Annotated in this window: 53 protein-coding genes (1 of these 53 cut by a window edge); 23 read left to right on the forward strand and 30 right to left on the reverse strand. The window is 71.4% G+C overall.

Going from position 1 to position 57,091, the window contains the following annotated elements:
• The first annotated feature begins 351 nt into the window (after positions 1-351).
• Positions 352-1,161, forward strand: a complete 810-nt coding sequence (locus ABZX11_RS15670) for an SGNH/GDSL hydrolase family protein (RefSeq protein WP_354913820.1) — start codon at positions 352-354, stop codon at positions 1,159-1,161.
• Here ABZX11_RS15670 and ABZX11_RS15675 read toward each other — a convergent pair.
• The 3 genes from ABZX11_RS15675 to ABZX11_RS15685 all read right to left on the reverse strand — a co-directional run bounded on the left by ABZX11_RS15675 (position 1,133) and on the right by ABZX11_RS15685 (position 3,860).
• Entirely contained in the window at positions 1,133-1,861 is a 729-nt protein-coding gene (locus tag ABZX11_RS15675) for a YfcE family phosphodiesterase (protein ID WP_354913513.1), read from the reverse strand. The genes ABZX11_RS15670 and ABZX11_RS15675 overlap by 29 nt on opposite strands.
• A 62-nt stretch (positions 1,862-1,923) precedes the next feature.
• Positions 1,924-3,132: a cytochrome P450 gene (locus tag ABZX11_RS15680; protein ID WP_354913515.1), complete on the reverse strand. Its 1,209-nt coding sequence runs from the start codon at positions 3,130-3,132 to the stop codon at positions 1,924-1,926.
• A gap of 32 nt (positions 3,133-3,164) precedes the next feature.
• Positions 3,165-3,860 (reverse strand): TetR/AcrR family transcriptional regulator, encoded by a 696-nt coding sequence (locus ABZX11_RS15685; protein ID WP_354913517.1) that lies wholly within the window; start codon positions 3,858-3,860, stop codon positions 3,165-3,167.
• Positions 3,861-4,001: 141 nt separating this feature from the next.
• Here ABZX11_RS15685 and ABZX11_RS15690 point away from each other — a divergent pair, with 141 nt between their 5' ends.
• The 10 genes from ABZX11_RS15690 (at position 4,002) to ABZX11_RS15735 (ending at position 15,124) form a co-directional block, all read left to right on the forward strand.
• A complete protein-coding gene (locus tag ABZX11_RS15690) occupies positions 4,002-5,378 on the forward strand; it encodes a replication-associated recombination protein A (protein ID WP_176176195.1) in 1,377 nt (458 codons plus the stop codon).
• Between the two features lie 163 nt (positions 5,379-5,541).
• Positions 5,542-5,919 (forward strand): VOC family protein, encoded by a 378-nt coding sequence (locus ABZX11_RS15695; protein ID WP_176176196.1) that lies wholly within the window; start codon positions 5,542-5,544, stop codon positions 5,917-5,919.
• A gap of 37 nt (positions 5,920-5,956) precedes the next feature.
• Complete coding sequence (locus ABZX11_RS15700) at positions 5,957-6,802, forward strand: NAD(P)-dependent oxidoreductase (RefSeq protein WP_354913520.1); 846 nt, start codon at positions 5,957-5,959, stop codon at positions 6,800-6,802.
• 95 nt (positions 6,803-6,897) lie between these two features.
• Positions 6,898-7,284, forward strand: a complete 387-nt coding sequence (locus ABZX11_RS15705; RefSeq protein WP_354913522.1) for a DUF948 domain-containing protein — start codon at positions 6,898-6,900, stop codon at positions 7,282-7,284.
• A complete protein-coding gene (locus ABZX11_RS15710; protein ID WP_176176199.1) occupies positions 7,281-7,583 on the forward strand; it encodes a hypothetical protein in 303 nt (100 codons plus the stop codon). Before ABZX11_RS15705 ends, ABZX11_RS15710 begins: the two co-directional genes overlap by 4 nt.
• A 78-nt stretch (positions 7,584-7,661) precedes the next feature.
• Positions 7,662-10,322, forward strand: a complete 2,661-nt coding sequence (gene alaS / locus ABZX11_RS15715) for an alanine--tRNA ligase (RefSeq protein WP_176176200.1) — start codon at positions 7,662-7,664, stop codon at positions 10,320-10,322.
• A gap of 31 nt (positions 10,323-10,353) precedes the next feature.
• Positions 10,354-10,815 (forward strand): Holliday junction resolvase RuvX, encoded by a 462-nt coding sequence (gene ruvX, locus ABZX11_RS15720; protein WP_217709689.1) that lies wholly within the window; start codon positions 10,354-10,356, stop codon positions 10,813-10,815.
• Positions 10,812-12,977 carry an endolytic transglycosylase MltG gene (gene mltG, locus ABZX11_RS15725; protein WP_354913525.1) on the forward strand — a complete coding sequence of 722 codons (2,166 nt, stop codon included), beginning with the start codon at positions 10,812-10,814 and terminating at the stop codon, positions 12,975-12,977. Before ruvX ends, mltG begins: the two co-directional genes overlap by 4 nt.
• 16 nt (positions 12,978-12,993) lie before the next feature.
• Positions 12,994-13,821, forward strand: a complete 828-nt coding sequence (locus ABZX11_RS15730; protein ID WP_354913822.1) for a shikimate dehydrogenase — start codon at positions 12,994-12,996, stop codon at positions 13,819-13,821.
• 58 nt (positions 13,822-13,879) lie between these two features.
• Entirely contained in the window at positions 13,880-15,124 is a 1,245-nt protein-coding gene (locus ABZX11_RS15735; RefSeq protein WP_354913527.1) for a GrpB family protein, read from the forward strand.
• Here ABZX11_RS15735 and ABZX11_RS15740 read toward each other — a convergent pair.
• The 3 genes from ABZX11_RS15740 to ABZX11_RS15750 all read right to left on the reverse strand — a co-directional run bounded on the left by ABZX11_RS15740 (position 15,111) and on the right by ABZX11_RS15750 (position 17,532).
• Positions 15,111-15,770, reverse strand: a complete 660-nt coding sequence (locus ABZX11_RS15740) for a TetR family transcriptional regulator (RefSeq protein WP_176176205.1) — start codon at positions 15,768-15,770, stop codon at positions 15,111-15,113. The genes ABZX11_RS15735 and ABZX11_RS15740 overlap by 14 nt on opposite strands.
• 19 nt (positions 15,771-15,789) lie before the next feature.
• Complete coding sequence (locus ABZX11_RS15745) at positions 15,790-16,203, reverse strand: hypothetical protein (RefSeq protein ID WP_354913529.1); 414 nt, start codon at positions 16,201-16,203, stop codon at positions 15,790-15,792.
• A gap of 69 nt (positions 16,204-16,272) precedes the next feature.
• Positions 16,273-17,532 carry a hypothetical protein gene (locus ABZX11_RS15750; protein ID WP_354913531.1) on the reverse strand — a complete coding sequence of 420 codons (1,260 nt, stop codon included), beginning with the start codon at positions 17,530-17,532 and terminating at the stop codon, positions 16,273-16,275.
• Between the two features lie 59 nt (positions 17,533-17,591).
• Here ABZX11_RS15750 and ABZX11_RS15755 point away from each other — a divergent pair, with 59 nt between their 5' ends.
• Both ABZX11_RS15755 and ABZX11_RS15760 read left to right on the forward strand, forming a co-directional pair.
• A complete protein-coding gene (locus tag ABZX11_RS15755; protein WP_354913533.1) occupies positions 17,592-18,137 on the forward strand; it encodes a helix-turn-helix domain-containing protein in 546 nt (181 codons plus the stop codon).
• Positions 18,138-18,159: 22 nt separating this feature from the next.
• Entirely contained in the window at positions 18,160-19,092 is a 933-nt protein-coding gene (locus ABZX11_RS15760; RefSeq protein ID WP_176176209.1) for a D-2-hydroxyacid dehydrogenase family protein, read from the forward strand.
• 199 nt (positions 19,093-19,291) lie between these two features.
• Here the strand turns inward: ABZX11_RS15760 and ABZX11_RS15765 are convergent, their stop codons facing one another.
• The 5 genes from ABZX11_RS15765 to ABZX11_RS15785 all read right to left on the reverse strand — a co-directional run bounded on the left by ABZX11_RS15765 (position 19,292) and on the right by ABZX11_RS15785 (position 23,987).
• A complete protein-coding gene (locus ABZX11_RS15765) occupies positions 19,292-20,770 on the reverse strand; it encodes an alpha/beta hydrolase (protein WP_354913535.1) in 1,479 nt (492 codons plus the stop codon).
• A complete protein-coding gene (locus tag ABZX11_RS15770) occupies positions 20,767-21,582 on the reverse strand; it encodes a serine hydrolase domain-containing protein (RefSeq protein ID WP_354913537.1) in 816 nt (271 codons plus the stop codon). Before ABZX11_RS15770 ends, ABZX11_RS15765 begins: the two co-directional genes overlap by 4 nt.
• A 76-nt stretch (positions 21,583-21,658) precedes the next feature.
• Positions 21,659-21,925 (reverse strand): HPr family phosphocarrier protein, encoded by a 267-nt coding sequence (locus ABZX11_RS15775; protein WP_013224593.1) that lies wholly within the window; start codon positions 21,923-21,925, stop codon positions 21,659-21,661.
• 41 nt (positions 21,926-21,966) lie between these two features.
• Entirely contained in the window at positions 21,967-23,202 is a 1,236-nt protein-coding gene (locus ABZX11_RS15780; protein ID WP_176176212.1) for a PTS transporter subunit EIIC, read from the reverse strand.
• The gene (locus tag ABZX11_RS15785; RefSeq protein ID WP_354913540.1) at positions 23,199-23,987 is read right to left on the reverse strand and encodes a GntR family transcriptional regulator; all 789 of its coding nucleotides are present in this window, start codon (positions 23,985-23,987) and stop codon (positions 23,199-23,201) included. The genes ABZX11_RS15780 and ABZX11_RS15785 overlap by 4 nt, the downstream gene beginning before the upstream one ends.
• Positions 23,988-24,229: 242 nt before the next feature.
• Between ABZX11_RS15785 and ABZX11_RS15790 the strand changes: the two genes are divergently transcribed.
• Complete coding sequence (locus ABZX11_RS15790; protein ID WP_167455364.1) at positions 24,230-24,469, forward strand: PTS glucose/sucrose transporter subunit IIB; 240 nt, start codon at positions 24,230-24,232, stop codon at positions 24,467-24,469.
• Positions 24,466-24,921 carry a PTS glucose transporter subunit IIA gene (locus ABZX11_RS15795; RefSeq protein ID WP_176176214.1) on the forward strand — a complete coding sequence of 152 codons (456 nt, stop codon included), beginning with the start codon at positions 24,466-24,468 and terminating at the stop codon, positions 24,919-24,921. The genes ABZX11_RS15790 and ABZX11_RS15795 overlap by 4 nt, the downstream gene beginning before the upstream one ends.
• Before the next feature lie 79 nt (positions 24,922-25,000).
• On the opposite strand, the gene ABZX11_RS15800 is transcribed toward ABZX11_RS15795, so the two are convergent.
• A complete protein-coding gene (locus ABZX11_RS15800; RefSeq protein WP_354913542.1) occupies positions 25,001-25,438 on the reverse strand; it encodes a Rieske (2Fe-2S) protein in 438 nt (145 codons plus the stop codon).
• Positions 25,439-25,543: 105 nt separating this feature from the next.
• Between ABZX11_RS15800 and ABZX11_RS15805 the strand changes: the two genes are divergently transcribed.
• From ABZX11_RS15805 to ABZX11_RS15840, 8 genes are all read left to right on the forward strand, one after another.
• Entirely contained in the window at positions 25,544-25,912 is a 369-nt protein-coding gene (locus tag ABZX11_RS15805) for a hypothetical protein (protein ID WP_176176216.1), read from the forward strand.
• 4 nt (positions 25,913-25,916) lie between these two features.
• Positions 25,917-26,429, forward strand: a complete 513-nt coding sequence (locus ABZX11_RS15810) for a sigma-70 family RNA polymerase sigma factor (protein ID WP_354913544.1) — start codon at positions 25,917-25,919, stop codon at positions 26,427-26,429.
• Entirely contained in the window at positions 26,426-27,070 is a 645-nt protein-coding gene (locus ABZX11_RS15815) for a zf-HC2 domain-containing protein (RefSeq protein WP_176176218.1), read from the forward strand. Before ABZX11_RS15810 ends, ABZX11_RS15815 begins: the two co-directional genes overlap by 4 nt.
• Before the next feature lie 638 nt (positions 27,071-27,708).
• Positions 27,709-28,896 (forward strand): chorismate synthase, encoded by a 1,188-nt coding sequence (aroC, locus tag ABZX11_RS15820; RefSeq protein WP_354913546.1) that lies wholly within the window; start codon positions 27,709-27,711, stop codon positions 28,894-28,896.
• On the forward strand, positions 28,893-29,417 hold the full coding sequence (locus ABZX11_RS15825) for a shikimate kinase (RefSeq protein WP_354913548.1): 525 nt from the start codon (positions 28,893-28,895) through the stop codon (positions 29,415-29,417). The genes aroC and ABZX11_RS15825 overlap by 4 nt, the downstream gene beginning before the upstream one ends.
• Before the next feature lie 8 nt (positions 29,418-29,425).
• Positions 29,426-30,535 carry a 3-dehydroquinate synthase gene (gene aroB, locus ABZX11_RS15830; protein ID WP_354913550.1) on the forward strand — a complete coding sequence of 370 codons (1,110 nt, stop codon included), beginning with the start codon at positions 29,426-29,428 and terminating at the stop codon, positions 30,533-30,535.
• Positions 30,532-30,963, forward strand: coding sequence for a type II 3-dehydroquinate dehydratase (aroQ, locus tag ABZX11_RS15835; RefSeq protein WP_176176222.1), 432 nt, complete (start codon positions 30,532-30,534; stop codon positions 30,961-30,963). Before aroB ends, aroQ begins: the two co-directional genes overlap by 4 nt.
• On the forward strand, positions 30,960-31,868 hold the full coding sequence (locus tag ABZX11_RS15840) for a GNAT family N-acetyltransferase (RefSeq protein ID WP_354913552.1): 909 nt from the start codon (positions 30,960-30,962) through the stop codon (positions 31,866-31,868). Before aroQ ends, ABZX11_RS15840 begins: the two co-directional genes overlap by 4 nt.
• Before the next feature lie 34 nt (positions 31,869-31,902).
• Here ABZX11_RS15840 and ABZX11_RS15845 read toward each other — a convergent pair whose 3' ends face one another.
• From ABZX11_RS15845 to ABZX11_RS15930, 18 genes are all read right to left on the reverse strand, one after another.
• Complete coding sequence (locus tag ABZX11_RS15845) at positions 31,903-34,284, reverse strand: hypothetical protein (protein WP_354913554.1); 2,382 nt, start codon at positions 34,282-34,284, stop codon at positions 31,903-31,905.
• Between the two features lie 15 nt (positions 34,285-34,299).
• The gene (locus tag ABZX11_RS15850; RefSeq protein WP_354913556.1) at positions 34,300-34,539 is read right to left on the reverse strand and encodes a hypothetical protein; all 240 of its coding nucleotides are present in this window, start codon (positions 34,537-34,539) and stop codon (positions 34,300-34,302) included.
• A 22-nt stretch (positions 34,540-34,561) separates the two neighbouring features.
• Positions 34,562-36,964 carry a caspase family protein gene (locus ABZX11_RS15855; protein WP_354913558.1) on the reverse strand — a complete coding sequence of 801 codons (2,403 nt, stop codon included), beginning with the start codon at positions 36,962-36,964 and terminating at the stop codon, positions 34,562-34,564.
• A 66-nt stretch (positions 36,965-37,030) separates the two neighbouring features.
• Positions 37,031-39,904: an AAA family ATPase gene (locus ABZX11_RS15860; RefSeq protein ID WP_354913560.1), complete on the reverse strand. Its 2,874-nt coding sequence runs from the start codon at positions 39,902-39,904 to the stop codon at positions 37,031-37,033.
• Positions 39,905-39,913: 9 nt separating this feature from the next.
• Entirely contained in the window at positions 39,914-41,293 is a 1,380-nt protein-coding gene (locus ABZX11_RS15865; protein ID WP_354913562.1) for a hypothetical protein, read from the reverse strand.
• A gap of 99 nt (positions 41,294-41,392) precedes the next feature.
• A complete protein-coding gene (locus ABZX11_RS15870) occupies positions 41,393-44,104 on the reverse strand; it encodes a CHAT domain-containing protein (protein ID WP_354913564.1) in 2,712 nt (903 codons plus the stop codon).
• 54 nt (positions 44,105-44,158) lie between these two features.
• Positions 44,159-45,079: a hypothetical protein gene (locus ABZX11_RS15875; RefSeq protein ID WP_354913566.1), complete on the reverse strand. Its 921-nt coding sequence runs from the start codon at positions 45,077-45,079 to the stop codon at positions 44,159-44,161.
• Between the two features lie 168 nt (positions 45,080-45,247).
• Positions 45,248-45,904, reverse strand: a complete 657-nt coding sequence (locus tag ABZX11_RS15880) for a 4Fe-4S single cluster domain-containing protein (RefSeq protein WP_354913568.1) — start codon at positions 45,902-45,904, stop codon at positions 45,248-45,250.
• Positions 45,901-47,121: a hypothetical protein gene (locus ABZX11_RS15885; RefSeq protein ID WP_354913570.1), complete on the reverse strand. Its 1,221-nt coding sequence runs from the start codon at positions 47,119-47,121 to the stop codon at positions 45,901-45,903. The genes ABZX11_RS15880 and ABZX11_RS15885 overlap by 4 nt, the downstream gene beginning before the upstream one ends.
• Positions 47,118-47,468 carry an FHA domain-containing protein gene (locus tag ABZX11_RS15890; protein WP_354913572.1) on the reverse strand — a complete coding sequence of 117 codons (351 nt, stop codon included), beginning with the start codon at positions 47,466-47,468 and terminating at the stop codon, positions 47,118-47,120. The genes ABZX11_RS15885 and ABZX11_RS15890 overlap by 4 nt, the downstream gene beginning before the upstream one ends.
• 248 nt (positions 47,469-47,716) lie before the next feature.
• On the reverse strand, positions 47,717-49,669 hold the full coding sequence (locus ABZX11_RS15895) for an AAA family ATPase (protein ID WP_354913574.1): 1,953 nt from the start codon (positions 49,667-49,669) through the stop codon (positions 47,717-47,719).
• A complete protein-coding gene (locus ABZX11_RS15900) occupies positions 49,666-50,976 on the reverse strand; it encodes a hypothetical protein (RefSeq protein ID WP_354913576.1) in 1,311 nt (436 codons plus the stop codon). Before ABZX11_RS15900 ends, ABZX11_RS15895 begins: the two co-directional genes overlap by 4 nt.
• A gap of 10 nt (positions 50,977-50,986) precedes the next feature.
• Positions 50,987-53,272 (reverse strand): protein kinase, encoded by a 2,286-nt coding sequence (locus tag ABZX11_RS15905; RefSeq protein ID WP_354913578.1) that lies wholly within the window; start codon positions 53,270-53,272, stop codon positions 50,987-50,989.
• A 19-nt stretch (positions 53,273-53,291) separates the two neighbouring features.
• On the reverse strand, positions 53,292-54,500 hold the full coding sequence (locus ABZX11_RS15910; protein ID WP_354913580.1) for an OmpA family protein: 1,209 nt from the start codon (positions 54,498-54,500) through the stop codon (positions 53,292-53,294).
• A complete protein-coding gene (locus tag ABZX11_RS15915) occupies positions 54,497-55,336 on the reverse strand; it encodes a hypothetical protein (protein ID WP_354913582.1) in 840 nt (279 codons plus the stop codon). The genes ABZX11_RS15910 and ABZX11_RS15915 overlap by 4 nt, the downstream gene beginning before the upstream one ends.
• Positions 55,333-55,761, reverse strand: coding sequence for a hypothetical protein (locus tag ABZX11_RS15920; protein WP_354913584.1), 429 nt, complete (start codon positions 55,759-55,761; stop codon positions 55,333-55,335). The genes ABZX11_RS15915 and ABZX11_RS15920 overlap by 4 nt, the downstream gene beginning before the upstream one ends.
• Positions 55,758-56,570 carry a hypothetical protein gene (locus ABZX11_RS15925; protein ID WP_354913586.1) on the reverse strand — a complete coding sequence of 271 codons (813 nt, stop codon included), beginning with the start codon at positions 56,568-56,570 and terminating at the stop codon, positions 55,758-55,760. Before ABZX11_RS15925 ends, ABZX11_RS15920 begins: the two co-directional genes overlap by 4 nt.
• Positions 56,567-57,091, reverse strand: partial view of a hypothetical protein gene (locus tag ABZX11_RS15930; RefSeq protein ID WP_354913588.1) — the 3' portion only. Its footprint extends 252 nt past the window's final position; only the last 525 of its 777 coding nucleotides appear in the window; the start codon falls outside the window, past its right edge — the gene reads right to left on this strand; it ends in the stop codon at positions 56,567-56,569. Before ABZX11_RS15930 ends, ABZX11_RS15925 begins: the two co-directional genes overlap by 4 nt.

The following is a 57,091-nucleotide window of genomic DNA, read 5'->3' on the forward strand; positions in this document are numbered from 1 at the left end:
TTTTGCTCTGCCGTGGCTTCCCCCCCGCCGGCCCGAACGCCGGATTGTTCAACGGCCGTCAGGCCGTGTCAAGGCGGGAAAGCGTGCCTTGACACGACCTGCCGGCCGCTGAAGCGGCTGCGTATCGGGTCGGCAGGGGGGTGTGGTCGGAGGTGGCTGTTCGTTGTTTGCCGCTGCGCCGGTTGTGCGCCGAGCGCCGTCGCGTCTCCACCTGCGCGCCCACCCGCACCCGACCACGACATACCCGACCCTGTGAGGTGCGCGTCAAGAATTAGGCGTGGTGTCGCGGCCGCGTTACCTCCACCTCACCGGGTGTGAGCCTGCGTGGCCGACGCTCACCCCGTGACCGTGATGAGCGTCGATGTCACTGCCCGGCCCGAGCCGCCCGAGCGGCCTCTCAAGTTTGCCCGGCGGCTTGTCGTTCTCGGCGACTCCACCGCCGTCGGGCTCGGGGATCCGCTTCCCCGGCGTGGTGGCTGGCGCGGGGTCGGCCCTCTCGTGGCCGCCGCCCTCGGGGTTGAGCGCTCCGGCTACCTCAACCCCTCCTTCGCGGGTGCGCGGATGCGGTGCGTTCTCACTCAACAAGTCCCCGCCGCCGTGGCGCATCGGGCCGATGTCGCCCTTCTCGTCGCCGGGATGAACGACACCCTGCGGCCGGACTTCGATGCTTCCCGCATCGCCGCCGATCTCACTGAGGTCATCCGGCGGCTTCGGGAAACCGGGACCACCGTCGTGCCCGTCCGGTTCCACGACCACAGCAAGGTCTTCCGCCTTCCGCCTGCCCTCAAGCGGGCCCTCAGTGCCCGGGTCGCCGAACTCAACGCCGCCATCGACGGGGTTGTCGCGCGGGAACAGGTGCCCTGTCTCGATCTTGCCGGGCTGCCCGGTGCCTACGAGCTCGCTTCCTGGAGCGTCGACCGGCTGCACCCCTCCGAACTCGGCCACCGGATGCTCGCCGGCGGTTTCACCGGGCTGCTCGCCGACGCCGGGTTCGCCGTTCCGGAACCCGTCAGCCTCACCTGCAGCGGAGGAGCCGAACCGAGTGCCACGGGGCACGTGGGGTGGCTGGTGCTCAAGGGTATTCCGTGGCTCTGGCGCCGCGGCCGCGAATTCCTGCCCTACGCCGCCGTCATCATGTGGAACTCGTTCCGCGCCCGCTGAACACCCGCAGCGCTTCGACGTCCGAAGCCGGGTTGCGGACGAAGTAGTCCGCCCACTCCTCGATGCCGGGATAGGCCGAGTGCGCGACCAGGAACCGGCACGCCTCCTCGGCGTCGTACTCCGTCCTCCGCAGCTGGACGCCGTCGCCGAGCAGGGCCCAGTGGGCACCCCTTGCCCCGTAGGGCATTCCGACGCTTCCGGGGTTGACCACCAGCTTGCGGTCCACGAGCCTGACGAACGGCATGTGCGTGTGCCCGCAGACGATCGTCGACGCCGTGACGCCGTCCAGCACCTCCGCCCAGCGCTCCGGAGGCGAGTCGACGAGCACGATTTCCGTGTCGTTGCGCGGGGTTGCGTGGCAGAACAGCACTCCGTCCACCGTCACCGTCAGCGGCAGGGCGTCGAGCAGCGGCAGGTCGGCCGGGCGCAGCTGCTGCGCCGCCCACGGGAAGATCGGGTCCGGGACGAACGTGCCGCCGGTGCGGGCCGACTCGGCCAGCTCGCGGTCGGCGTTGCCGCGCACCCACACCGCCCGCTCGCCCAGCGCCTGCAGCCGCTCCAGGGTCTCGACCGGCATCGGCCCGGCCAGCAGGTCGCCGAGCAGCACGACCTTCTCCGCCGCCTGGACGTCCGGCTCCGCCAGGACCGCCTCCAGCGCCGGGAGGACTCCGTGGATGTCCGCGAGCACCGCCACGTTCACCGGTCCACCATCGGGCACGCGGGGCGCCCCGGGCGAGGGATTTCGCCCAGGGCGCAACCGGGCTACGCCGTCGTCAGCGGCAGCTCCCTGACCCCGGTCATGTTGGGGTTGACCTGGAACTTCGGCGGCTCACCGGGGATCGTGCGCAGCACCGGGTAGCGGTCGAGCAGGATGTCCAGCGCCACCCTGCCCTCCAGCCGCGCGAGCGGCGCGCCGATGCAGAAGTGGATCCCGCGGCCGAACGCCAGGTGCGGGTTCTCCGCGCGCAGCGGGTCGAACGTGTCCGGGTTGCGGAACACCCGCTCGTCGCGGTTGGCCGCCGCCACCCAGCAGAGCAGCATCTGGTCCGCCGGCACGGTGACGCCGCCGACCTCCGCCTCCCGCATGGTCGTGCGGGCCACCGCCGCGAACGGCGTGAGGTACCGCAGCGACTCTTCGATCATCGGCGGCACGAGCGAACGGTCCGCGCGCACCCGCTCGTCCCACTCCCGGTGCGTGTCCAGGCACAGCACCGCGTTGCCGAGCAGCATCGTCGTGGTGATGTGACCGGCCAGCAGCAGGATGTTCGCGAAGTTGACGACCTCGGTGCGGGACAGCCGTTCGCCGTCCAGCTCGGCCTCGACCAGCTTCGTCAGCAGGTCCTCCCGCGGCTGCTTGCGCCGCTCGTCGACGTGGCCGCCGAGGTAGTCGGCGAGCGCTTTCTGGCCTTCCAGTGACGCCAGGATCGCCGCGTCCTGCTCCTCGTCCTTCTTCACCAGCGAAACCTGGTTGGCGGACTCGAACATCTTGTCCACCCAGCCCTTGAACAGGCTCCGGTCACCCGCCGGGACGCCCAGCAGCTCGGCGATCACGATCACCGGCAGCGGGTAGGCCAGGTCCTCGACCAGCTCCAGCCGCTCCCCGGCGGGGACCGCGTCCAGCAGCTCGTGGGTGATCGCGGCGATCCTCGGCTCGAGCTCCGCCACCACCTTGGGCGTGAACGCGCGGCTGACGAGCTTGCGCATCTTGTTGTGCAGTGGCGGGTCGAGCTGCAGGATGCTGCCCGTCGACAGGTCGAATTCGGGGTCCGGCAGCGTCTCCTTGGGCACCAGCCGCATGGTGTCGGACGAGAACGTCGCCGGGTCGCGGAGGATCGCTTCGATCTCCGGGTGCCCGTAGACGTTCCACATCCCCAGTTCCGCGGCGAACTCGACGTGCTTCTCCGGTTGCTTCCCCCGCAGCCAGAACTGGGCCTCGTGGAGTCCCCAGGTGTCGGCCAGTGTGGTGGTCATTTCCGCCCCTTTCCCCGGTGTGGCCTCACGGATCAGCCGGAGGCCCTGGCGGGATCGTGTGCGTAGATCCCGTTTCGGAAGCCCGAGACGAGCTCCTCGAGCGTCGAACTCAGCTCCGCCGCCACCTCCGCGACCGCGGCGGGATCGGGCTCCCCGGGCGGCTCGAACGCGGTGCGGATGAGGTGCGCGAGGACGGCCGCCCGCTCTTCCAGGGGGATGTCCTCGTCCTCGTGCGAAACCGGGTCGCCGGCGTAGAAGCCGAGGGTCGCGGCCCGCAGCGCGTAGCTCACGTGCGGGACGTCGGCGCGGATGAGCCCCCGCCGCAGCATCACTTCCTCGAAGTGCACGCCCACCGCGGCCTGCTGCTTCTTCAGTGCGAGGTCGCCGAGTGAGCCGAACACCTCCGCGTTGCCGCGCAGCATGGCCATCACCAGCGGGCGGCGGTGGGTGATCAGGAACGACCCCGGGATCATCCGGTGGGGCAGGATCATCGCCGGGTCGGCCTCGATCATGGCCAGCAGCTCGTCGGTCAGGTCGGCCGACTCCCGCATCATCAGCGCCTGGAACAGCAGCTCCTTGCTCCGCCAGTGCAGGTAGACGGTGCCCTTGCCGATGCCGACCGCGCGCGCGACGTCGTCGATCGCCACCTTGCGGTAGCCCATGCGCAGCAGCAGCTCGCCCGCCGCGTCCAGGATCCGGTCGGCACGCTCGCGGTTGGGATGGCTCATGCGTCTCCACCTGCGGTTTCGTTGAGCATTTGACTGGTTGACCGGAATCGCACTTTCGGTCAACCAGTCATTCCGACGGTAGCGCTCTTGCGGAGGCCGGGGCAAGAGGTTCTGTCGGTGGGGTCGGTTAACGTCATATCCGTGGCACAGGACGAGCTCTTCACCGTGAACGCCGACATCGCGCCTCCGCCGGAGCGCACGGGGTCGAACGCGGGCGCGGAACCGCAGGCGGACCCGGCCAGTTCGCCGCTGGCCGTGCGGATGCGGCCGCGCTCGCTCGACGAGGTCGTCGGGCAGCAGCACCTGCTGCGCGAGGGCGCCCCGCTGCGGCGGCTGGTCGAAGGCGCGGCACCGGCGTCGGTCCTGCTCTACGGCCCGCCCGGCACGGGCAAGACGACGCTGGCCAACCTCGTCTCGATCGCCACCGGCCGCCGGTTCGTCGCGATGTCGGCGCTTTCGGCGGGCGTCAAGGAGGTCCGCGGGGTCATCGAGGAGGCGCGGCGGCGCCGCCAGTACAACGCCGAGAACACCGTGCTGTTCATCGACGAGGTGCACCGGTTCTCCAAGACCCAGCAGGACGCGCTGCTCGGCGCGGTCGAGGACCGCACGGTGCTGCTGGTCGCGGCGACCACCGAGAACCCGTCGTTCTCGGTCGTTTCGCCGCTTCTGTCGCGGTCGCTGGTGCTGCAGCTGCGCCCGCTGACCGACGAGGACATCACGGAGCTGATCGAGCGTGCGCTCGCCGACGAGCGTGGCCTGGGTGGCGAGCTGACGCTGACCGAGGACGCGCGCGCCCACCTCGTCCGGCTCGCGGGCGGGGACGCGCGCCGCGCGCTCACCGCGCTGGAGGCGGCCGCGGACGCGGCGTCGGCCACCGAGGCGAAGACGATCGACCTGGCCATCGTCGAGTCCACAGTGGACAAGGCGGCGGTGCGCTACGACCGCGACGGCGACCAGCACTACGACGTGATCAGCGCGTTCATCAAGTCGATCCGCGGGTCCGATGTGGACGCGGCGCTGCACTACCTGGCCCGGATGATCGAGGCGGGCGAGGACCCGCGTTTCCTCGCCCGGCGGCTGGTCGTGCACGCCAGCGAGGACATCGGGATGGCCGACCCGACGGCACTGCAGTCGGCGGTCGCGGCCGCGCACGCGGTCCAGTTCATCGGTATGCCGGAGGGCAGGCTGGCGCTGGCACAGGCGACGGTCCACCTGGCGACCGCCCCGAAGTCCAACGCGGTGATCAAGGGCATCGACGCGGCACTGGCCGACGTCCGCGCCGGCCTGGCGGGCGCGGTGCCGCCGCCCCTGCGCGACGGGCACTATGCGGGGGCGAAGAAACTGGGCAACGCGCAGGGCTACCGGTACCCGCACGACGTGCCGGAAGGGGTGCTGGCGCAGCAGTACCCGCCGGACGAGCTGGTGGGGCGCGACTACTACGAGCCCACCCAGCGCGGTGCCGAGCGGACGCTGGCCGAGCGGGTGCCCAAGCTGCGGAGGACGATCCGGGGGCAGTGACGGCAGCCCGGACTCGCCGTTGCGGGCCGGGCACTTCACCCGCGTTGAACACGGTTCGCCCCGATCGTGGGCCGCGGTGGGCAAGATCATCGGAGTTCGTAAACTCTTGCCCTTCAGGCGGCCCGGACCGGCGAGGGCCCCCACGACCGCAGGAGGCGTGCCCGTGCCCGCGACGCTGCAGTGCATCGTCCTGGACTGTCCGGAGCCGCTCGTGCTCGCCCGCTTCTACCAGGCCCTGCTCGGCGGCGAGGTGGACCGCCCCGATCCGCGGTGGCGCGTGGACGAAGACTGGTCGACCCTGCACGTCGGCGGGATGGTCCTGGGCTTCCAGCGTGCGCCCGACCACCGGCCGCCGACCTGGCCCGATCCCTCGCTCCCGCAGCAGTTCCACCTCGACTTCGAGGTCGACGACTTCCGCGAGTCGCACCACGTGGTCCTGGCGAACGGCGGCCGCCTGCTCGACCCCGACCTCGGCGGCCGCGGCTGGCGCGTCTACGCCGACCCGGCGGGCCACCCCTTCTGCCTGCTCGGCGACTACTGAGCGCGCGGGCGCGCCGGGACTCCGTCACGATGGCGGCATGTCAGTCGCGTTTCTCGGAACCGGGATCATGGGCGCGCCGATGGCGGCCAACATCGCCAAGGCGGGCCTCGACGTCCGCGTCTGGAACCGGACCCGGGAGAAGGCCGAGCCCCTGGCCGAGGTGGCCACGGTCGCCGGCTCGCCGTCGGCCGCCGCCGAGGGCGCCGACGTCCTCGTGACGATGCTCGCCGACGGCCCCGCCGTGGCCGAAGCGTTCGAAGCCGCTTCGCCTGCTTCGGGGACGTTGTGGCTGCAGATGAGCACGGTCGGCCTCGACTGGACCGACCGGCTCGCCGCGCTGGCGGAGAAGGCGGGCGTGGTGTTCGTGGACGCGCCGGTGCTCGGCACCCGCCAGCCCGCCGAACAGGCCCAGCTGCTGGTCCTCGGGTCGGGCCCGGAGGAGGCCCGCCCGGCGGCGACCCCGGTGTTCGACGCGGTGGGCATGCGCACGATCTGGCTCGGCCCGGCAGGCCGCGGCAGCCGCCTGAAGCTGGTGATGAACGCGTGGGTACTGGCACTGACGAACGCGACGGCGGAGAGCCTCGGCCTGGCCAAGGCCCTGGGGCTGGACCCGGCGCTGTTCCTGGAGACGATCGAGGGCGGCGGCCTCGACGTCGGCTACGCGCACGTGAAGGGCGGCGCGATGCTGGCGGGGGAGTACCCACCGGCGTTCCCGGCCGGCCTGGCGGCGAAGGACGCCCGCCTGGTGGTGGAGGCCGCGGGCGACGAGGTCGACCTGGCGGGCGCGAAGGCGGTGCTGGCCCACTTGGAGGCCGCGGTCGAGGCGGGGCACGGGGACGAGGACATGGCGGCCCTGTACCGGGCGGTCGTGAAGGGCCGCTGAGCCGGGTTTTCCGGGCCCGGCGGGGTGACACGGTCGGGAACCAGCCCAGGCGGTAACCTCAGTCGGCATCCCGACCCCTGAACCGAGGAGGGCCCGTGTCGGCAGGGCAGATCGCCGCGTTGATCGCCGCAGGAGCATTCGTGGTGCTGGTCGTCCTGCTGGCGATCCCGCTGATCAAGCTCGGCAAGACGCTGGACGCGGCCACCGAGGCGATCGAGCGCACCAACAACAACACCGACCCGCTGCTGATCGGCGCGAACGAGACGATCACGCACGTCAACACCCAGCTCGAACGGGTGGACGGGATCACCGCGAACGCGCAGGCGGTCACCGGCAACGTCTCCGCGCTGGCGTCGGTGTTCACCGCGACCCTCGGCGGCCCGCTGGTCAAGACCGCGGCGCTGTCCTACGGGCTGTCGAAGGCGATCAAGGCGCGCAAGAACAAGAACGCGCTGAAGGCCGCCAGGAAGGCCGGGAAATGAAGCGGCTGTTCTGGCTCGGCGTCGGCGTCGTCACCGGGGTCGTGCTCTCCCGCAAGGCCGCCGAAACCGCTCGTCAGGCCACGCCGGCCGGGTTAGCATCGAACCTGGGGGACGCCGTGCGCGAGCTGGCGGGCGCCGTGGGTTCGTTCGGTGCCGAGGTGCGTGCGGGCATGAACGAGCGGGAACAGGAGCTGCACGACATGGTCGAGGAGCGGACGGGCGTGAGCGCGCCCCGCGCCGAGGGACGGCACGCGGCCGCCCGGCGCCCGGTCCGGCGAGCTCGCCGGGCGGAGGGCTGATCCGGGCCTGCCCGGAACCCCTTCGCCGGAACAACGCCGCCGACCCCGCTGCCGAACCACAGCTACAAGGACTGACCCGTGGACACACACGAAATCACCGACCGTTTCCTGCGCCATTTCGAGGGCCGCGGCCACACGCGCGTGCCCAGCGCGCCGCTGATCCTCGACGACCCGAACCTGCTGTTCGTCAACGCCGGCATGGTGCAGTTCAAGCCGTACTTCCTCGGTGAGGCGCCGCCGCCGTACCCGCGCGCGACCTCCGTGCAGAAGTGCGTGCGCACGCCGGACATCGACGAGGTCGGCAAGACCACCCGGCACAACACGTTCTTCCAGATGGCCGGGAACTTCTCCTTCGGCGACTACTTCAAGGAAGGCGCCATCGAGGCGGCCTGGGAGCTGATCACCAAGCCCCAGACCGAAGGCGGCTTCGGCCTCGACCCGGACCGCATCTGGGCGACCGTCTACAACGACGACTCCGAGGCGGCCGGCCTCTGGCGCAAGCTCACCGGGCTGCCCGGCGAGCGCATCCAGGCCCGTGACGGCAAGGACAACTACTGGGACATGGGCGTGCCCGGTCCCGGCGGCCCGTGCTCGGAGATCTACTACGACCGCGGCCCGGCGTACGGCCGCGAGGGCGGCCCGGTCGCCGACGAGGACCGCTACATCGAGATCTGGAACCTCGTCTTCATGCAGGACGTCCGCGGCGACCTGAGCCCCAAGCTCGGGCACCCGCCGATCGGCGAGCTGCCGAAGAAGAACATCGACACCGGCATGGGTGTCGAGCGCGTCGCGACGATCCTGCAGGGCGTCGAGAACGTCTACGAAACCGACCTGGTGCGCCCGGTGATCGGCCGCGCGGAGGAGTTCTCCGGCCGCCGCTACGGCAGCAACCACGCCGACGACGTCCGCTTCCGCGTCATCGCCGACCACGCCCGCACGGGTGTCATGCTGATCGGTGACGGCGTCACCCCGGGCAACGACGGCCGCGGCTACGTGCTGCGCCGCCTGCTGCGCCGGATCATCCGCTCCTCGCGCCTGCTGGGCGTGCACGAGCCGGTGCTGCAGGCGTTCGCGGCGGTCGTCCGCGACACCATGGGCCCGACCTACCCCGAGCTGGTCTCCGGCTTCGACCGGATCAACGAGGTCGTCCGGATCGAGGAGGAGGCCTTCCTCTCGACCCTCACGTCCGGTTCGCGCATCTTCGACCTCGCGGCCGAGGAGACCAAGCGCGGCGGCGGCGACGTGCTGGCCGGCGACAAGGCGTTCCAGCTGCACGACACCTACGGCTTCCCGATCGACCTGACCCTCGAGATGGCGGCCGAGCAGGGCCTGACCGTCGACGAAGAGGGCTTCCGCACGCTCATGAACGAGCAGCGGACCCGTGCGAAGGCGGACGCGGCGGCCCGCAAGACCGGCCACGGCGACCTGTCCGAGTACCGGAAGGTCCTGGAGCAGCACGGCGAGACCGAGTTCCTCGGCTACACCGACCTCCAGGCCGAAGCGACCGTGGTGGCGCTGCTCGAGGACGGCCGGCCGGTCCGGAGCGTGTCCGCGGGCAAGAAGGCCGAGCTGGTCCTCGACCGCACGCCGTTCTACGCCGAGAGCGGTGGCCAGGTCGCCGACACCGGCGTGCTGATCGGCGACGGCGTCGAGCTGAAGGTCCTGGACGTCCAGAAGATCGTGCCCGGCCTGTACGTGCACCGCGTCGAGGTCACCGAGGGCGAGGTCGGCCTGGACACCAAGCTCACCGGCTCGGTCGACGCGCACCGCCGCCTGTCCATCGAGCGCTCGCACTCCGCGACGCACCTGGTGCACGCGGCCGTCCGCGGCGCGTACGGCAAGCGCGCGGCGCAGGCGGGCTCGCTGAACTCGCCGGGCCGGATGCGGTTCGACTTCACCACGCCCGGTTCGGTCTCGTCCGACGTGCTGACCGAGGTCGAGGAGGAGGTCAACGACTACCTCCAGACCGACGTCGAGGTGCAGAGCTACACCACGACCAAGGACAAGGCCCTCGAGCTGGGCGCGGTCGCGCTGTTCGGCGAGAAGTACGGCAACGACGTCCGCGTGGTCGACATGGGCGACTACTCCCGCGAGCTCTGCGGTGGCACGCACGTCGAGCGGATCGGCCAGCTCGGCCTGGTCAAGCTGGTCTCCGACGCCTCCATCGGCTCGGGCGTGCACCGCGTCGAGGCGCTGGTCGGCACGGACGCGCTCAAGTACGTCCGCAAGGAGCAGCTGCTGGTCTCGCAGCTGGCGAACACCTTCAAGGTGCCCTCGGACCAGCTGCCGGGCCGCATCGACGACGTCCTGACCCGGCTGAAGAACGCCGAGAAGGAGATCGCGCAGCTGAAGACCCAGCAGGTGCTGGGCTCGGCGGGCGCGCTGGTCGACAAGGCCCAGGACATCGGCGGCGTGACCGTGGTCGCCGAGGTCGTCCCGGACGTCGACGGCAACGGCCTGCGCGCGCTCGCCTCGGACATCCGCGGCCGGCTCGGCACGCGGCCCGGCGTGGTGGCGCTGTTCTCGCCGGCCGGCGAGAAGCTGAGCTTCGTCGTCGCGACGACCAAGGCGGCCCAGGACAAGGGCATCGCCGCGGGCAAGCTCGTCCCGTCGTTCGCCGAGAAGATCGGCGGCCGCGGCGGCGGCAAGCCCGACATGGCCCAGGGCGGTGGCACGAACCCGGCCGGCGCGAACGAGGCGGTCACGGCCCTGCGCGCGGCGATTGCCGGCATTGGTTAACCGCGGAAACCGCGGCCCGGACCGTCCCGGTGTGGGCGATCCGGGCCGGGGCCGCCGGCTCGGCGTGGATGTCGGATCCGTCCGGGTCGGGGTCGCGCTGAGCGATCCGGCCCCCCTGCTCGCCTCGCCATTGGTTACCCTCTCCCGCGATGCGACCGACGACAGTGATCTGGACCAGCTGGCCGCCCTCGTCACCGAGCACGAGGTGGTCGAGGTGATCGTGGGGCTGCCGAGAACGCTCGCCAACCGCCAGGGTCCGGCGGCCGAGCTGGCGATCGCGTATTCTGAGCGTCTGGCCGGGCGGATAGCGCCCGTGCCGGTCCGGCTGGGCGACGAGCGGCTGACCACGGTCACCGCATCCCGCATCCTCTCCCAGCGCGGGGTCAAAGGCCGCAAGCAGCGCGCGGTGGTCGACCAGGCCGCCGCCGTCGAGATCCTGCAGGCCTGGATCGACGCCGCCGCAGCGCACCGCGCCCGGGAGGGAGACCGATGAACGAGCAGCCACCTGAGCCCCCACGCGGGCGCCGGCGACTGCGCGAGCCGGACGAGGCGACCCCGCCGCCGTCCCGGCCCGCCCCGCGCCGCGCCGACCCGCGGTCCGCGGACGCCCGCCGCAGCCCGAGCGGGCAGCACGAGCTGCCGCCCCGCCGCGGGCAGGCCCCCAGCGGCGAGTACGACCTGCCCCAGCCGTCCCGCCGGGCCCGGCGGGAGGATCCTCCGGGGTACGACCCGCGCCGCGGCGCGCCGCAGCCCGGCCGTCGCCGCCTGGAGCCGCCCGGCACGCTGCCGTCGGCCGACGCCGACCTCGACCCGCAGGAGCGGCGGGCCGCCCCGGCCCGTGCCGCCCGCGCCCGCCACGGCCTCGACGAAGGCTCCGAGGTCGACCAGCCGGCCCCGCGCCGGCGCCGGGCCGCACCCGAGCCCGAGGAAGCCGCAGCCCGGCCGCCGCGCCGGCGCGCGACCCCGGACCTCGACGAGGCCGAGGCCAGGCCGCCCCGGCGGCGGGCCGTGCCGGACCCCGACGACGAAAACCCGCCGCCCCGGCGGGCCGCGCCCGAGCGCATCGAACCGGCGCCCCCGCGGCGGCGTCGCGCCGACGCCGAAGCGGCCGAGCCCCGGCCGGGCCGTCGTGGCGCGGCCGCCGAGCCGCCGCCCGCCCGCCGCCGGGCCCCCGAAGCCGCCGAAGCCGCCGAATCACGGCGGCGCCGTTCGGCGCTGGAGCCCGACGCCGAACCGGCCCCCCGGCGGCTCGCCCAGCCGGGTGACCGCTCCGTTGGCGTGCCCGAACCGGGCGTCGAGCCGCGCCGCCGCCCGGCGGCGCCGCCCGCGCGCGACGAGCCGGTGACCGACGTGCTGCCCGCGCTGGCCCCGCCGCCTCCGGCCGAGCCGCCGCGGGCCCCGAAGGAGGAGCCCGAGCCCTTCGCCGAGGACGACGAGTACGCGGACTACGACGAGTACGACGAGTACGCGGACTACGACGAGGCGGAGTACGAGGACGAGTACGACGATTACGACGACGAGCCCGCGAAGCCGCGGAAGAAGGGCAAGCGCGCTCTCGGCTGGGTCGCCGCGATCGCGGTGATCGCCCTGCTCGCCGGCGGCGCCTGGTACGGCTTCAACAAGTTCTTCGGCTACGACGACTTCGACGGTGCCGGCACCGACGACGTGGTCTTCCAGGTCGACGACGGCGACACGACGTCGGCGATCGGCGCGAAGCTCACCACGGCGGGCGTGGTCGCCAGCAGCAAGGCGTTCGTCAAGGCGGGCGAGGGCAACCCGAAGCTCGCCCGGATCCAGCACGGCTTCTACGTGATGAAGTCGCACATGTCCGGGGCCAGCGCGGTCGACCGGATCACCGACGCGGCCTCCCGCGTCGGCCAGCTGGAGATCCGGCCCTACACGCAGTTCGACGACATCACCCAGCCCGACGGCAAGGTCACGCCCGGCGTCTTCAGCCTGATGGCGAAGGCGTCGTGCGCGCAGCTCAACGGCAAGAGCACCTGCGTCTCCGCGGACGACCTGCGCAAGGCCGTCGACGCGGCGGACCTCAAGCAGCTCGGCGTGCCGGACTGGGCGATCGAGCCGGCGAACAAGGCCGACCGCAAGGACCGCAGGCTGGAGGGCCTGATCGCGCCGGGCCTCTACGACGTCAAGCCGGGGTCCACCGCGCAGGAGATCCTCGGGCAGCTGGTGCACAGCTCGGCCGAGGCGCTGCAGAACGACGGGCTGACCCCGCAGTCGACCGGTCCGGGCATGACGCCGTACCAGACGCTGATCATCGCCTCGATCATCGAGCGTGAAGCGGTCAAGGCCGACTTCGGCAAGCTCTCGCGGACCATCTACAACCGGCTGAAGATCAACATGCGGCTGCAGATGGACTCGACGGTCAACTACGTGCTGGACCGCCCGACGCTGCTGACCGACGAAGCCGACCGGCTCAAATCCGGCGCGTACAACACGTACAAGAACGCGGGACTGCCGCCGACGCCCATCGCGGTGCCGAGCCCGGACGCGATCCAGGCCGCGGTGAAGCCGCCGGCCGGGGACTGGGTGTACTTCGTCAAGTGCGAGAAGAACGGCCTGTCGTGCTTCGCGGTCACCAACGACGAGCACAACAAGAACCGCGATCTGGCCAGGCAGCGCGGTGTCATCTGAGCCACGCAAGGCCGCGGTGCTGGGCAAGCCGGTGGCGCACTCGCTGTCCCCGGTGCTGCACGGCGCCGCGTTCGCCGCGCTCGGCCTGACGGGCTGGACGTACGAGCGGATCGAGACGACCGCCGAGGGGCTCCCGGCGCTGGTCGACGGGCTCGGCCCGGAGTGGGCCGGTTTCTCGGTCACCATGCCGGGCAAGCGCGCGGCGCTGGACCACGCGGACGAGGTGACGCCGCGCGCGGCCGCCGTCGGCGCGGCCAACACGCTGGTCCGCACCGAGCGGGGCTGGCTGGCGGACTGCACCGACGTCGAGGGCGTGACCGGCGCCCTGCGCGCCGCGGGCGGCTACCGGCCGTCCCCCGGGGACACGGCGGTGGTGCTCGGCGCGGGCGGCACCGCGGCGGCGGCGGTCGTCGGCCTGGCCGACCTCGGCGTCCGGCAGGTGCGGCTGGTCGTGCGCGAACCGGCCCGGGCCACCGAAACCCTGGACGCGGCGAAGCGGGCCGCGCTCGACGTCGACGTCCTGCGCTGGGCCGAAACGGACTTCGCCGCGCTGGGGTCCGCCGCGGTGCTGGTGAATACCGTCCCGCCGGACGCGGTCGCCGCGCACGTGGGCGAGCTCGCGCGGGTCGGGCACGTCCTCGACGTCATCTACCACCCGTGGCCGACCCCGCTCGCCGAAGCGGTCGCGGCCCGCGGGGGCCGGCTCGCCACCGGGCTGGACATGCTGCTGCACCAGGCGTTCGGCCAGGCCGAGCACTTCACCGGCCGCCCGGCCCCGCGGGCGGCGATGCGGGACGCGCTGCGCGAAGCGACCGGGAACCTGCTGCCGCTGCCGATCGGCTGAAACCACTTGCGCGCGTTGATAATCTGGTCGACTGCCTTGCCGAAGGGGGTCAACCGGAATGACCAGTCAAGACGCGTTGAGCGAAGAAGAGGTCCATAAGGCGTGGGTCGGTGAAGCACCGAAGCTGAACTCGACCGTCACGCTCGCGGACTACGACCCGGAGTGGCCGCGGCTCTTCGCCCGCGAAGCCGAGCGGATCCGGGGCGTGCTGGGGGAGCGGGTGCTCGTGCTGGAGCACGTCGGCTCGACATCGGTACCGGGCCTGTGCGCCAAGCCGATCGTCGACATTTTCCTGGAGGTCCCGGATTCCGGCGACGAGGACGCCTACGTCCCGGCGCTGGAAGCGGCGGGCTACCGGCTCGTCATCCGCGAACCGGACTGGGAGAAGCACCGTTGCTTCAAGGGCCCGGACACGAACATCAACCTGCACGTCTACTCGCCGGGCAACGGCCAGACGCCGCGCTACCGCCTCTTCCGCGACCGCCTGCGCTCGCACCCGGAGGAACTGGAGCTCTACGCGGCGAAGAAGCGTGAGCTGGCCGCGAGGACGTGGAAGTACATCCAGCACTACGCCGACGCGAAGACGGAGGTGGTCGAGGAGATCATCGGCCGCGCCCGGGCCGAGCAGTACGACGGCCACGCCGAGGAGTACGCCGAGCACGCGGAGAAGTCCGTCACCAACGCCTTCTACGACCGGCCGGCGATCCTCGACCTCGCCGGGGACGTCGCCGGGCTGCGCGTGCTCGACGTCGGCTGCGCGGCCGGCCACCTGAGCGCGCTCCTGGCCGAGCGCGGCGCCGACGTCCTCGGCGTCGACTCCAGCGCGGGCATGATCGCCGTCGCCCGCCGCAAGTTCGGTGCCGTCGCCCGGTTCGAGGTCGCGGACATCGCCCGGCCCCTGGACCTGCCGGACGCCTCGATCGACGTCGTCACGGCGTCGCTCGTGCTGCACTACCTGGCCGACTGGGGGCCGACGCTGGCCGAGTTCCGCCGGGTCCTCAAGGCCGGTGGGGTGCTGGTGTTCTCGGTGCACCACCCGGGCGAGGACTGGCGGTGGTTCGGCAAGGAGAACTACTTCGAGCTCGAGCTGCTGGAGGACGAGTTCCCGCCCGGCAATGTGGTCCGCTTCCACCGCCGCCCGCTGAGCTGGACGTTCCAGGCGGTCCGCGACGCGGGCTTCGCGGTGGACCGCCTGGTGGAGCCGATGCCGGTCCCGGAGGCGGAAGCGGCCGATCCGAAGTGGACGGCGAACCTGCGCAGCAAGCCGCGGTTCCTGTACTTCCGCGCGGTCAGTCCCGTTTAGCGAGCTCCTGGATCAGGTCGACGATCTCCCGGCTGACGGGCCGGAACACCCGCAGCCGGGAGAGCGCGGCCAGCCGGGCCAGCAGCGGGACGCTGCGCTCGACCAGCAGCCGGCTGCGTTTCGTGCCGGGCGAGCGGTCGTGGACCCAGAACAGCACCACGCCCATCTGGAACAGCCACAGCAGCTCCGGCAGCTGGGTCCGCAGCTCCGGGTCGAGCTTGACGTCGGAGCCCTCGACGACCTCGCGCATCAGGCCGATCGACGCCTCGCGGGCGGCCGCGGAGTCGACGCTGAACGGGCTCAGCGGCGACTCCGGGTCGGCCGCGTTGACGAAGAACTGCGTGCCGAAGCGGTGGTAGGGCTCGGCGACGTCGAGCCAGCACAGCAGCACCGCCTTCAGCCGGGCCGCGAAGCCGGTTTCGCTCTCGAGCAGCGCCCGCGCCGCCGCCAGGTGCTGCGCGGCCATCTCGTCGTAGAAGCCCTGGATCAGCTGTTCCTTGGACGAGAAGTAGTAGTAGGCGTTCCCGACGGAGACGCCCGCCTCGGCGGCGATCGCGCGCATCGTCGTGCGGTCGTAGCCGTTCTCGGTGAACAGCCGCATCGCGGTCGTGACGATCAGGGACCGCGTTTCCTCGCTCTTGGCCACGCGCTGCACGTTAGCGCCGTCAGGGAGCCGGGAAGGGCGGGGCCTGCGGCACGCCCGGGTACGCAATGGGCCGCGGCGCGGGCTTCGGGGCCAGGTGGCGGCGCCGGATGCCGTTGAACACCAGGACGTTGACCAGGTGCATGACGCCGAGGACGAGCGCGACCGTGCCGATCTTGACCGACAGCATCTCGAACACGTCCCGGGCGCTGACCACGAAGCTGTGGCTGGTCAGGAACAGCGTCACGAACCCGAGGCTGACCAGGTAGAAGCCGACCACCAGCAGCTGGTTGACGGCGTTGGCGAGGCCGGGGCTGTCGGCGAAGACCTCGGTGAGGAAGGTGCGGCCGTGCTTGCTCAGCGTCCGGGCGACGAGCACCGTCAGCGGGACGCTGATCAGCAGGTAGAGCGCGTAGGCGAGGACTATCGGGTCCATGGTTCCTCCTTTTTGAACGTGTTCAAGAGAACTGTAGCCCTGGTTTTGAACACGTTCAAGAGGGCTGGGTCACGTCGGCCGGGAAAGCCAGTCCGCGATGTCGGCGACCACGGCCGGGTCGACGTGCTGCGGTGCCTCGTAACCGGCAGGCGTGGAGGGTCCCTCGCCGCGGAAGAACAGGTGGTCGTCGGCCTCGTGCACGCGGATCGTGACGTCGGATCGGCCCGCCAGGCCCGCTCGCCAGCGCGCGAGGTCGCCGGCCACGGTCACCTGGTAGTCGCGGCCGCCCTGGAGGATGAGCATCGGCTTGTCCAGCGCGGCGGCCGTCGCGACCGGGTCGTAGGCGCGCAGGTCCAGCCAGTAGGAGGCCGGCCACCCGAACAGCAGGTCCGCCGCCGGGGTCGCCGGTGACAGGCCGGGGCTCTCGACGAGCGCCGCCTGCCGCGCGACCGACTCGGCGGCCGCCGTGGTGGCCGGGCCGGGGTTCAGTTCGGCCAGGTGGCGGGCGACCCGGACGGCCGCCCGTGGCAGCGGCAGCGTGTCGCCGGCCAGGCTGATCAGGCCGGCGATCGACGGCTCGGCGGCCGCGACCCGCGGAACGGCGTTGCCGCCACCGCTGAGCCCCAGGACGAACACCCGCGCCGGATCCACCTTCCGCTGCCGCTGGAGCAGGTGGACGGCGGCGACCGCGTGCGGCACGTACTCGTCGGCCATCGTGAAGCCGGGCGCGGAGCCGGTCTCCGGGTGGACCCGGGTCACCTTGTCGAACCGGGCCACCGCGATGCCACGCGCGGCCAGTCCCCACGCCAGATCTTTGAACGGCTTGTTGGGCCCGGTCGTCAGGTCGCGGTCGGCGGGCCCGGAGGCGAGCAGCACCAGCCCCGGCCGCGGGCCACGCCCGCGCGGCACGGTGAGCGTGCCGGGCACCGCGAGCGGGCCGGAGCCGACGGTGACCTCGCGCTCGGCGAACCGGGCCGGCTCGGCGTAGGGCGGCGGCTCCCAGGACGCGCCGGACGGCGGCGCGAGCCGGAGCCCGTGCAGCAGGCCGGCGTCGTCGACCGACATGACCACGGTGAGGCCGCCGCGCTCGCAGGTGACCGGGACGCTGACCCGGACCAGCCCCGCCTTGGCCGGCTCGCGCACCGGCGCGCCGACCGCCCGGACCGGGCCGGCCTTGGCGATTTCGGTCTCCCAGCCGACTCGGAGCGTCCCGGCCGAGGCCGCCGCCCGCAGCCGCGGCGCGAAACGCGCTTCGGCCTCCGTGAAGCGGCCCGCCGCCGCCAGGCCGACGACCGCCAGCGCGATCGCCGCCGGATCCGTGTCCGTCATCCCGCCCCCAACCGTTCTCGGATTTTGCGAACGGTATCACCGCATGAGATCGTTGGGTAGTGGACACCTGGGAACTGCTGGGACACCCGGCGCGGCTGCGGATCGTGCACGCCCTGCGGGGCGAGCGGACGCTCACCACCGCCCAGCTCGGCGCGCTGCTGCCGGACGTCTCGAAAGCCATGCTCTACCGGCACGTCGAGGTGCTCGCCGCCGGCGGGGTCCTGGAGGTGGCCGGCGAACGCCGGGTCCGCGGCGCGGTCGAGCGCCACTACCGGCTGCGCCGAGACCGGGCGGCCATCGACCCCGGCGAGGTCGCTTCGATGACGGCCGAGGACCACCGGCGCGCGTTCGCCGTGGCGGTCGCGACCCTGGTCGCCGAGTTCGACGCCTACCTCGACCGCGACGGCGCCGACCCCTCCGCCGACCCCGTCGGCTACCAGCAGCACGCGATCTGGCTCAGCCGGGACGAACTGATCGCCCTGGTCGGGGAGCTGCGCGCGGCGATCCTGCCCCGGCTGGCCCAGCCCGCGACGCCCGATCGCACCCGGTACCTGCTCAGTCCCATCCTCTTCCCCGGCGAACCGGCCGCCGCCGACCCCGGCTGAGCCGCCCGGCTACGGTGAGGCCATGCGGATCGCGATTCTCGACGACTACCAGGACGTCGCCCTCACCTTCGGTGACTGGAACTCGCTGCAGGCCGACATCACGGTCTTCACCGAGCCCCTGACCGACGTCGTCAAGCAGCTGCAGGGCTTCGAAGCGGTGGTCGCGATGCGCGAGCGCACCCGGTTCCCGGCCGAGGTGCTCGACGCCCTCCCGGACCTGAAGCTGCTGGTCAGCACGGGCAAGCGGAACGCCGCCATCGACGTGGCGGCCGCGCGCCGCAACGGTGTCGTGGTGTCCGCCACCGGCTACATCGGGGAGCCGACCGCCGAGCACACCTGGGCGCTGATCCTCGCCGCGTCGCGGAACCTGCCGCAGGAATTCCGCTCGATGCGCGAGGGCGGCTGGCAGACCGGTGTCGGCACCATGCTGCACGGCAAGACGCTCGGCCTGCTCGGCCTGGGCAGGCTCGGCGCCGGCGCGGCGAAGATCGGGCAGGTCTTCGGGATGGAGACCATCGCCTGGAGCCAGAACCTGACGCCGGAGAAGGCGGAACCGCACGGCGTCACCGCGGTCTCCAAGGAGGAGCTGTTCGCGCGGTCGGACGTGCTGTCGATCCACCTGGTCCTCGGCGAGCGCACCCGCGGCCTGGTCGGGGCGGCCGAGCTCGCCGCGATGAAGCCGTCCGCGCTGCTGGTGAACACCTCGCGCGGCCCGATCGTCGACGAAGCCGCGTTGGTGGACGCGTTGCGGCGCAAGGAGATCCGCGCCGCCGCGCTGGACGTCTACGACACCGAGCCGTTCCCCGCCGACCATCCACTGAGGACACTCGACAACGCGGTCCTGACGCCGCACATCGGCTTCGTCACGCGGGAGGTCTACGAGATCTTCTACGGCGACGCGGTCGAGGACATCGCCGCCTACCAGGCGGGGACGCCGATCCGCGTCATGGAGTGAAGAAGGTGTGCGGCCCGCCGGGGCCCGAGGTCCCCGCACCGGCCCTGCGGCGGGCCTGCACCCCTACAGAACACCACCCGGGCCCGGCCGGTGGCAGGGTCTTTGGACCCTGCCCGCGGGTCCGTTCGGCTGAACGGCCTGCCGCGGCTGGCCGTGAGTGAGAAACCGCACCGGGAACCGGTTTCCCGGTCACGACCGGTCAGGGGAACGGGACGGCGTCCGGGGCGCAGGTCGTCCCCGGCGGCGGGACGGTGAGCTCGGTCAGGTAGCGCACCACGGCCGCCGACGCGCAGGCGCTCGGGGCATCCAGCGACGTGTGGCCGTAGCCGTCCACGACGAGCACGCGGCCGTCGCCCAGTTCCGCCGCCGTGGCCTCGGCGTCGGCCAGCGGGGTCGCCGGGTCGAACCGGTTGTTCAGCACCAGGACCGGAACCGGCCGCGGCCGGTTCCACGGCCCGGTGTAGCGGTCGTCGTCGCGGGCGGGCCAGCCGACGCACTGGGCCATCGAATACACCGCGCTCAGCCCGAAGTACGGCTGCCGCGCGCTTTCCCGGGCGGCGAGCGCGGCGTAGTCCGCGGGCGACTGCGGGTTGTCGCTGTCGAGGCACTGGACGGCCAGGAAGCCGGGGGAGTGCGTCGGCACGGCCGGGTCGAGCACCGGCGCCGCGGGCCCGGGGTCCGCCGGCATCGCGGCGAGGGTCTGGGCGAGCCGCTTCCACCGGCCGGACTGGTAGAGCGCGCTGCCGACCGTCTTCATCAGCGAGGCCACGCCCGGGCCGCGGGAGGCGTGGGCGAAGATCCCGGCGAACCGCTGTTTCGGGTCGCCCGCGGAGAACGCGCACTTCGGCCCGGCGGCGGCGCAGACCGCGAAGAACCGGTCCAGCTCCTGCTGCTGGGCACCGGCGACGTCGGCCCGCACGTCCACCGGCTCGTGCTCCCGGCCCGGCTCGCCGGTGGCGTTCGCGACGAGGTCGAGCGTGCCGTCGAGGGTCATCGCGCGGACCCTGTCTCCGAACAGGTTCGCGTACGTGCCGCCCAAGTAGGTGCCGTAGGAGTACCCGTAGAAGTTCAAGGACGTGTCCCCGACGGCCTGGCGCAGCAGCTCCATGTCCCGGGCGACGTTCGCCGTGGAGAGGTGGTTCAGCAGGGCGCCCGAGGCCGCGCAGGCCTTGCCGGTCGCCGCCGCGGCGGCGAAGTACGCCTCCGGCTGCCGTACCGGCGACCCGGCCGGCGGCTGCGCGTTCGCGCAGCGGATCGGCGCCGACCCGCCGATCCCGCGCGGGTCGAAGCTCACCAGGTCGAACCGGGCCCGCAGCTCGGGCGGGTAGCGGGCGGCGAACCGCGTCAGCTCGCCGACGCCGTCCGTGCCGGGGCCGCCGAAGTTGAAGAACAGCGAGCCGAGCCGCCGTCCCGGGTCGCCGGCAGGCAGCCGGATCACCGACAGGGTGATCGTGGTGCCCTTCGGCTCGCGGTAGCTCAGCGGAACGGCCGCGCCCGCGCACTGGAACGGCCCGTGACAGGGCACCCACCGCAGCACCGGGACGGCGGCGCCGTTCGTGCCGAGCGCCGGGGGAGCGTCCGGCGCCGCCGCCGGGGACACCGCCGGAGCGGGAGCGGCGGCGGGGGCGCTGCAGGCGGCGAGCAGGAGGAGGACTGCGGCGAGAAAGACCCGTCTCACGGGGCCAGTTCCGCCAGGACGGCGTCGGTGTAGCGCGGCCAGACCTCGGCGGCCCACGGGCCGAACGCGCGGTCGGTGAGGGCGATGCAGGCCGCGCCGGCGTCCGGGTCGACCCAGAGGAACGTGCCCGACTGGCCGAAGTGGCCGAACGTCCGCGGCGAGCTGTGCGCACCCGTCCAGTGCGGGCTCTTGTGGTCGCGGATCTCGAAGCCGAGGCCCCAGTCGTTGGGCTTCTGGTGCCCGAAGCCGGGCAGCACGCCGGACAGTCCCGGGAACACCACGCTCGTCGCTTCGGCGACGGTGGCCGGGTCCAGCAGCTTCGGGGCCTGCAACTCGGCGGCGAAGGCGACCAGGTCGTCCACAGTGGACACCGCGCCGGACGCGGGCGAGCCGTCCAGCACGGTCGACGTCATGCCGAGCGGGGCGAACAGCGCCTCGGCCTGGTACTGCGCGAAGGGGATGCCGGAGTGCTCGGCCAGGGCGTCGGCCAGCTGCTCGAACCCGGCGTTGGAGTACAGGCGCCGGGTGCCCGGCGCGGCCATCGCCTTGTGCGCGTCGAAGGCGAGCCCCGAGGTGTGGGCCAGCAGGTGCCGCACGGTCGACCCCTCGGGCCCGGCCGGGGTGTCGAGCTCGACGACGCCTTCTTCGACCGCGATGAGGGCGGTGTAGGCCGTCAGCGGCTTGGACACCGAGGCCAGCCGGAACTCCCGCGCCGGGTCGCCGTGCCGTCCGGCGACGCGGCCGTCCGCCGTCACCACGGCCGTCGCGGCGTTGTCCACCGGCCACTCGTCGATCAGGCGCACGCTCTCCATGGGGCCACCCTACGAAACGAAGGCCTCCGCACCGGTGTCGGGGACCGGTGCGGGGGCCTTCGCGGGGGGTTGACGCTCAGGCGTCGAGGTCGGTGGCGACCAGCTGGGCGACCGCTTCCACGGCCTCCTCGGCGCCCTCGCCCTCGGCGCTGATGACGACCTCGTCGCCGTAACCGGCGGCCAGCGTCATCAGGTTGAGCACGCTGCCGGCGGCCACCGGGCTCCCGCCGGCCTTGGCGATCTGCACCGCGACGGGCTGCGCCGCGGCCGCCTTCGCCACCAGCGCGGCCGGCCGGGCGTGCAGCCCCACCTTGCTGGCCACGGCGACGCGTTTCTCCGGCATGTTCGTCCTCTCGCTAAACAGGTTCTCCGTCGTTACGGATGTTACGCGGCGGCCGTGCGGTCGAGGTCGGCCTCGATCGAGTCGTCCTCGCGGCCCGGGGTGCGCAGGTTCCACTTGGTGATCGCGAAGCGGAACACCACGTAGTAGATCACCGCGTAGACGAGACCGATCGGGATCAGCAGCCACGGCTTCTGCGCCGCCGGGGCACCGAAGTTGAGCAGGTAGTCGATCGCGCCGGCCGAGAAGTTGAAGCTCTGGTGGATGCCCAGCGCGTTGCAGATCGCCAGCGAGGTCCCGGTCATGATCGCGTGGAACAGGTACAGCGGCCACGCGACGAACATGAACGAGAACTCGATCGGCTCGGTGACACCGGTGAGGAACGAGGTCAGCGCGCCGGCGATCATCACACCGCCGACGACCTTCTTCTGCGCCGGGCGGGCCGTCTGCCAGATGGCCAGTGCGGCCGCGGGCAGCGCGAACATGAAGATCGGGAAGAAGCCCGTGGTGAAGGCACCCGCCGACATCTTGCCCGCGACGAAGTTGTTGATGTCACCGCCGTCGAAGATGAACCAGACCGGGACGTTCAGCAGCTGGTGCAGACCGACCGGGATGAGCAGGCGGTTCAGCGCGCCGTAGATGCCGCCACCGACGATCGGGGAGGCGGTGACCGCGTCACCGGCGGCCTCGATGCCGCTGTTGACCCAGTGGAAGACCAGGCCGAAGATCACGCCGAGGAGCACCATGACGCCCGCGGTGATGATCGGGACGAACCGGCGGCCACCGAAGAACGCCAGGTAGGCGGGCAGCTTGATGCGGTGGTACTTCTGCCACAGCAGCGCCGCCACGATGCCGACCACGACACCGGCGAGCACCGAGTACGGCCACTTGATCGGCGCGAGTTCGGTCGCGCCCGCCTTGTAGCCGGGCAGGTCGCTCAGCGGTGCGAACACCTGGACGACGGCGCTGAAGACGAAGAAGCCGACGACGGCCGCGACGGCGGTCGAGCCGTCGCCCTTCTTGGCGAAGCCGACGGCGATGCCGACCGCGAACAGCAGCGGCAGCCAGTTGAACAGCGTGCCGCCACCGGCGGCCAGCACCGAAGCGACCTTGTTCCAGCCAAGGCCGTCCTTGCCGAGCATGTCGTCCTGGCCGAGCCGGAGCAGGATGCCCGCCGCCGGGAGCACGGCGATCGGGAGCATGAGGCTACGGCCGAAGCGCTGAAGACCGGCGAGACCGCTGCCGCTCTTCTTCGCCCCCTCCGCGGTGGTGGAGCTCATCTGGATCCTCCATAGTGGGGTGGTTGACCGGGTTCCGGGGTGTTCCGGTCCAACTGCATGGTCACCTGGTAGTGGTCTCCCCGGTACCAGGACGTGATGTCTTCGATGGGGTCCCCGTTGGCGCTGGAGACCCGCCGGAACACGAGCAGCGGGCTGCCGGCACGCATGCCGAGCAACCGCGCGGTCTCGCGGTCCGCGCCTTCGGCCCAGACCGTCTGCCACGCCTGGTCGGGACGCACACCGTACGTCTCGGCCAGCTGCGCGTAGATGGACTGGGTCAGGTCGAGCCCGAGCAGGCCGGGAGCCCGGCCCGCGTGGTACCAGCCGCGCTCGACGGCCAGTGGCACGCCGTCGGCGTGGCGCAGGCGCACCAGGTGGTGCGCGGACGCGCCCTCGGCCAGGCCGAGGGCGTGTGCCGAGGCGGTGGGCGGCACCTCGGTGGCCGCCGAGACCACCTCGGTCGTCGGGGTCAGCCCCCGCCTCCGCATGTCGTCGGTGAACGACATCAGGTAGAGCTGCAGCTCCATCCGCCGTGCGGCGGTGAACGTGCCCTTGCCGCGGACCCGGGCGAGCAGCCCCTCCTCGACCAGCTTGCCGATCGCCGACCGGACCGTGAGCCGCGACACGCCGTAGCGCTGGGCCAGCTCGCGTTCGGACGGGATCGGCGCACCCGGCGGGAGCTCGCGCTCCACCGTGCGGCGGAGGATTTCCCGCAGCTGGGCGTGCTTGGGCGTGGGCCCGTTGACAACCTTGTCGGGCGGCGGGACGTGCGCTGCCGCGCTCATCGGCGTCACCCTCCTCGTTCTCTCGCACCGGGGGGCCGGTGCTCGCATCCGGCCCCGAACATTGGTACGTTCCGGTCTAGACCAATGATCTGATGGGGCAGGATGCTCCGCCGCGCGGACGGGTGTCAACCACCGTTATCCGTTCGTGGCCCGCGGCGGGGTGCAAGCGGACGAACGGCGTAGTACAGGTGGACACGCGGTTCGCGTCAGGTTGGGAACAAACAGTGATCAAGGAGACCGCGATGGCGGATGACAGGCCGGAAAAGATCCTCGCGGCACTCGGCGGCGCGGGCAATCTCACCGAGGTCGAAGGCTGCATCACGCGGCTGCGCTGCGAAGTCGAGGACATGAGCCTCGTCGACGAGGGCGCGCTCAAGAAGGCCGGCGCGATGGGCGTGGTCAAGATGGGGTCGACGGCCCTGCAGGTGATCGTCGGGCCGGAGGCGGACACCATCGCCAGCGACATCGAGGACCTGCTGTGAGCTTCGACATCCTCAGCCCGGTCGCCGGGCGCGTGGTGCCGATCACCGAGGTCCCCGACCCGGTGTTCGCGCAGGCCATGGTGGGCCCGGGCATCGCGGTGCAGCCCTCCGGCGGCCGGTCGGACGCGGTCGCGCCGGTCGACGGCACGGTGGCCACCCTGCACCCGCACGCCTACGTCATCGCCACCGAGGACGGCAAGGCCGTGCTGGTCCACCTGGGCATCGACACGGTCAAGGAGAAGGGCGAGGGCTTCACGCTGCACGTCGTCAAGGGCGAGCAGGTGCGCGCCGGGCAGCCGGTCGTCAGCTGGGACCCGGAGGCGGTGACCGCGGCGGGCTACTCGGCGATCGTCCCGGTCGTCGCGCTGGACGCCTCGGCGGAGGTTTTGTCCGGTTTGGACACCGAGCGGGACGTCGCCGCCGGCGACCGGCTGTTCGCCTGGGACGCCTGAGCCGCTCTTTCCCGCTCCCGGACGCGAACGGGCCCTGGTGGACGACGCTCCACCAGGGCCCGTTCGCGTGTCCGGCTCGTCAGCCGGTGACGACCTTCCCGTTTTCGACCTTGACCGGCACCGACGGCAGCGGCTTGTTGGCCGGGCCCTGCTTGACCTCGCCGGTGAGGGCGTTGAACACCGAACCGTGGCACGGGCAGATCAGGTCGGCCCCCTTCGGCGCGACGGTGCAGCCCTGGTGCGTGCACACCGCGCTGAACGCGGCGGCGACCGACTCGGACGTCCGGGCCACGATCACGTCGGAGCCGTCCGGCGCCTTCGCCGCCTTGGCCTGCCCGACCGGGACTTCGGCGAGCGCGACCAGCGGTGTCCCGGCGGCGATCGGGGCCTGCGCGGTGCCCGACTTGCCGTTCGGTTCCGACGAGCAGGCGGTGAGGGCGACGGCGCCGACGGCGGCACCGGCGACGGCGGCACCGGTGGACAGGACGGTGCGGCGGGAGTGCAGTTCGGCTGTCATGCCCTTATGAACGGGACGGCCCCCCGTTCGGTTCAATTCCCGGTGAACCGGATCGCCCCCTGTTCCGTGTATGTAGCGGAGTGGGTGTGGAGTGGAGGAACGATCATGGTGAGTTGGGTTCTGCGCATCGTCGTGGCGGCCGCGCTGCTGGGCTCGGCGGGAGTGCACTACTTCCTGTGGACCGAGGACTACCCGGGCATCGTCGGGCCGCTGTTCCTGCTCGACGCGATCGCCGGGCTGGTGCTGGCGATCGCGGTGCTGGCGTGGCGGCACTGGCTGCCCGCGCTGGGTGCGTTCGGCTTCGGGGCGCTGACGCTCGGCGCGTACGTGCTGGCCGCGACGGTCGGGTTCGCCGGCAACCACGACCAGTTCAACAGCCAGCCGGAGTACTGGGGCGTCATCACGGAGGCGGTCTGCATCGTGGGCGGGCTGGCGCTGCTGTTCGTGAAGGACCGGCGCCGCGTCGCGGCCTGAGTTCGTGGGAGAAGTCGCCGAAGAGGCGCTCATGCGCGCGCTGCACGAAGAGCACGCGGCCGCGTTGTGGTCCTACGCCCTGCACCTGACGTCGGGGGACCGGATCCGGGCCGAGGACGTCGTCCAGGAGACGCTGCTGCGGGCCTGGCGGTCGCCGTCGGTGCTGGACCAGACGCAGGGCTCGGCGCGCGCGTGGCTGTTCACCGTCGCCCGCCGGATCGCCATCGACGGCTGGCGGTCGGCGTCCGCGCGGTCGGAGGTGCCGACCGACCGGCCGCCGGACCGCGTGGTCGCCGACGGCACCGACCGCGCGGTGCAGGGCTGGCTGGTCGCCGAGGCGCTGGCCGAGCTGTCGGAACGGCACCGCGAGGTGCTGCTGCTGTGTTACTTCCAGGGCTATTCAGTGGCAGACGCGGCGCTGAAGCTGGGAGTGGCCGAAGGGACGGTCAAGTCGCGCACGCACTACGCATTGCGCGCGCTCCGGCTGGTGCTCGAAGAGAGGGGAGTGACCCAGTGAGCGAAGACCCGTTCGCGACGTTCGACGCCGCGTACGTCCTGGGGGCGCTCGCCCCGGAGGACCGGCAGCGCTTCGAGGAGCACCTGCGCACGTGCGACCGGTGCGCGTCGTCGGTCCGCGAGCTCGCGGGGCTGCCCGGGCTGCTGGCCAGGGTGGACACGCCGGCCTCGCTGCCCGACGCCGGGCCGCCCCCGCCGGACCTGCTGCCGGTGGTGCTGCGCCGGGTGCGGCGCGGCCGCCGGATCCGCCTCGCGGTGACGTCCGCGTCGGCCGCGCTGGCGGTGTCGGCCTGCGTGGCGCTGGCCGTGGTGGCCTCGGCGCCTGCTGTGCCCGCTCCGCCGCCTGCGGTGGCGATGACCGCCCTGGGGCAGTTCCCGGTCCGCGCGGACGCCCGCCTGGCGGCGTTCGACTGGGGCACCCAGGTCGACATGTCGTGCAGCTACACCGGCGGCCGCAGCGGCGGCGAGTACCTCCTGGTGGCGATCTCGCGATCCGGGACGGAGACGGAACTGGCCACCTGGAAGGCCCTCCCGGACAACACGGCCCGCCTGTCGGTCGGCACGGCCCTGCGGACGCCGGACCTGGCGGCACTGGAGATCCGCTTGGCGACCGGCCAGCCCCTGCTCCGCCTGACGCTCTGACCGGTGGCTCATCCGGGCCGCAGGGGGCCCCGGATGAGCCACCCACCACTCCCGCTCCCCATCACGCGAGTCCCGCCCCCAGTCACGCGGTTCCCGCCCCCAGTCACGCGGTTCCCGCTCTCGGGCACGGGTGATGCCCCTCCAATCACGAGTGATGCCCGCCCAATCACGCGAGATACCCGCCCAATCACGCGAGATCCGTCTTCAATCACGCCATCCGACCTTCCCGATACGCCATCCGACCCTCCAGGTACGCGGGCCGACCCTTCAGGTACGCGAGCCGACTCTCCGGGTACGCGAGCCGGCCGTCCAAGCACGTGCGCTATCCCCGGCCCGAAGTCGCCCACAGGAGTGAATCCGCTCCGAACGCGTCCGGAATCCTCCGTTCGCAACAACCGGTGATTGCCGTCCGCAACCCCGCGGCAGCAGCCTGGAGTCATGACCTTTCCGATCTTCGCCACCACCACCGCGGCCGCCCTGCAGCACGCCCCGGCCCTGATCCTGCTGCCGTGCGCCGCCGTCCTGGCCGTCCTCGGCGTGACCGCCGCCACCGCTCTCCGGCCGTTCGCCTTCTTCGCCGGTGCGGATGACCGGAGGTATCTCCGGGCCCGCGCCGCGCCCGTGACAGGATTGAGCCCATGTTGCGCTGGATCACCGCAGGTGAATCGCACGGACCCGCGCTGGCCGCCGTGCTCGAAGGCATGCCCGCGGGCGTCTCCGTCACCACCGCCGACGTCACCGAGCAGCTGGCCCGGCGCCGTCTCGGCTTCGGCCGCAGCCCGCGGATGGGCTTCGAGACCGACCACATCGAGTTCCTCGGCGGCGTCCGCCACGGCCTCACCCAGGGCGGCCCGGTCGCGGTCCACATCGAGAACGCCGAGTGGCCCAAGTGGGAGCAGGTCATGGCGGCCGACCCGGTCGACCCGCAGATCCTCGAAGGCCTCGCGCGCAACGAACCGCTCACCCGCCCGCGTCCCGGCCACGCGGACCTGCCCGGCATGCAGAAGTACGGCTTCGAGGAGGCCCGTCCCGTCCTCGAGCGCGCCAGCGCCCGCGAGACGGCGTCGCGGACCGCGCTCGGCACCGTCGCGCGCAACTTCCTCAAGCAGTTGCTCGGCGTCGAAATCCTCAGCCACGTCGTCTCGATCGGCGGCGCCGACGCGCCCGAGGGTCCCCTCCCGCTGCCGGAGGACCTGGCGGCCATCGACGAGAGCCCAGTGCGCGCCTTCAGCCAGGAGGGCACCGACGCGATGGTCGCCGAGGTCGACGCCGTCCGGAAGGCGGGTGACACCGTCGGAGGCGTGATCGAGGTGCTCGCCTACGGCCTCCCGCCGGGCCTCGGCTCCCACGTCCACTGGGACCGCCGGCTCGACGCGCGGCTGGCCGGCGCGCTGATGGGCGTCCAGGCGATGAAGGGCGTCGAGGTCGGTGACGGCTTCACCACCGCCCGTCGCTGGGGCAGCCAGGCCCACGACGAGATCGACCGCGGCACCGGTCCGGTCGGCGTCACCCGCCGGTCCAACCGCGCGGGCGGCTTGGAAGGCGGCATCACCAACGGCGAGCCGCTGCGTGTCCGGGTGGCCATGAAGCCGATCTCGACCGTCCCGAAAGCACTGTCCACAGTGGACGTCAAGACCGGCGAACCGGCGGTGGCCATCCACCAGCGCTCGGACGTCTGCGCGGTGCCCCGCGCCGGGGTCGTGCTCGAGTCGGTGGTGGCGCTGGTCCTCGCCGACGCCGCGCTCGAGAAGTTCGGCGGCGATTCGCTCGCCGAGAGCAAGCGCAACGCCGACGCGTACCTCAAGGCCCTCGAGGAGCGGTGGTGAGTCCGCGCGCGGTGGTCGTCGGGCCGCCGGGCTCGGGCAAGAGCACGGTCGGGCCGCTGCTGGCCGTCGCGCTCGGCGTCGCGTTCCGGGACAGCGATGACGACATCGTCGCGCGCGCCGGGCGCAGCATCTCCGACATCTTCGCGGAAGACGGGGAGCCCGCTTTCCGTGCGCTGGAAGAGGAAGCGGTCGCCACCGCGCTGGCCGAGCACGAGGGTGTGCTCTCCCTGGGCGGCGGTGCGCCGCTCACCCCGGGCACCCGGGCGCGGCTGGCCGAGCACACCGTCGTGTTCCTCAACGTCGGCCTCGCGGCGGGGGTGCAGCGCACCGGGCTGTCCTCCGCGCGGCCGCTGCTGGCCGGGGTGAACCCCCGCGCCACCTTCAAGAAACTGCTCGACGAGCGAGTGCCCGTCTACCGCGAGGTCGCCACCGTCGAGATCGTCACCGACGATCGGACGCCCTCCGAGATCGTCGCGCACCTCGTGGCGGAGCTCGCCGCTCCCGCCGAAGCCAAGGAGTGAGTTCCCTCGTGTCTGATCCGGTGCGCATCCCGGTCGCCACCGCCCAGCCCTACGACGTCGTGGTCGGGCGCGGCCTGCTCGGCGACCTCACCGAGCACCTGGCCGGCGCTTCGAAGATCGCGCTGATCCACCCGCCCACGCTGACCACCACGGCCGAGGCCATCCGCGACGAGCTGGCCGCCGCGGGTCTGGACGCCCACCGCGTCGAAATCCCGGACGCCGAGGACGGCAAGGCGCTGACCGTCGCGGGCTTCTGCTGGGAGGTGCTCGGCCGGATCGGGCTGGACCGCCGCGGCGCCGTGGTCGGCCTCGGCGGCGGTGCCGTCACCGATCTCGCCGGGTTCGTCGCGGGCACGTGGATGCGCGGCGTCCGGCTGGTCAACGTGCCGACGACGCTCCTCGGCATGGTCGACGCGTCGGTCGGCGGCAAGACCGGCATCAACACCGACGCGGGCAAGAACCTGGTCGGGGTGTTCCACGAGCCGAGCGCGGTGTTCGTCGACCTCGCGACGCTGGAGACGCTGCCGCCGAACGAACTCGTCGCCGGCATGGCCGAGGTCGTCAAGGCCGGCTTCATCGCCGACCCGCGGATCCTGGAGCTGATCGAGGCCGATCCGGCCGCCGCGCTCGACCCGGCGGGTGACGTCCTGGCCGAGCTGGTCCGCCGGTCCATCCAGGTCAAGGCGGACGTCGTGGCCGCCGACCTGCGCGAATCCGACCTGCGGGAGATCCTCAACTACGGGCACACGCTCGGGCACGCCATCGAGCGCCGCGAGCGGTACCGGTGGCGGCACGGCGCCGCGGTCAGCGTCGGCCTGGTGTTCGCCGCCGAGCTGGCGCGGCTGGCCGGGCGGCTCGACGACGCCACGGCCGCGCGGCACGCCTCGGTGCTGAAGCTGCTCGGCCTGCCGACGACGTACGGCGCCGACGCGCTGCCGCAGCTGCTGGAAACCATGAAGGGCGACAAGAAGACCCGCTCCGGGGCGCTGCGGTTCGTCGTCCTCGACGCGCTCGCGAAGCCCGGCCGGCTCGAGGGGCCGGACCCGGCGCTGCTCGCGGCCGCGTACTCGGCGATCGCGTCGGAGCCGTCCCGCAGCGGCGGGAGCGTGCTGCTGTGAAGGTGTTCGTCTTCAACGGCCCGAACCTCGGCCGGCTCGGCAAGCGCGAGCCGTCGGTCTACGGCTCGACGACGCACGACGACCTCGCGGCGCTGTGCGTCAAGAGCGGCGAGGAGCTGGGGATCGAGGTCGAGGTCCGGCAGACCGACTTCGAGGGCGAGCTGGTCGGCTGGCTGCACGAGGCCGCCGACGGCGGGAACCCGGTGGTGCTCAACGCGGGCGCGTGGACGCACTACTCGATCGCGGTGCGCGACGCCGCCGCGCAGCTGACCGCGCCGCTGATCGAGCTGCACATCTCGAACGTCCACAAGCGGGAGGCGTTCCGGCACCACAGCGTCCTTTCGGACATCGCCACGGCGGTCATCGCGGGTCTCGGCGTCGACGGCTACCCGCTGGCCTTGCGCTGGCTCGCCACGCACGCCGGATGACCCTGCTGGCGACACCGCGGCTCACGCTGCGGCCGCTGGCCGAGGCGGATCGCGAAGCCGTGGTGGAGGTGTTCGCCGACCCGGAGATGAGCCGGTACTTCGCGGCGGACTTCTCCGACCCGGCGACGGCGAGCGCGATGGTCGACCGCCGGCTGGCCTACGACGGCCCGGCCGGCCAGGGCCACTGGGTGATCGAGCGCGACGGCCGGGTGATCGGCGTCGCGCACCTGCGGCCGTCGGGGGAGCTGCCGGGCGGGGTGCCCGAGCTGGGCTACTACGTCGCGAGCGCGCACGCGGGGCAGGGCCTGGCCACCGAGGCGGCCCGCGCGCTGCTGGACCACGGGCTCGGCACGCTCGGTCTCCCGGCGGTGTGGGCACTGGTCCACGAGCGGAACGAGGCGAGCCGGAAGGTGGCTGCGCGCCTGGGCTTCCTCGACGTCGGCAGCGGCGTCCACTACGGCGACCTGCACCGGGTGCTGGTCGCGCTGCCGGCGGTGAGCGGGCGGCCGCACCACATCGAGCTGTGGGTGCCGGACCTCGCCGAAGCCGAGCGCAGCTGGGGCTGGCTCCTGGGCGAGCTGGGCTGGCGCGAGTTCCAACGCTGGCCGGACGGTGTCAGCTGGCGCCTCGGCGCGACGTACCTGGTGGCCGAGGCATCCCCGGCGCTGACGGCAGAGGCGCACGAGCGCACGCGGCCGGGGCTGAACCACCTGGCACTGCACGTGGACACCCGCGCACAGGTGGACGACCTGTCGTCCCGGGCACCGAACCACGGCTGGCGGCCGTTGTTCGCGGAGAAGTACCCGCACGCGGGCGGCCCCGCCCACTACGCGGCGTACCTGGAGAACGAGGCGGGCTTCGAGGTCGAGCTGGTCGCGGCGGAGGGGCCGGCAGCGGGAGCCTGACCACCAGGGTGCGCGGAAGGGCACCTGCCTCGGCCTAGGGACTTGCGGGGCGTTCCTGAACGGTGTCGAGTCCCCATTGCCGTCGGAAGCCGGTGATCAACTCCCAGCTCACCCGGGGGTCGACGGACATCTGCTGCCGGGCCGACGCCAGCGCCGTGATGCTGCCGTTCGTCTTGGCCGCGCGCATGGTCTCGGGTGGTAGCTCGTTGGTGAAGAACTCGACGATGGTCGCGCTGAAGTACAGGTAGCTCGCCGCCTCCCAGCGGAGGCGGTGAAGGCCGGTCGGGGGACTGCCGGGGCCATCCGGAAGCGCCGCCGTGCATTGGCTGATCATCCACGAGGCCTGATCGCAGGCCGGGGTCGTGACGACGGCGAGGAAAGCGCTCGGGTCGGCTTCGTCGTCGAGTTGAACCGCCGCGCTGGTGAAAGCTCGGCACTTGGCGGTGATATCGGCTACCACCAGAGACGAGGCGATGGTGGCGAGGTCACTTCCGTCCTTGCGGTCGCGGTGCAGGTCGTACATCGCGACGGCGACACGCCGTAGTTCACGTGGCAAGCCGCCCGACAAGCAGTAACAGAGGTGGATGAAAGGCTCGGGAATGCCGAATGCCCGTTTGGCCAACCAGGCCCTGGCGTCGTCGAGGGTGAAGGGATCGATGCGGATGACGTTGGTGAAGGCACTGTCGAACGCGTCCCGGATCGGGATGCCGCGACGCTGGAACGAAGTCAGCGCGTCCTCGGAGACGGAGACGAGGAACAAACACCGGCTGACCCCGAACACTCCCTTGATCTCGTCGATGAACTCTCTCGCCTCCGCCGGGTCGGCGAGCTTGTCGAGTTCGTCGATGGCGACGATCACCCCGCTGATGTCGTCCGGGGTGAGGACGGAAACGACCCGTTCGAGCAGCCTTCGGTAGTCGTCGACGATTTCGGGATGGGTCAGGGGGCGTTCGGCACGGGCAATGGTCCTGGTCAGGCCCATTTCGAACACACCGCCGGTGCTCAACTTTCCCGACCACCCCTCGGTGCGGGTCTGGAGGAATCGCACCTGACGCAGGTCGTGGCGGGCCAGGGTGCACAGGGCTTTGTGGTCGAGGCTGTAGTAGCGGCGAACGCGGCGACGCCATTCGCCGAAGAGCAGTGCCCAGCAGCCGTCGACGATGTAGCGGATGATCAGCCAAACCGGGCGGCCGAGGGCGTACCCGAACATGAGCGTCGCCAGGATCTGCAGCGCCAGATCCCAGTGCCACGGAGAAAGGTAGTCGAACGGCTCGCTGATGAGTCCGTCGATCATCGCGTTGACTCTTGCGACGCTGACGCTTCGGCTCACGTCGACGAGGTCGAGTGCAAAAAACGTGATCACACCGGCGATGATCCATACGAGCGCGCTGACCACCGCGACTCGGCAGACCCGCTGCAGCCGGGCCACAGTCCTCGCCCTTCGCTGGAGCCGTCGCCAGACAAGCTCGTCTTCGCTTTCGGCCGGAACTCTTTCGTCGGGGCCCGCGGTGCGGAGAACGGCCCGGCAGGTGACGGCGTACAGGTGGAGAATGAACTCCCGGGGGTCGTACCGCGCCGGCGCGCTCGCCACGACGGTGAGGAACGGTGGTTGGTCGGCGGCGGTGAAGGCATTGTCGAGGGTGCGTTCGAGCAAGGTCGTCTTGCCGACCCCTCGAGGCCCCGCGATGCCGACAGCACCCGGATCGGGACGGGACAACTCCCGCCGGAACGCCTCGATCGACCTGGTCTGCACCAGCGGGCTGTCCCGGGTTTGTGAGAGGAGAGCGGAACCGTCCCGCAATGTCAGAACGGTGTCGAAGGTGGGCTCCTTCGCACCGTTGATCCATTCGCGGACATAGGGCGTCACCACTTCGTCGCGAACCGCCTGCCGCCAGTCGAGCTGCTCGCCCTTCCGGGCGGCCCAGGCTCGCAATCGTCTGGCTTCCCAGGTCAGCCGCTCCCAGACACACTCGGGCAGACCGTTGCGCACAAGGAAGCCGAGCGCAGCGAACGACGCCCCGATGAGGGCCAACGGGAGCAGCGACGCAATCGTCCCGTTGAAGAAGGAGAACTTGCCCATCATCCAGGCCGACGCGATCGGAACGGCCAGCCCGACGACCACCGCGCCGACGTTGCGCCGGTTCGGTCGCCATCCCCGGACCCGAAGCGGAGGTCGCTGCCCGGCCAGTGAGGACATGGCCTTCTCCGCCTCGAGTACCGGTTCGTACGCCAGCACGGAACGGTCCATCAACCTCGGATCGGTGGAGAGTTCCCGGACCAGCCGGCGCACGTCGAGGCGTTCCTCGGCGATCTCGGTGGCGAACTCGGGCTGCCACGCCACTTCACCCAGGATCTTGACGAGCTCTTCTCGCACCTTCGACCGCAGGTGCGTGCGCCAGCCGGTGTCTTCGGGCATGGGGACGCCGACGCGTCAGCTCCGGGAACCGGAGATCTCGGTCGGCCTGGGAACCGCCCCGTCATCGATGACGGCGAGCTCGGCGACCTGTCCGTTGAAGAGGACCGTGGCCGGGGCGCCGTCGCCGGTGAGCAGGGTGAGCTTGACGACCTTGCCCTCGGCCATGGCCGCCTCGACGGTGGCCGCGACCGAGGCCACCTCGGCCGCGCTCACCTTCCACACCTGGTCTCCGAGCCTGATCCGCTTGGTCTCCATCGACTTGTCCTTTCGTGGGTTGTCATCCAAGGAATGACGGATCGCGACCGGCTTCCCGTTCGATGGTGAGGTCGAAGGTGAAGTCCGCCGTCCGGACCCTGGTCTCGGCCGCCGGTCGTGTTGTGCCGAACCGCTCGCCGGCCAGGAACCCGGCCCGGTACAGGCCGACGACCCGGCTCGACGACGCCGAGAGCAAGGCTTCGACGGAGTCGATGAGCTCTGCGGCCGACTTCCCGCTCACCGCCGAGAGGTCCGCGTCGACCTCCGGGGCCGGGGACACCCACATGGCAACGTCGAGCCGTTCGCGGACTTCCCCGCGGAACAGCGGGTTGCCTTCGACGGCGAGCCGGGTGCCGTCGACCGCGCCGCTGAACCGCGCGGTGTGGACGTGGTGGCTGGTGTGCCCGTCGGCGGCGGTCGTGAGAACCAGGGTGTCGAGCCGGAAATCCCGGCTGCGGAACGTGCGGTTGTGGTGGACGACCAAGGCGGGCAAACGCACGACCACCGTGGACGGCACCGCGGCTTCGCTCGAGGGCGCCACGGGAGCCGGACGATCGTCGACTTCGAACACGGCCCGTTCCGCGCCGGGCGCCGGAGCCGGCACGACCTCGAAATCGATCGTCCGGACGGCGAAACGCATCGCACGCGTCAGCGCCGGCGTGATGAGTTCTCTGCTGTCGTGGGCGCCCAATCGCCGGAGCTGCTGTTCCAGCCGGTTCGGCGTCGAGCCGGTGCGGACCCCGCCCTGCTGCAGGAGAACCGCGTCGGCGCGGTCTTCGCTGATCAGCACGACGATGGTTTCCCGGCGAGGATTGTCCCGGGGCACCGACGGCGGCCAGCCCAGTTCCAGGCCGGGCAGCGCCCCGGTGACGTCGTCGCCTCCGAAGATGTACTTCTTGCCCGGAGCGATGGCGACGCCGCTGGGGTGCGCCGGGTTCAGCAAGGTGACCTGCGCGGAGATCCCCACGTCCAGCAGCGACACGTACAGGGATTGTTGACCATCGTTGTGCACCACGACACAGACGGCCTGGCCGGGGTGGAGCACCGCGCCACTGGTGGGCAGCGGCTGCGGAACCCCGTCGACGACCCGAGCCAGCTCGAGACGCACCTGGGCGGGCAGTGCCATCCCCGGGTCCTCGGACAACCTCAGTACCGCGCGCGCCCGCGCTATCCGCTTGAGGTCCCCCAGCAGGTGCTCGACGGGCTTGGGGTGACTCAGCGGACCGATGGCGTCGTGGAGGGCTGAGCCACCGGGAGCCGGCAGGACCTGCACCGATCCGGTCTCTTCCGCAGCCGCCGCCCGCAGAGCCGGGTCCTCTTCGACGTGTTTCACCAGAGAGCTCGAGCCGGTTCCGAGAAAGACGGGGAGAGCCGGCACGGCTGTCGCGACGACCTGCGCGCGGGCACCGACAGCGAGCTCGATGCCGGGTTCCGGTCCTCGCAGCTCGCCGAACGCCGAATGCCCGTCGGTCCAGTCGACCACGACGGCACCGAGCAGGTCGTCTTCGTGGTGGATCGCGAACTCGTCCCCCTCTCCGTAGCCGAGCAACCGGGCGCCGGCTATCCGGATCCATCGGCGCTGCCGGGATGCGGGCAGGTAGGCGACCTGCTCCACCGGTTCGGTGCCGAACAACTCCCGTTCGGCCGGGCCCTCGGCCTCCGGCCGTTGCACGCCGCACCGTTCCAGGACCAGCTGGCGGACTCGGTCGACCACGGTCGCCCAGGAGTACCGCCCGGCGTCCGGGCCGAGCGCACCGAGTACCCGCGTGAGCGCGTCGGTGAAGTACCCCATGATCAAGCCATCGGAGTTGTGGGCCTCGTGCGCCTTCTGGTCCGGCGCGCACGCCACGATCCGGACGGCGTCCGGGTTGCCTGCCGCATCCAGCCGCGAGAAGTCGATGCCGTGGCGATGCAGTGAATCCAGGTGCGCCCGGGCCAGGTAGTCCGGTACGGCGCGGGGCCAGACCCGGGCCACAGCGCCGGTACCGAGATCGCGGGACATGGTTCCCGAGTGGCAGCAGTCGAGGATGACCGCGCAGTTGCGCGTGCGTTCGGTGAGCCTGCTGAGCAGAAAAGACAGTTCCACGTTGGCGATACCGCGGAAATCATCCTCTTCCGACTGCTCGTAATCGGTCGGGACGATGAATTGGACCACTCCGGGTCCGGGCATGCCGTCGGCCAGGGCCGGGTCCTTCGCGTAAGTCCCGTGCCCGCTGTAGTAGACGACGGCGGCGTCGTCCGGACGTGACTGGCTGATCAGCCGCTCGTAGGCGTCGAGGATGCCGGCCCGGCTGGCGTTCTCCCCGTCGCACACCACGGGCTGGAAACCTCGGCGCGCCAATACGTCCGCCATGGCGGCGATGTCGTTGCCGGGACCACGCAAGCCCTGGGTGGCCGAGCCGATCAGCAGTGCCCTGCGTACCATCTGTCCTCCTGGGTCCGGGTGTGCCGAACCGGCTCGGGCCGTTCCCGAGCCGGTTGCCGCACACCGTCAGTCCGCCAAGAGCCCCCCTTCGCGGGCGATCCGCACCGCGTCGGGGCCGTTCTTGGCGTTGAGTTTGCGCATCGCCGATGCCCGCTGGTTGGCCACAGTGGACGTCGCCACGTGCAGCCGGCCGGCGATCTGGCTGTTGGTCAGGCCGCGGGAGACGAGCGTCAGTACTTCCAGCTCGCGATCCGATATCCCGAACGGCCGCTTCGGTCGCGCGGGACGCTCGCTCGAAAGCCGGTGCGTCCGCCTGATCCGCTTGATCACCCCGGCCAGTGGCTCGGCCCCGAGCCGCTCCGCGATGTGCGCGGCACGGGACGCCGCTTCGGTCGCGGCCGGTCGGTCGAGGGCCCGAGCTGCCGCGTCCGCGGCTCGGGCCAGGGCATAGGCTTCGGGATACGGCCGGTTCAACGCGGCCCACGAATCCGCGAGGCGACTCCACATCGTGAAGGTGTCCTCGCCCGAGGCACGGGCCCGTTCAGCCGCGCAGAGCGCCGCGAACACGCGGGTCTCGGGATCGTCGCCGGTGGTTGCCCTGGCGGCCATGTCGTCGGCGAGGGCCCGGAATTCCAGCGGTGGGCCAGGTGGTGGCCAGTCGGCGACCAGCCGCAGACCGTAAGCACACAACTGCAAGAGGAGCAGGACATCTTCACCGGCGGCGACCACTTCGATGCCGTGCCGCACGCTCGACAGTGCGTTTTCCAGGTCGCCGCGGGCAGCGGCGAGTTCGGCGAAGCAACGGTAGACCGGGCTCAGGAAGCGCGGCTGCGTGCTGGGTAGGTTGCGGATGCTCCGCAACAACCGCTCGGCCTCGTCGAACCGGCCGGTGGCCAGGTCGACCTCCGCCTTGGTGAGCCGCTGGAAGGTGGTTTCCCGCGCCGGGTGGTAGCGCAGCACCTCCTCGGCGAGGAGCGTGGCCTCTTCCCATTCGCCGATCTGGAACAAGGTGGCGCAAGCGTTGTTCGCGAGCAGTGCCGCCTGCCGGGAGTCGAGCAGTCCGAACTCCCGCGTCTTCGCCAAACCCGCCTGGAACAGCCGGGCCGCTTCCGTGAGCCGGCCCGCGCGCTCCAGGCAGACACCGAGGTTGCCGCACGCCCGCAGCTGGTCCTCCAGCTGGTCCTCCGCTTCGGCAATCTTCAGTGCGGCCTCCACGGCCGTGACGGCCTCGGTGTGCTTGCCGAGACCGGACAGCGCAAGTCCGCGGCTGTTGCGGGCGCGTCCGGTCTCCGGGACCGCCGACGCTGCTTCCGCTTCCGCCTCCGCCTGCCAGGCGAGTTCGAGCGCTTCCGAATACCGGCCGGACTTCACCGCCGCCGTGGCGAGCGCCGAACGGACCCGAGAGCCGGCCGCGCTCGGCCGGACCTCGGCGAGCAGATGGTCGGCGGAGCGGAGCTCGGCCAGCGACTCCTCGTCGTATCCCGCCTCCCATAGATAGCTGCTCAAGCGCTCGTGCAAGCCCCCGAGCCGGACGGGACCCGTGCCGGCCGCCGCCTCCACCGCCAAGCGGGCCCAGCTCACGCTCCGTTGGAGATGCCCGGCCCACCGGGCGGCGTTCGCCGCGACTTCCAGCACTTGGACCCGGGTCGTGGCCGCCACCTGTTCCGCGTCGGGCAACCGTGGCCACAGGTCGAGCGCGCGAGCGTACTGCGTCTCGGCTTCCGTGAACGCACGCAGCCGCATGGCCAGGTCGCCGGCGCCGACCGAGGCGTGCAGGGCGCGCGGGATGTCGTCGGCGGCGAACCAGTGGTAGGCGAGCTCGGGCAGCAAGCGCGGGTTTGCCGGCGCTTCGGCGGCCAGCGCCTCGGCGAACCGGGCGTGCAGTCGCCTGCGTTCCCGGGTGAGAACCATCGCGTAGGCGGCCTCGCGGAGCAGGGCGTGCTGGAACCGGTACGAGCCGTCGTCCTGGTCCTCGACGAGGACGCGTTGTCCGAGGCACTCGGTCAGCGCGGCGTCGAGCGTCCGGTCCTCGAGCTCGGCGACCCGGGCCAGCAGTGCGTCCCCGACTCGGCGGCCCGCCACCGCCGCCAGCTTGGTGAGCTCGCTCGCATCGGGACCGAGCCGAGCGAGGCGTTCGCGCATGAGGTTGTCCAGGGAGGGCGGGATCCGGGTGCTGCCGGCACCGGACTCGGCGACGAGCTGCTCGGTGAAGTACGGATTGCCCTCGGACAGCGCGAAATACCGGTCCGCCAGCTCGGGGCTGACGTCCTCCCCGGTCAGCGCGGCGACGAAGGACCGCAGTTCCTGACGGCTGAACGGCGGCAACGTCAGCCTGCGCGTCCGCCTGACGAACTCGGGCTCCGTCAGCCGGACCCGCAGTGGATGCCCGGTGCGGAGCCCGGACCGGTAGCTGCACACGAGCATGAGCCGCTCGTCGGTCTGGGTCAGCACCAGGTAGGCGATCAAGTCCAGGGTGGCGGTGTCGGCCCAGTGCACGTCCTCGAACACCAGCACCAGCGGTTGCCGGTCACCGAGGTGGTCGAGGAGCCGGGCGACCGCGCCGAACACCCGGGTCTGGGCTCCGTACCCGGGCGCCGGCCCCGGCCCGGTGGTGAAGTCGGAGATCAGGTCCGCCAGCTCCGACCAGGCCGGTCCGGCCAGCTCGCGGGCGCGGGACTTGCCTTGCGTGCGGACCAGGTGGCGCAGCGCCTCGGTGAGCGGCCCGTACGGAATACCGTCGCCGGCCAGCTCCAGGCAGCCGCCGGACAGCACGAACGCACCGGACTCCCGGGCGATGCGGGCGAATTCCTGCAGCAGCCTCGTCTTGCCGGAGCCGGCTTCGCCGTCGAGCACCACGGCCGAGGGACTGCCCTTCGCCGCGGCAGCCAGCAGCTCCTCGAGCTGACGGAGTTCGGCGGCCCGGCCGAAGAACCCGTTCATCGGCTGCGCTCAGGCGGGCGGCGAGGCCGCCGCTTTGAGGGACACCGGCCAGGGATAGCTGCCCGGCAGCTCCTCGACCGCCTTGCGCAGCTGGGCCCCGGCGAAGGCCGCCCGGCACGCGCAGCGCAGCGCGTGGAGCTCGCCTTTGAGCTCCGCGGGAAGGCTTTCTCCGGCCAGCACAGCATCGAAGCGCCCGGTGAACCCGGCGGCGACGGCGTCCAGCGCGGCCAATGGCCGCTCGCCCGTGAGGAACGCGCCCAGCGAGCGCAGGACAACCGGCACTTCGGGGTGGTCGGCCGGGAGCGCACGCACGGCGGACAGCAGCGCCTCGGCACCGAGCACGCAGTCGGTGCTGTCGCCGTCGGGGTCCGTGCGCTGCCGCAAGCACAAGGTCGCGGCGTAGACGAACTGCGCCAGCGCGATGTCTTCTCCGGAGAGGGTGACTTCGTCGCTTTCCACCACTTCACTGGCCAAGGCGACAGCCTCGTCGATGGTCTCCACCCCGGGCACTTCCGAGTCGGGCAGCAGCAGCCGGGCCGTCGCGGCCCAGGCGCTTCGGCTGTCCTGGCCGAGGGCCAGCAGTTCCAGCAGGGATCGGAGCAGGTCGTTTCGTGCAGGTCCGGGTTTCGCGGCAGCCGGGCTCGGCTCACCCGGTGCGTCGGTCTCTTGGTCACTGTCCTCCATGATGAGCACCGGATACTCTTCGGGCGGCACGTCGAGGACACCGGCCCCCGGCTCCAGCGCGTTCCGCATGATCCCGAAGATGCCGGTGCCGCCGGCCTGAAACCGGTTCTGCAGGTCGGTGAAGCGACCGAACATGCTGCCCAGCGCCGACATGTCGATGGGCTTGGTGCCCAGACCGAGCATCATCTTCATCAGCTCGCACATCTGCAGCATCAAGTCGGCCATGTCCGACACGTCGGTCGACACCCCGGTGGTCGCTCGCACGGTCCGCAGGAGCTCTTCGGCGCGATCGATGTCCGGCGTGGCAGCGGGCGAACGCCGCCCCGCCATCATGTCGATCGGGGAGAGCGAGACCATGCTCGTCAGCCGGTTCTGGGAGTGGTTGATCAGCAGCATCGCGAGCACCACGCGGATTGTCGCCAGGTAAGAGACCGGGAACTGCCCGTCCGCGATCGCCTCTTCGAGCAGCGAGATGGCCTGCGACCGGGTGGTGGCACCCTGGATTTGGAGGTCGCGAAAGCCCAGCATGTAGCCGAGAAAGGCGGCGGTCTGCGGTCGTAGCGGATCCCCGGGCTGATGGTGGCGGTAGACCTCTTCGGCGCACCGGATCGCCTCGCCGAGGTCGGCCCGCGCCGAGGGGGAATCCAGTGGCGTGCTCGCCACCCGCTGGAACAGCTTCTGCGCCAGGTTGCTGAGCGGCTCCACCCTCGCGGGGCCTTCGAGGCCGGCCAGCCGCGCACGCAGCTCGTCGATGCTTTCGGTGCTTTGGGACATCCGGGTCTCTTTCTCTGATCGGGAGATCGGTCAGTGGCCGGCGTGGACGAACCCGGCCCAGCCGACGACACCCGTGTGTTCGCGGTCAGCGGCGAGCTCACGCAGGTGGGCGGGCATGGTCTCGGGCATGGGGGTGTCCGGCCGGATCAGGCAGAGCTGGGCGGCCCGCAACGCCTGCCACGGAGGCAGTTTTTCCGCGCGGAGGTAATGGTGGAACAGGTACATGAGCATCGAGGTGGCATCGTCCGGAACCGCCCACTGCGTGGAAAGCACCGTGCGGACGCCGCCGGCCAGGAAGGCAGTGCCGAGGCTGTACGCCTCGTCGTACCCGTGGATGGAGCGCCCGGTGTGGCAAGCCGCCATCACGACGAGACCGATCTGCCGGTTCGGCGTGCTGTGCAGCAGCCGCACGATTTCGTCCGCGCCCAGCCCGCCCGGTGCGCCCGCCGAATCGGGTGCCAGTACCAGGCTCGCCTTCGCGGCTCGCTTTTCGGAGCTGAACTGGCCGTGGCAGGCGAGGTGCAGCACCGCACCCGCGTGGGGGGCGTCGGCCGCCAACCACGATCGCACCTGAGCGGCGGTACCCGGCCCGGACGGGCTCACGGTTCCGCTCGGACGGCGTCCCACGTACTTGGCCGCGCGCAGGAAGGCCTTGTGGATTTCGAACGCTTCGAGCCGCGCGGCGGGCAGGTCGCGCGCGGACCCGGCGGTGTCCGGGTCACCGACGACGAGGCCGGTCGACGTCAGCCGGATCGGAGGCCGCGCGGCGTTCGCGCAGAACTCGCGCGCCGACACCGCCAAGGAGAAGGCTGCCAGCTCCAAGGCATACGTGCCTTCGCGGTTACGGGCGGCTTGCCAGGGAATGGCCGCCAGCTCAGCCATCGGGACGAGCACGATGCGCGGCACCCGGCCGCGCTTCGCGGCATCCCGTGCGAAGTAGCGCTCCAAAAGAGGACCGATGGCCACCCGCCAGGCCCAGTCGCAGAGGTTGTCCAGGCGATCGGTGAAGGGCGCTTGAGCGACGGGAGACAGCTCGCGGGACAGGCGTGACAGCGCACTCAGGTAGTCCCCGGCCCCGGCGCCCTGCTTCACGTCGAGGTAGGACAGTGGCAGGTAGGCCATCTGCCCTTCGCGGGGTACCACCAACGCCAGGCCAGGTTGCTGCTGGTCGGTGGGCACGAGGTAGACCAGGGCGTCAGCGTCGACGGTGCGCAAGGCGGCGCGGATGTCCGCCGGAGACGATTTCTTGAGCAGCTTGTCGACGCCGCCCGCGGCGTTCACCAGCACATCGATGGCCTCGGTGCGCAGGCCCGGAGACGCCGGGCCCTCCTCCTCCCACCGGAGGACCAGGTCGTCGCGTCCGGCCACTCGCAGCCTGGGCACAAGGTCGAGCATTTCCACCTCGGCGAACAGCATCAGGCCGCGACCGGCGTCCAGCGCGTCGAGTGCCCCCCTGAGGTCGCCGACTTGCACTCGGTGCCGTGCGATCTGCATGCCGAGCGCGGCGGCTTCGCGCAAGCCCTCCCGCGCGATCGCCGGATCCGATTCCATCAAGGCCTTGTGTGCGAATCGGTACATGGCTTCGAAGCTCACATGGCCGGCCCCTTCCTGGTCACCCACCCGCCGCTTGATGTGCCCGAGCAGCTCGTGGACGTCCGACCACAGCGGGCTCGCCGAACCACCGCGGTCGTCGCGCAGGTCCCGGATAAGGTCCTCGAGTACTTCCTGTGCCTCGTCGAGACCCTCGAGCGTTCCTAGGACTTCCGCCCGCCGCATCAGGTAGACGGCGATCCCGTGGCGCGCGACGTCCCGCATGGGACCGGGTTCGGCGGCGGCCTCCCGCAGCAGCTCGATGGCGAGCTCGATGGGTTTCGGGTCGGTTTCCCGCCACCCACGCATCAGAATCGATGCGGCAGTGATCTTGCCGGCCGGCCCGCTGCCGTCACGGACGTGTCGCCGGAGGATCTCCTCGGTGGTGAGCTGCTCCGACTCGGAGTCCGATCCGGACTCCGAGTCGGACAGGAGCTTGAGCATCGCTTCACCCTCGGGCGGCATCGCGAACCCGGCCGGGTCCAAACCCGCCGCCTCCGAGGAGCGACGCAGCCGGGCGAGCAGGCTCGGCACCGCGTCCCAGTTGCTGTTCTCGTGTGCGTCGAGGAGTTCGTGCACCGCGGCTTGTATGTCCCGCAAGGGGCCGGCTTGTGGTACGTCACCGATGCGGTCGAGCATCCGCCCCATCTGGTCGATGAGGCCGTGCTTGCTGCTGTCGTCACCGCGCTGGAAAGCGATGTCGAGTTTGATCCCCTTGCGCGCGGTTTCGATGGCGTTCAGCGTGGGGCGGAAATCGCCGTGCCGGGCCGCGAGCTCGTCCAGCTCGGCGCCGGCCGCGGCGGCGGTGATCCGCCGTTCCTGGGTGTCGAGTGCCAGCTGGAAGGCGCGGGCCGACGCCTGCGCCTGCGGCCACGCGAGCAAATGCGGTGGCGCACTGTCCACCATGTCCAACAGTGGCCCGAGGTCGGCCATGACTTTCGTCGGGGGCGCCCCACCCCCATCGGTCAGCAGGGTGATCATCGTGGCCGCGAGTTCGCTCCGCCGGGGATCTCCGGCGGGCAGGGTGCCCAGATCGGTCCGGAAGCGGGCCAGGTCGGCCGGCTCCGGTGCGCCTGCTGCCATGGCGTCCAGGACGGCCCGGCAGCGCCGGACGGTTTCCCGGCTCGCCGAGTCACTCGCTCCGTTGGTCACTGTGGCCTCCCTTGGTCCTGCTCTGCTCCCTTTTGACGGACCACGGGCAGCGCTTCACGACGCGACCAGTGCGGCCAGGATGCGGTCGACCGCCGCAGGATCGGCGGACCACGGCTCGTCGTCGAACACGGCCGACACCACGTCCGCGACCACGGCTTCCGGCGGTTCCCCGCGGGCGATCCGGCCTTCGATCGCCGCGACCGCGACCACGGCCCGCTCCAGTCGTGCGTCAGGTTCCTCCTGGCGGAAGGCCGGTTCGATACCCTCCTCCGGCGCGAAGCGCGGCACCGGTACGGAAGGCGGCCGTTTGCGGCCCAGCGGCCGTTCCACGTAGTCCTCGTACCACCGTGGCCGGCGGCGCATTGCCGACAGCACAAGGGCAATCTCGCGTTCGACGGCCCGGCGGGCCGTCGACGGCGGCGCACCGCGGGTCACCCGGCTCTCGGCCCAGTGGTCCACGGGCCAGATACCGGCGCTCGGCACCGAGTCGGTGCCGACGAAGTCCAGGATGTCGACGGCGAGTGCCAGCAGAACGGGGTCGCCGCCCAGCTCCGTGGCCAGCCAGCGGGGCACCCGCGGCCGCTGGAGGGCCCCGCGTTCGCTGCGCCGGCGCCGGTAGCCGTCGACCGTGGCGGGGACGAGACGTCGGCGGATCCAGCCCTCCAGGGAGGTGATCGGGATCCGGGCGTTGCGGAGCACATCGTCGACGACGGCTTCCATGTCGTCGTGGAACCGGTCCAGGCACGGGTCGTCGAGCTGCTGGACCGCGGTGGCACAGCGGTAGTGGCCGCGGTTGAGCTCGAGCTTCCTGGTGAGGCTGCGGAACACGACGGGCTGGGCGATCTCGAACACGGATGCCCGCAGGCTCCGGCGGGCATCGCCGTGGGCAGCGGCCGCGTGGTCGGCCAGCTCGCCCCGGCTCGCCAGCTGCCGGACGTGCTCGGGGACCGTGCGGACGAAGTCGTTCTCGGCCATGGGAAAGGCTCCTGTGGGTCAAAACTGCTTCGGTGCAACCGAAGCTAGGAGCCGGTCCCGGCGAATTCGATGGAGCGGGAACGCTTTGACGACAAGTACCCACCCGTGCGGCGGGTGAGCCACCTCGGGCGCTCGGGATAGACCGGTGCGACACCGGAACTGGACCGGTCAGGGTCGCCAGGTGGCGTCGGTGACCTGCAGCCCGAGTCCCTTGAGCGACCGGTCGAGGTTACGCAGCACGCCCGGGCGGGGCGTGCCGATGATCCAGGGATCGCCGTTCCGGACCTCCAGCTGGAGCGGTCCGTGGTCGGGTGCGTGGTCGACGAAGCCGGCGTAGCGGCGCCTGCCCAGATCGGTCCGGGGGACCATCCGCTGGTTCGCCGATCCCCGCCACACCAGCTCGGTCGGCCGGGTGACGTCGTACCGGCCGAAGACCACGACGTCGGCCTGGCCGGCCGCGGCCCACCGGGTCTCGTCCAGCTCGCCCTCGTCATAACCGGTGTAGAGCAGGAAGTCGAGCTCCCGGCCGGCGTCGCGGCGCACCTCGTCCGCGGCGGTCAGGAAGGCGGCCAGGCCGTCCGCCTGCTGCAACGGTTCGCCGCCGCTGATCGTCAACCCTTCGGCACCACGATCGACCGCGGACCGCCACAGCGCGGTCAGCTCGGCGATCGGCACGTCCTCACCGCCGTCGGCCGGCCAGGTGTCCCGCGACATGCACCCCTTGCAGGAGAGGGTGCAGCCCTGCACCCACACGGCAAGCCGCTCTCCCGGACCCAGGGCGTGCACGGGGTAGTGGGTCCGGCTGATCCGCAATCTCGCGTTCACGGGGTGTCCTCCCGGCGTGCCAGGGTCAGCCGGTGTTCGACGGCTTCGGTGAAGCTCGCGTCGCCCATCGTGGCCGACAAGGAGTCGAAGTACGCGTGTTCCGCCGCGCGGTAGGCGGCTTGGATGGCTTCGATCAGGGTCTCCGGCTGGCGGTCGCCGTTCTCCGGCACCACCACGTCGAAGTCCGCGAAGCCGGGGTCGAGCTGCAGGATCAGCGCCTGCAACTCCGCATCCGCCTCCTCGCACCGGCGCCGGCTCTCCGCGTAAGCCTCCTGGAACGGGTGCCGGCGGGCCAGGCCGATCATGAACGAGACGGACCCGGCGACGAGCAACCCGGCGATCAGCATCGCCACCAGCGTCGTTCCGGTGATGTCGAGCGAAGCCAGCCGTACATGGTCGACGCCTACGACGGCCGCCGCGACCATGCCCAGCAGCGCCGCCATGGTGGCCCAGGCGATGGTCAGCACCGCAGCCGCCGGCCGGAGTGCGCGATCGCTGCCGGTGGCGCGGGACGAACGGAGCATGAACGCGGTGACGTGCGGTCCGAGCACCATGAGCACGGCCGACGAGATCCCCAGCGCCCAGCTCGCCGCCCCGGGCAGCACACCGTCGAGGAAGTGGTGGAAGACGAGGTAGTGCAACGGGCTGAGGGTGGCGACCAGCCCGGCCAGGATCAGTATTCGCCAGCGGAGCCCGAGAGCGGTGGTTTCGCCTTCCCACACCGGGTCGTCCTCGGCCACCTCCGCCGCGGGGTCCGCGGGCCCCGGGTCCTCGGCGCTCGGCGGCCGGTCGAGGTCGGGTTCCCGGAGCCAGGCTTCGCGTCCCGCCAGCCGGCTCATCATCCGCTGCGCGTCCGCCATCTCCTGCGCCGCGCGTTCCCGCCGTCTGCGCACTGTCCTGGTCCCTTCCAATACCGCAAGGTGCCGTTCCCGTGCCGAGGCGATCGCGGCTGAGCAACGGTGACGCAGGACCTCGACGTAGTCTTCGTGGCCTGCTTCGGCGTCCTGAGCGGGCGTGAACGGATCGGTGAACGACCACCCGTCGCGCACGTGGTTGCGCGCGTCGGCTTCGCCTCGCTCGCGTGCTTCGGCGATGAGCTCCGCCGCCGAGGTACGCGGTTCCACGATCGGGCGCGGCAACCGCGGTTCGGGGGGTGCGGGCGGCCGGCGGCGGCGCGACGCCAACACCGGTGGCGGGTTCTGCGGCGGCTGGGTCACTGCTGGTTCTCCCTGGGCGGGCGTTCGTAGAGGATGACCGAGCCCTCGGCGCTGCGGGCGAGCCGGATCCGGTCGCCGGACGCCAATCGCCTGTTCAGGGCGGGCTGGATCTCGACGTCGTTGAGGAAGGTCCCGTTCGGGGTGGTGAGCGGCTCGACCCACGCCGTCCCGTCCGAGGCGACCCACACGACCGCATGGGCGCGCGAGACGTTCGGGTACTCCTGGAACACGCGCTGGTACTCGCCCAGCCTGCCCAGCTGTACCCGGTCCCCTTCGCTGAGCTCGATCTCTCCGCCGGCGAACCGGATGTGCAGTGCGGGTGGGGTCAGCGAGCGACCGCAGGACATCCTCGTGCACCGGGTGTTGCCGGCGGCTGCCTCTTGGTTGCAGTGCCAGCAGCGGTCGGGGCTCCACGCCGTTCGCCTGCCGGTGGCCGGGGCAGGCCCACCCGCGCGATCGGGCTCCCCTGCGGGAGGCGGTCCCGACGCCGGCGGTTCGCGGTCGGCGGCCTCCACGAGGGGACACATGTGCTGGGGGCACAGGGACTTGTCGTCGTCGAACACTTCCGAGCTGTCCACCGAGCAGACCCGGCTCATCAGGCACCGCCCGGGGTGATCCGTGCGGTCAGGCTGGGCCCTTCGTCCTTGTCACCGGGGTGCAGTTCGAGAACCTCGACCAGATCGCCCCGTCCGGCGTTGTCGTCGAACAGCTTCCTGGCGAGCGGGTTCACCAGATTGCTTTCCAGCAGGTTGCCGACGCCGCGGCCGCCGTTGTCCTGATCCGAGGAACACAGCCGGGCCAGGTTCGCGTGCACGGCGGGCGCCAGCTCCAGCCGGACGCCCAGTTCGGCGCGCACCTTGGTGACGACGTTGCGCAGCTGCAGCTCGAAGATCTGCATGGCCACCTGCGGATTGATGTAGTCGAAGACGACGATGTTGTCGCCGAACCGGTTGAGCAGCTCCGGCCGCTTGAGCTCGTTCGTGAAGTGGTTGCGGATCTCCTTGCGGACGCTGGCCTCCAGCTCCGGATATTCGGTGCCCGGCGCGACCAGGCGGTAGGTGACCTTTTCCCCCCGTTCGTTCGTCTCCGTTTTCATGATTCCGAGGTTGGAGGTGAACACCAGCACGCATTCGGAGAAGTAGGTGGTCACGCCCTGGCCGTCGGTGAGCCTGCCGTCCTCCAGGATCTGCAGGAACTTGTCCAGCACCAGTGGGTGTGCCTTCTCGATCTCGTCGAACAGGATGACCTGGAACGGCCGTCGGCGCACCGCACCGGTCAGTTCGCCGCCCGCTTCGAAGCCGACGTAGCCGGGTGGTGCGCCGATGAGCCGGTCGGCGGCCTGCTCGGCGGAGAACTCGCTCATGTCGAACCGCAGGTAGGCTTGGGCATCGCCGAACAGCAGTTCGGCGACCTGCTTGGCCAGCTCGGTCTTGCCGACGCCGGTGGGGCCCGCGAAGAACAGCACGCCGCGAGGCCGGTGCCCCGAAGTGCGGGCCTGGGCGCCGGACAGGCCGAGTGCTGCGCGCTTGAGGATGTCCAGAGTCTTGTTCACCGCGCGGTCCTGACCGAGGACCCGCTCGGCGATCACCTGCTGCCCCTTGGTGATCTGTTCGCGGACGCTGGTGCGCCGCCACAGGTTGTCGTCGATCCCGAGCTTGAAGATCCGCGTGGCGTCGGCGATGCGGTCGACGCCCATCCCGCGGTCCGCCGCCAGCCTGGTGATCTTGAGCAGGGAGTCGAGGGTCATGCCTTCGGTGAGACCGGCGAACTCCTCGTCGGGTGGGAGACGGCCGGGCTCCGGCTCCGCACCTTCGGGCAGCAGGGGGATGAGCAGCCGGGCCATTTCCTGGCGATCGTCGAGGGTGGGCATCGGGGCGGCCACCGTGCGGATCGCCTCGATACCCGCGGTGAACCAGACCGGCAGGTCCCGTTCGCCTTCCACCAGCCAGATGACCGGGTTGTGCAGGGCACGCGGCCGGTCCGGGTACTCGTACCGGGGCGCGGTGAGCGCGAGTTTCTGGAAGAACAGGAACTGGTCGCGCTCGGCCTGGTCGAGCTGGGTGGGAGAGCGGACGAGCCGGGACGCGTGGTCGACGACGAAGGCCAGCCGGGCGGCCGGGCGCCCCGCACAGGCCGCCTGCGCGCCCGCGGCCGGGCGCGTGCTGTCGCTTTCCGGTGGTGGCTGCTCGGCTGTCCCGACGACCTTGGTCAGGTGGACGCGCAGGCGTTCCGGCGACGGGCGCCTGCCCAGCACGGTGGCGCCCAGCACCTGTTCCACGGCCCGGTGCGCCTCGTTCGTCTCCGGGTGGACGCCGACACCGGCGACGGTGTCGTAGGTGACGAGTGCGTCGAACCCGGCCGGGCGGAGCACGTGCCACAGCAGGGGGACCATCGGCATGATCTGCAGCGCGCCGCCGTCCTTCACCAGGAAGGAGTCGCGGATGTTGCCGTGCAGCACGTACTGTGAGTGCACCGCCAGCGTGCCGGCGATTTCGCTCGCGAAGGCCGGGACCCGGCGTTGCTGCTGCATCACGGATTCGGTCGTCATCGGCCGTCCCGGTACCGGTGGATCGGCGCCTCGGTGACGAAGTCCGCGGCCGGAACCTCGCGGCTGGCCACCTGGGGTGCGGATTCCGTCAGCTGCACCCGCACCCCGGCGGCGGCGGCCGCTTCGGCGACGGCCTGGATGCCCGCGTTTGCGACGGCGCAGCGTTCTTCGCCGATCAGCTTTTCGTTGTCGCTGGTGGGAGCGTGTGCGGCTTCGAGGTGGTGCTCGATGATGTTGCCGTCGCGCACCCGGACGACGAGGGAGTGCTGGTCCTCCCACTCGGGCCGGGCGAACCGCAGGCCGGTGAACCCGTCCCCTTCGACCGTTTCCAGCACCTCTTGACCGGCCTCGGTCAGGCACTTGCGGACCAGCTCGCGAGTGAAGGCGCGGTCGGCCACGCCCCCGGCCCACGTCATCAGGCGGACGGCCTCCGAGCGCAGCTCGGGGGTCAGGTCGAGCGAGCCGGCGACGACGTCGCGCAGCGCGGTGGCGGTCCGGCGCAGCGGGGCCGGCGGGTCGATGCCGGCGACGACCTCGGCGAGCGGTCCGTTCTCGAGTGCCGACACCCAGGTGGCGGCCAGCCTGCGTCGTTCGATGCGCGGGTTGAGGGTCCCGACGATCTTCGACCGCAGGTCGCTGAGGTACACCGATTGCTCGGTGCGACCCGCGATGGCTGCGGCTTCGGCCAGCATCTCGTCGCGTTCCTGCGTGGTGGCGTCCGGGTCGAGCAGGCTGATCACGTCGGTGATCGACGCGGCGGACACGGTGGCCGGCCGCTTGGTGTGCCGTTCGGTGCTCACCTGCCGGAGGCGAGCCAGCTCGGCCGAGATGTCGGCGTTCGCCAGGCTGGTCTTCGCGGTGATGGTGACGCGCAGCGGCGGCGCGGCCGCGTCCAGCTCCTTGTGGAGCCGGGCGATCTCGTACTCCGTTTCGGACACCCACTGGACCGCGCGGGCCGCACTGACCTCAGCGGAGAGCGTCAGCGGAGGGGGAATGGGCAGGGCGACGCCTGCCTTCTTGGCGCGTTCGCGGACCAGGCGCAGCCGGGCGTTGACCGCCACGACGTCGGCGATCGCCCGCCGGCGCCACTGCCCCGCCGCCTCCGCCGCTTCGATCGCGGCGATTTCGGCCTCGAGCCGGGCGCCCGATTCGCCGAGCGCGCGAACACCGCTTTCCGCGGCGCTGTTGATGGCCCGGGCCACCAGCACGGCTCCGGCGGTCACCGCGAGCGCCCCCGCGACCACAATGGCTCCCGCCGCGACGATGGGCAGACCGACCGGCGCTACGGCCATGGTTCCAGAACTCATGGCTACCTCCTCAGGGATTCGATGACGGACGGTCGTTTCGCGGGCGAGCCAGGATTTCCCGCTCGCGTCGATCCTGGTTGCGCCACGCCAAGGACCGCTGGACCGTCCACGGCAGCAGGGAAAAGGCGACGGCGAACGGCATGACGGCGGGTGCGAAGACGGTGAGGGCGATCAGCCCCAGCACGACCGCCACGGCGACCGGGCCGGCGATCCGGCGTGCGATGAGGCTCCGGGCCAGCCTGCCCACGGCGACCCGCCCCGCGCCGAGCAGCGAGTAGGCGGGGTGGAACCGCCCTCCGCTGTCCCAAGCCAGGATGCTCTCCGACACGAGCCCGAGCAGCAGCGCGGCGACCACACCGACCCAGGAGTCGATGATCTGGACGTCGGAGGCGAAGTCGACCACATCGCTGAGCCCGATGAGTGCGAACAGGACGGCGGCGATCGCGGCGACCCCGGCAGCGGCGTAACTGAGGGCCTGCGGGCGATTCTGCCGGCGGGACCAGTCACGCAGACCTTCGGTGCGGCGCAGCCAGTCCTCGTGCGCCCGCCGCGCGAGAGCTTCATCGGCGAGGCGTGCAGACTCGGCTTCCGCGTGGGACACGAGGGCCATCGCGATCCAGTGGCGGTCCGGCTCGGCGATCAGCCGGGAAAACCAGTCCAGGCGGAAAGCCCGCGCCTGCTCGTCGAGCGCGCGCCGGATCTCTCGTTTGTTCTCGGCGCCGGCCGTCGCCGCGAGCAACGCCAGGGAAAGCGCGCGGCCTCGTTCTTCACGGAGGAAGAGCTCGGCGGCCCGCCGAGCTCCGGTGTCTCCGACGGCGCGCGCCTGCACGGCCAGATCCTCCTGTGCCTGCGGCCAGGCGGCGCGGACCTCGGCGAGCCCGGCCCCGCTCTGGCCGTGCTCGGTGCCGCCACCGATGGCGAGCAGGCGGAACAGGTCGTGCTCCCACAGCTCCGTGACGATGTCCGTGCTCGGGATGGTCCCTTGGTAACCCTCCTGAGCCAGCAGCGCGAGGTGCCCGGGCGTGATGTTCCACCGGCGGTACCAGGGCGGGAAGGTCGGGTCCACCGCCCGGATGAGGTGCAGCAGGCGGACGTCGGCGGGCGCGCGGCGGGCCGGCGCGGGGATGCGCACGCCGTTGTCGGGGAACATCGCCAGCCACGCGAGCAGCCGGTTCCGCGGCCCGTGGTCGTCGCCGCACAGGACCGACAGGGAGAGCTGCCAGTCGTTGATCAGGTCGGCGGCCAGGGTCCGGCGGTCCCAGTACTCTTGTCCGGCGAACACGTAGGGCTCCGCCGTTCGGGTGGCCTCGGTGTCGGGGGTCGCGGCCCTGCTGACTCCCGGCCGTTCACCGCGCAGCCAGGCGGTGACCTGCTCGGCACCCCAGCGCTCGTCGGGGTTGATGGTCAGCAGACCGTCACAGAGCAGGCGAATGCCTTCGTCGGCGATTTGGCTGGTGTTGAGCGGGTGACTGATGAGCCGGCTGCGGATGATGTTCTTGTGCTCGACGTCGGCGAACAGTTCCTGCCCCGTGGCGAGTTCCAGCACGCAGACGCCCAGGGACCACCAGTCGAAGGCCGGGCGGATCTGGCCGGTCACGGACTCTGGCGGGGTGTAGGGCACGGTGCCGACCCGGGTTTCGTCCACCCAAAGCTCGCCTGCCGGCACGTGGAGGGCGATGCCGAAGTCGGCGATCCCGAGCGTGAGCGGCTCGCGTTCGCCGACGAGCAGGTTCGCGGGCTTGACGTCACGGTGCACGATGCCCGCTCGGTGGACGTCGGCGAGACCGGACGCGAGCTGGCGGACGATCTCCGTGAGGACGTCCGGGGCGACCCCGGAGGGATGCCGGTCGCGCATATCGAGCAGGGTGCCGCCGGTCAGGTGGGCCATGACCTCGTAGAAGCGGTCCTCGTCGACGCCGGTTTCCTCGTAGCCGACGACGTGGTCGGGGCACGGACCGCTGAGGAATTGGACGACCTGCTCCACCGGGCGCCAGCCGGGGCGGTGCACCTTCAGCACGCGCTGCGCGTTGTCCGACCGCCGGATCACGTGGTAGACGTCGGCCTGGTTACCGGACCCGGTGATGTCGAGCTCGACCTTGAACCGGGCGGCCAGCCCGGGCGGCAGCCCCGGCGAAGCGCCGCGCGGCCGGGAACGGCCGGGATCGACCTCGGTCGGTGCGCCGCGGCCGAGCGGCGCCCGTCCGGGGTCGAGCTCGGTGGGCGGCCCGTTCGGCGGCGGTGCCGCGCCCCGCCCCGGATCGAACTCCGTGAGCGGGGCGCCGTCCGGTGTCGTCACCCGGCTGTCACCTCGAGCTTCACCGGGCGCACGTCAGCTCGACCACCACGGACCGGTTCCGGGCGGCCTTCGCCGGGTCCAGCGTCCCGCCCGGCCCGATGTCGGGCTCGTGGTACTTCCCGGTCTGGCCGTCACCGACGGTGCTGATCCGATCGGCGGCGATGCCCGCCTGCACCAGCAGCGCCTTCACCGTCTCGGCTCGTTGCTTGGAGAGTGTCACGCTGTCCTCGGGTGAACCGTAGGTGGCGGTGTTGCCGACCAGGTTCACCTTCTGCGAGCCGCCGGTCAGCTGGGACACCAGCGCCTGCAAGGTACTCTGAGCAGCCTTCTCGTCGCGCAGTTTCGCTTCGTTCGGACGGAAGCCGACCGGTCCGCTGTCGCGCAGGACGGTCGTACCGCACGGCTGGAAGGTCACCGGGGCCGGCAGCTTGACCTGGGAAACCGGCTGGTCGGCCTTGACCTCCTCGCGTTTGCTGGGCACCTCCACCGGCGTGGAGCACTTGGCTCCCGCTTTGTCCACGATGGCCTTCCACAGAGCGGTGACCCGCTTCTGCAGGTTGTCGTCGAGGGCGGCCTGGGGCTCGGCGGTGAGACCGGTCCCGACGAGCAGCACCGTCTTGTCCTTGAGCTCGGGCAGAAGCTGTTTGCCTGCCAGGAAGTTCGCGACTTCCCCCGGGTCGGCGTCGAACATCCCGTCGTTCAGGAAGGAGACGGCACCGGCGGTGGAAAGTCCGGAGTCCATCATGACGACCGTGCCGCCTTCGCCGGTCAGCTTGGCCGCCTGGGACAGTGCGGACAGATCGTCCGCCTCCGGCTTCTTCGGAACGACGCCGGCGACCGCCGTGGTGACCTGCTGGACGGCGGCCTCGATCTGCTGCTTGCGCCGTGTGTCGTTCTTGCCGTCGATGGCGGGGGAGACCTTGACCACGCGCGAGGGTTCGCCGTCGACCCGGAACACCTGGATGGCCTGCTGGTTCACCACCGCGCCGGAGAGCAGGTCCTTCACTTCCTTGGGGATGGTCGGCCGCTGACTGCCCATGCGGCCGCCCACCACGAGACTGACCGGCTTGTCCGCGGCGGCCGCGCACTCACCCTGCTGCGCGTCGGCTGCGTTCCCCTGGGAGGCCTCCGGGGGTTTCGGGTCGCATGCGGTCAGCAGGACCGCGGCGGTGGCCGTCGCCGCGACGGCACGCCACAGACGTCCGCCGCGGGACCGGAGAGAAGTCATTCTTGGCCCTTCCTGTTCTTTTCGTCCTCTTCGTCCACTTCGGACCTGGTGGGCTGCTGTCCGGTTTCGCCCTCGGCCGACCCGCGGCCGAGCAGCTTCAACTCGGCGTCGGCGATGACCTTCGCTGTCGAGCTTTCGGGCAGCGCGAGGTACAGCTTTCTGTCGTGTTCGGCTCGCTCCCGCAGGTCCTCGACCTGTTTGGCGAGCCGTTCGGCCGCCACGAGCCCGGCTTCGAGGTCCGCCATGCGGGCAGCACCCTTGGAGCGCTTGGCCACCGCACGTGCCCACTGCCGGGCGGCCGGGTTGTGCAACTTGTAGGCGCCTGCGCCGGACAGGACACCCGTGCCCAGGTAGAGCACGAGGAACAAGATCGCGGGCATCAGGTTGGCCTGCAGGGGAAGGTCGGCCGCCTGCCCCTGTGCCGGGTCGTCGTACTCCGCGGTGGTGCCGGTGGCCGGAACGGCGTAGAACCAGCGGAAGAAGAAAGCCGCCAGCCCGAGTGCCAGCCACACCCCGGCGCACATCTTGGCGATGAGGCTCGCGTTGGGCGCGTGCCGCTGGACCGAAGCTTCCTTCCAGCTCTTGCCCGCCGTGTGCGAAAGCGCGAGGCATACGACGGTGAACCCGCCGACGAATCCCCACAGCGCCCACTCGTATTCGTCGAGCGCCTGCGTGAGCACCTGGTTGAACGCGACGACATCGACGGCCGCCGCGGCCAGCAGCACGAGGTACTGCAAGCCGGTGGTCGGCGGCAGGCCGACGATCAGCGAGGCATCGCCGCGGATCACCCTCCGACGCGGGGACAGAACCCGCACCGGACGCTTCGGCTCGGTCATCGTTTTCCTCCGCGGCGCTCGCTCAACCGGACCGGCTCGTGGTAGGGGGCGTCCGGGTCGGTCACCCGCTCCAGGGCGTGGGCGACCGCGGCGTCGAGGTCGTCCATGATGTCCCGCTGGTCCTCACAGAGGATCCGCCGGTATTCGACGAGTGCGTGGACCTCGGCGGCCAATGCCTCGATTTCGGCCACGAATTCGTTGTGGTTCGCCGTGAGCTGCAGCAGCCACTTCGCCTTGTGCGCCTCGATGTAGGCGTTGAGGTACGCCCTCCCGTTGCCGTCCTGGCCGAGCGAACCCACCTTCCGGCCGACGTCCGCGAGCAGTTGCGTGTCCGAGACTTCCGGCAGCGGTCGCCTGTGCAGGTCCCGCAGCCGTCGGGTCAACGCCCGCGGAAGGCGTTCCGACCGGGATTTTCTCAACCTCATGCGGATTGCTCGTATTCCTCCGGCTCGGTGCCGGGTCCGGATTCGGGTTCGCGCGCCTCCGGGCGGACACGCTCGATGACGTGCTGCAGTTCGTAGTCGCCCTGCCCGAGCGACTCCGGTTCGCCCACCGCCGGTTCGACCACCCACGAGGGCAGCACCTGACTGGTGTACTTGATCAGCGGGGCCAGGTAGGTGCCCTCCGCGTGCGCCAGCACCAGATGCTCCCAATAGGCGGCGACCCGCATGGCGCTGCGGGCGCCGATCTGCCTGGCCCTGGTCTGAGCGAGCACGAAGTCGGAGCGGACGGCCTGCTCGGTCTCGGCGATACGGCTGTCCAGCTCGTTCAGCTCCTCGTGCAACGCGGCTTCCCCGCCGTGCGCGGCCGCGATCCGCCTCGCTCGTGCGGCTTCCCGACGGCTGCGCAGGACCACCGCCTGGTCCGGCCGGACTTCGGCGCGGCTGCGTGGTAGCAGTTCCTCGTCCGTGAGCGGGGTCTCTGCGCCGCTGACGCTGTCGGAGGCGCGCTCCAGGTCCTTCTTCGTGTTGGTGTACCGGCGGCGCAGGACTTCGAGCGACTCCAGGCGCGGTTTGCTGCGCTTTACGAAATTCGCCAGTTCTTCGGCCATTTCGTCCAAGGCGATGTTCTGCAGGTACTTGGGATAGGGCGCGGTGATCACGCCTTCGCCGGAAACCATGGCCAGCACGTCGTTGTACGCCGGGGTGCGCAGCTTGCCGTCCCGGCGGCCGCGCAGCCGGTCGGCGCGCCGGTCGCGCTTGCTGTACACCTCGTCCGGACCGCGATCGGTCATCGTCGCTCCTCTCGAATCCGGGCATCCCTGAAGTGCGCCAAGGCCTCGCGGTGCCGGATCCCCAGCCGGGCCAGCGCGTTCACCTGCACGCGCAGCTCATCCGCCACCGCCTGGCCGGGAAAACCCGATTCCGGTACGGGAACGTCCAGCTCCGTCAGCGCGGTGAGCGCGGCGAGGAGCCGGCCGCTCTCGGCCATCAGTTCGGCCTCGCGCACGGCTTCCTGCGCCCGCTCGAGCGCCGCCGCGAGAGCTCCCTTGGCTTCGCCTTCCGGGAGCCCGAACCGCTCGCCTTCGTCGAGAACCCGTCGTCCCATGGCGATCAGCCGGGAGGTGCTGCGGCCCATCTGCTCGGTGATCTCGCGAAGCTGGGGGTGCTCACTGACGCTCGGAGCCACGTCGGACTCCTCCCACACGCTGTCGTCCGGCCTCTCCCGGCGCATCGGTTCGACCGTCGTCGTCACCGCGTCGGCCGTGATCAGCAGCGCCGAGCCGGTGGAACTGTCCTCGACAAAGGGCGCCTT

The sequence above is a fragment of the Amycolatopsis sp. NPDC004169 genome (assembly GCF_040610315.1).
Taxonomy (GTDB): Bacteria; Actinomycetota; Actinomycetes; order Mycobacteriales; family Pseudonocardiaceae; genus Amycolatopsis.

What these genes read in the sequence shown, in the direction of transcription:
- ABZX11_RS15670 (WP_354913820.1), top strand. Translation starts at nt 352, where the DNA reads ATGAGCGTCGATGTCACTGCCCGGCCCGAGCCGCCCGAGCGGCCTCTC.
- ABZX11_RS15680 (WP_354913515.1), bottom strand. Translation starts at nt 3,132, where the DNA reads ATGACCACCACACTGGCCGACACCTGGGGACTCCACGAGGCCCAGTTC.
- ABZX11_RS15685 (WP_354913517.1), bottom strand. Translation starts at nt 3,860, where the DNA reads ATGAGCCATCCCAACCGCGAGCGTGCCGACCGGATCCTGGACGCGGCG.
- ABZX11_RS15700 (WP_354913520.1), top strand. Translation starts at nt 5,957, where the DNA reads ATGTCAGTCGCGTTTCTCGGAACCGGGATCATGGGCGCGCCGATGGCG.
- ABZX11_RS15710 (WP_176176199.1), top strand. Translation starts at nt 7,281, where the DNA reads ATGAAGCGGCTGTTCTGGCTCGGCGTCGGCGTCGTCACCGGGGTCGTG.
- mltG (WP_354913525.1), top strand. Translation starts at nt 10,812, where the DNA reads ATGAACGAGCAGCCACCTGAGCCCCCACGCGGGCGCCGGCGACTGCGC.
- ABZX11_RS15735 (WP_354913527.1), top strand. Translation starts at nt 13,880, where the DNA reads ATGACCAGTCAAGACGCGTTGAGCGAAGAAGAGGTCCATAAGGCGTGG.
- ABZX11_RS15745 (WP_354913529.1), bottom strand. Translation starts at nt 16,203, where the DNA reads ATGGACCCGATAGTCCTCGCCTACGCGCTCTACCTGCTGATCAGCGTC.
- ABZX11_RS15750 (WP_354913531.1), bottom strand. Translation starts at nt 17,532, where the DNA reads ATGACGGACACGGATCCGGCGGCGATCGCGCTGGCGGTCGTCGGCCTG.
- ABZX11_RS15760 (WP_176176209.1), top strand. Translation starts at nt 18,160, where the DNA reads ATGCGGATCGCGATTCTCGACGACTACCAGGACGTCGCCCTCACCTTC.
- ABZX11_RS15770 (WP_354913537.1), bottom strand. Translation starts at nt 21,582, where the DNA reads ATGGAGAGCGTGCGCCTGATCGACGAGTGGCCGGTGGACAACGCCGCG.
- ABZX11_RS15775 (WP_013224593.1), bottom strand. Translation starts at nt 21,925, where the DNA reads ATGCCGGAGAAACGCGTCGCCGTGGCCAGCAAGGTGGGGCTGCACGCC.
- ABZX11_RS15780 (WP_176176212.1), bottom strand. Translation starts at nt 23,202, where the DNA reads ATGAGCTCCACCACCGCGGAGGGGGCGAAGAAGAGCGGCAGCGGTCTC.
- ABZX11_RS15785 (WP_354913540.1), bottom strand. Translation starts at nt 23,987, where the DNA reads ATGAGCGCGGCAGCGCACGTCCCGCCGCCCGACAAGGTTGTCAACGGG.
- ABZX11_RS15790 (WP_167455364.1), top strand. Translation starts at nt 24,230, where the DNA reads ATGGCGGATGACAGGCCGGAAAAGATCCTCGCGGCACTCGGCGGCGCG.
- ABZX11_RS15800 (WP_354913542.1), bottom strand. Translation starts at nt 25,438, where the DNA reads ATGACAGCCGAACTGCACTCCCGCCGCACCGTCCTGTCCACCGGTGCC.
- ABZX11_RS15805 (WP_176176216.1), top strand. Translation starts at nt 25,544, where the DNA reads ATGGTGAGTTGGGTTCTGCGCATCGTCGTGGCGGCCGCGCTGCTGGGC.
- aroC (WP_354913546.1), top strand. Translation starts at nt 27,709, where the DNA reads ATGTTGCGCTGGATCACCGCAGGTGAATCGCACGGACCCGCGCTGGCC.
- ABZX11_RS15840 (WP_354913552.1), top strand. Translation starts at nt 30,960, where the DNA reads ATGACCCTGCTGGCGACACCGCGGCTCACGCTGCGGCCGCTGGCCGAG.
- ABZX11_RS15845 (WP_354913554.1), bottom strand. Translation starts at nt 34,284, where the DNA reads ATGCCCGAAGACACCGGCTGGCGCACGCACCTGCGGTCGAAGGTGCGA.
- ABZX11_RS15850 (WP_354913556.1), bottom strand. Translation starts at nt 34,539, where the DNA reads ATGGAGACCAAGCGGATCAGGCTCGGAGACCAGGTGTGGAAGGTGAGC.
- ABZX11_RS15855 (WP_354913558.1), bottom strand. Translation starts at nt 36,964, where the DNA reads ATGGTACGCAGGGCACTGCTGATCGGCTCGGCCACCCAGGGCTTGCGT.
- ABZX11_RS15860 (WP_354913560.1), bottom strand. Translation starts at nt 39,904, where the DNA reads ATGAACGGGTTCTTCGGCCGGGCCGCCGAACTCCGTCAGCTCGAGGAG.
- ABZX11_RS15875 (WP_354913566.1), bottom strand. Translation starts at nt 45,079, where the DNA reads ATGGCCGAGAACGACTTCGTCCGCACGGTCCCCGAGCACGTCCGGCAG.
- ABZX11_RS15890 (WP_354913572.1), bottom strand. Translation starts at nt 47,468, where the DNA reads ATGTCCTGCGGTCGCTCGCTGACCCCACCCGCACTGCACATCCGGTTC.
- ABZX11_RS15895 (WP_354913574.1), bottom strand. Translation starts at nt 49,669, where the DNA reads ATGACGACCGAATCCGTGATGCAGCAGCAACGCCGGGTCCCGGCCTTC.
- ABZX11_RS15900 (WP_354913576.1), bottom strand. Translation starts at nt 50,976, where the DNA reads ATGAGTTCTGGAACCATGGCCGTAGCGCCGGTCGGTCTGCCCATCGTC.
- ABZX11_RS15910 (WP_354913580.1), bottom strand. Translation starts at nt 54,500, where the DNA reads ATGACTTCTCTCCGGTCCCGCGGCGGACGTCTGTGGCGTGCCGTCGCG.
- ABZX11_RS15915 (WP_354913582.1), bottom strand. Translation starts at nt 55,336, where the DNA reads ATGACCGAGCCGAAGCGTCCGGTGCGGGTTCTGTCCCCGCGTCGGAGG.
- ABZX11_RS15920 (WP_354913584.1), bottom strand. Translation starts at nt 55,761, where the DNA reads ATGAGGTTGAGAAAATCCCGGTCGGAACGCCTTCCGCGGGCGTTGACC.
- ABZX11_RS15925 (WP_354913586.1), bottom strand. Translation starts at nt 56,570, where the DNA reads ATGACCGATCGCGGTCCGGACGAGGTGTACAGCAAGCGCGACCGGCGC.